This window comes from Psychrobacter sp. Cmf 22.2 (assembly GCF_001921745.1).
GTDB lineage: Bacteria > Pseudomonadota > Gammaproteobacteria > Pseudomonadales > Moraxellaceae > Psychrobacter.
The window spans coordinates 1-57,671 of record NZ_MRYA01000004.1; the positions used below are offsets into that span (position 1 = coordinate 1).

The 57,671-nt window shown below is 42.0% G+C and carries 42 protein-coding genes (1 of these 42 running past the window's edge); 19 read left to right on the plus strand and 23 right to left on the minus strand.

The genetic code is table 11. The annotated features are described in order from the left end of the window. Positions 1–112: 112 nt before the first annotated feature. The 3 genes from BTV98_RS08710 to BTV98_RS08720 all read right to left on the minus strand — a co-directional run bounded on the left by BTV98_RS08710 (position 113) and on the right by BTV98_RS08720 (position 3,841). On the minus strand, positions 113–1,294 hold the full coding sequence (locus tag BTV98_RS08710) for a thiolase family protein (RefSeq protein WP_058368030.1): 1,182 nt from the start codon (positions 1,292–1,294) through the stop codon (positions 113–115). Between the two features lie 160 nt (positions 1,295–1,454). Further along, positions 1,455–2,795: a homoserine dehydrogenase gene (locus BTV98_RS08715; RefSeq protein ID WP_058368031.1), complete on the minus strand. Its 1,341-nt coding sequence runs from the start codon at positions 2,793–2,795 to the stop codon at positions 1,455–1,457. Positions 2,796–2,974: 179 nt separating this feature from the next. Continuing rightward, positions 2,975–3,841 carry a DsbC family protein gene (locus BTV98_RS08720; protein ID WP_058368032.1) on the minus strand — a complete coding sequence of 289 codons (867 nt, stop codon included), beginning with the start codon at positions 3,839–3,841 and terminating at the stop codon, positions 2,975–2,977. Between the two features lie 407 nt (positions 3,842–4,248). On the opposite strand from BTV98_RS08720, the gene BTV98_RS08725 reads away from it, so the two are divergent. Then, a complete protein-coding gene (locus BTV98_RS08725) occupies positions 4,249–5,169 on the plus strand; it encodes a DUF808 domain-containing protein (protein ID WP_075103419.1) in 921 nt (306 codons plus the stop codon). 151 nt (positions 5,170–5,320) lie between these two features. Here the strand turns inward: BTV98_RS08725 and BTV98_RS08730 are convergent, their stop codons facing one another. Then, on the minus strand, positions 5,321–9,409 hold the full coding sequence (locus tag BTV98_RS08730) for an Rne/Rng family ribonuclease (RefSeq protein WP_058368033.1): 4,089 nt from the start codon (positions 9,407–9,409) through the stop codon (positions 5,321–5,323). 1,186 nt (positions 9,410–10,595) lie between these two features. Here BTV98_RS08730 and BTV98_RS08740 point away from each other — a divergent pair. Continuing rightward, a complete protein-coding gene (locus BTV98_RS08740) occupies positions 10,596–11,621 on the plus strand; it encodes an RluA family pseudouridine synthase (protein WP_058368035.1) in 1,026 nt (341 codons plus the stop codon). A 69-nt stretch (positions 11,622–11,690) separates the two neighbouring features. Then, on the plus strand, positions 11,691–12,359 hold the full coding sequence (locus tag BTV98_RS08745) for an HAD family hydrolase (protein WP_058368036.1): 669 nt from the start codon (positions 11,691–11,693) through the stop codon (positions 12,357–12,359). A 75-nt stretch (positions 12,360–12,434) separates the two neighbouring features. Here the strand turns inward: BTV98_RS08745 and yihA are convergent, their stop codons facing one another. Then, a complete protein-coding gene (gene yihA / locus BTV98_RS08750; RefSeq protein WP_058368037.1) occupies positions 12,435–13,199 on the minus strand; it encodes a ribosome biogenesis GTP-binding protein YihA/YsxC in 765 nt (254 codons plus the stop codon). A gap of 401 nt (positions 13,200–13,600) precedes the next feature. On the opposite strand from yihA, the gene BTV98_RS08755 reads away from it, so the two are divergent. The 4 genes from BTV98_RS08755 (at position 13,601) to BTV98_RS08770 (ending at position 16,609) form a co-directional block, all read left to right on the plus strand. Beyond that, on the plus strand, positions 13,601–13,936 hold the full coding sequence (locus tag BTV98_RS08755; RefSeq protein WP_058368038.1) for a cytochrome c5 family protein: 336 nt from the start codon (positions 13,601–13,603) through the stop codon (positions 13,934–13,936). Between the two features lie 346 nt (positions 13,937–14,282). Beyond that, complete coding sequence (locus BTV98_RS08760) at positions 14,283–14,951, plus strand: cytochrome c (RefSeq protein WP_058368039.1); 669 nt, start codon at positions 14,283–14,285, stop codon at positions 14,949–14,951. Between the two features lie 144 nt (positions 14,952–15,095). Beyond that, complete coding sequence (locus BTV98_RS08765) at positions 15,096–16,253, plus strand: hypothetical protein (protein WP_058368040.1); 1,158 nt, start codon at positions 15,096–15,098, stop codon at positions 16,251–16,253. Beyond that, on the plus strand, positions 16,241–16,609 hold the full coding sequence (locus BTV98_RS08770) for an RnfH family protein (protein WP_227511684.1): 369 nt from the start codon (positions 16,241–16,243) through the stop codon (positions 16,607–16,609). The genes BTV98_RS08765 and BTV98_RS08770 overlap by 13 nt, the downstream gene beginning before the upstream one ends. A 26-nt stretch (positions 16,610–16,635) precedes the next feature. On the opposite strand, the gene BTV98_RS08775 is transcribed toward BTV98_RS08770, so the two are convergent. Further along, positions 16,636–17,070, minus strand: a complete 435-nt coding sequence (locus tag BTV98_RS08775; RefSeq protein WP_082637948.1) for an outer membrane protein assembly factor BamE — start codon at positions 17,068–17,070, stop codon at positions 16,636–16,638. A 281-nt stretch (positions 17,071–17,351) separates the two neighbouring features. Between BTV98_RS08775 and fur the strand changes: the two genes are divergently transcribed. After that, on the plus strand, positions 17,352–17,786 hold the full coding sequence (gene fur / locus BTV98_RS08780; protein ID WP_058368042.1) for a ferric iron uptake transcriptional regulator: 435 nt from the start codon (positions 17,352–17,354) through the stop codon (positions 17,784–17,786). A gap of 91 nt (positions 17,787–17,877) precedes the next feature. Here fur and BTV98_RS08785 read toward each other — a convergent pair whose 3' ends face one another. Both BTV98_RS08785 and BTV98_RS08790 read right to left on the minus strand, forming a co-directional pair. Beyond that, positions 17,878–18,999: a PilT/PilU family type 4a pilus ATPase gene (locus BTV98_RS08785; protein WP_075103420.1), complete on the minus strand. Its 1,122-nt coding sequence runs from the start codon at positions 18,997–18,999 to the stop codon at positions 17,878–17,880. Between the two features lie 84 nt (positions 19,000–19,083). Continuing rightward, complete coding sequence (locus BTV98_RS08790; protein ID WP_058368044.1) at positions 19,084–20,139, minus strand: type IV pilus twitching motility protein PilT; 1,056 nt, start codon at positions 20,137–20,139, stop codon at positions 19,084–19,086. Positions 20,140–20,455: 316 nt separating this feature from the next. On the opposite strand from BTV98_RS08790, the gene BTV98_RS08795 reads away from it, so the two are divergent. After that, positions 20,456–21,181 (plus strand): YggS family pyridoxal phosphate-dependent enzyme, encoded by a 726-nt coding sequence (locus BTV98_RS08795; RefSeq protein WP_058368045.1) that lies wholly within the window; start codon positions 20,456–20,458, stop codon positions 21,179–21,181. 80 nt (positions 21,182–21,261) lie between these two features. On the opposite strand, the gene BTV98_RS08800 is transcribed toward BTV98_RS08795, so the two are convergent. Next, a complete protein-coding gene (locus BTV98_RS08800) occupies positions 21,262–22,536 on the minus strand; it encodes a hemolysin family protein (protein WP_058368046.1) in 1,275 nt (424 codons plus the stop codon). 251 nt (positions 22,537–22,787) lie between these two features. Continuing rightward, positions 22,788–24,479 carry an NAD+ synthase gene (locus BTV98_RS08805; protein WP_075103421.1) on the minus strand — a complete coding sequence of 564 codons (1,692 nt, stop codon included), beginning with the start codon at positions 24,477–24,479 and terminating at the stop codon, positions 22,788–22,790. A 767-nt stretch (positions 24,480–25,246) separates the two neighbouring features. Here BTV98_RS08805 and BTV98_RS08810 point away from each other — a divergent pair. The 3 genes from BTV98_RS08810 to epmA all read left to right on the plus strand — a co-directional run bounded on the left by BTV98_RS08810 (position 25,247) and on the right by epmA (position 28,727). Beyond that, positions 25,247–26,392, plus strand: coding sequence for an AI-2E family transporter (locus BTV98_RS08810; RefSeq protein WP_058368057.1), 1,146 nt, complete (start codon positions 25,247–25,249; stop codon positions 26,390–26,392). 116 nt (positions 26,393–26,508) lie between these two features. Further along, the gene (locus tag BTV98_RS08815) at positions 26,509–27,636 is read left to right on the plus strand and encodes a 4-phosphoerythronate dehydrogenase (RefSeq protein WP_058368048.1); all 1,128 of its coding nucleotides are present in this window, start codon (positions 26,509–26,511) and stop codon (positions 27,634–27,636) included. Positions 27,637–27,704: 68 nt separating this feature from the next. Then, positions 27,705–28,727, plus strand: coding sequence for an EF-P lysine aminoacylase EpmA (gene epmA / locus BTV98_RS08820; RefSeq protein ID WP_058368049.1), 1,023 nt, complete (start codon positions 27,705–27,707; stop codon positions 28,725–28,727). A gap of 177 nt (positions 28,728–28,904) precedes the next feature. On the opposite strand, the gene BTV98_RS08825 is transcribed toward epmA, so the two are convergent. From BTV98_RS08825 to BTV98_RS08850, 6 genes are all read right to left on the minus strand, one after another. Further along, a complete protein-coding gene (locus tag BTV98_RS08825; RefSeq protein ID WP_058368050.1) occupies positions 28,905–29,543 on the minus strand; it encodes an NAD(P)H-binding protein in 639 nt (212 codons plus the stop codon). A 247-nt stretch (positions 29,544–29,790) separates the two neighbouring features. Then, positions 29,791–30,240 carry a DUF188 domain-containing protein gene (locus BTV98_RS08830; protein WP_058368051.1) on the minus strand — a complete coding sequence of 150 codons (450 nt, stop codon included), beginning with the start codon at positions 30,238–30,240 and terminating at the stop codon, positions 29,791–29,793. Continuing rightward, the gene (locus BTV98_RS08835) at positions 30,240–31,610 is read right to left on the minus strand and encodes a 5-(carboxyamino)imidazole ribonucleotide synthase (protein ID WP_058368052.1); all 1,371 of its coding nucleotides are present in this window, start codon (positions 31,608–31,610) and stop codon (positions 30,240–30,242) included. Before BTV98_RS08835 ends, BTV98_RS08830 begins: the two co-directional genes overlap by 1 nt. 177 nt (positions 31,611–31,787) lie before the next feature. Continuing rightward, the gene (gene purE / locus BTV98_RS08840) at positions 31,788–32,336 is read right to left on the minus strand and encodes a 5-(carboxyamino)imidazole ribonucleotide mutase (protein WP_058368053.1); all 549 of its coding nucleotides are present in this window, start codon (positions 32,334–32,336) and stop codon (positions 31,788–31,790) included. Positions 32,337–32,445: 109 nt separating this feature from the next. Then, on the minus strand, positions 32,446–33,390 hold the full coding sequence (locus BTV98_RS08845; protein ID WP_058368054.1) for a metallophosphoesterase: 945 nt from the start codon (positions 33,388–33,390) through the stop codon (positions 32,446–32,448). A 65-nt stretch (positions 33,391–33,455) separates the two neighbouring features. Beyond that, complete coding sequence (locus BTV98_RS08850; protein ID WP_058368055.1) at positions 33,456–34,064, minus strand: rhomboid family intramembrane serine protease; 609 nt, start codon at positions 34,062–34,064, stop codon at positions 33,456–33,458. Positions 34,065–34,855: 791 nt separating this feature from the next. Here BTV98_RS08850 and BTV98_RS08855 point away from each other — a divergent pair. Together BTV98_RS08855 and BTV98_RS08860 are read left to right on the plus strand one after the other, a co-directional pair. Then, positions 34,856–36,373 (plus strand): hypothetical protein, encoded by a 1,518-nt coding sequence (locus BTV98_RS08855; protein ID WP_058368074.1) that lies wholly within the window; start codon positions 34,856–34,858, stop codon positions 36,371–36,373. 399 nt (positions 36,374–36,772) lie between these two features. Continuing rightward, positions 36,773–38,461 carry an OmpA family protein gene (locus BTV98_RS08860; RefSeq protein WP_075103422.1) on the plus strand — a complete coding sequence of 563 codons (1,689 nt, stop codon included), beginning with the start codon at positions 36,773–36,775 and terminating at the stop codon, positions 38,459–38,461. Between the two features lie 105 nt (positions 38,462–38,566). Here the strand turns inward: BTV98_RS08860 and nagZ are convergent, their stop codons facing one another. Then, positions 38,567–39,652: a beta-N-acetylhexosaminidase gene (nagZ, locus tag BTV98_RS08865; RefSeq protein WP_058368075.1), complete on the minus strand. Its 1,086-nt coding sequence runs from the start codon at positions 39,650–39,652 to the stop codon at positions 38,567–38,569. A 504-nt stretch (positions 39,653–40,156) separates the two neighbouring features. On the opposite strand from nagZ, the gene BTV98_RS08870 reads away from it, so the two are divergent. After that, the gene (locus tag BTV98_RS08870) at positions 40,157–42,385 is read left to right on the plus strand and encodes a carboxy terminal-processing peptidase (protein ID WP_075103423.1); all 2,229 of its coding nucleotides are present in this window, start codon (positions 40,157–40,159) and stop codon (positions 42,383–42,385) included. A gap of 485 nt (positions 42,386–42,870) precedes the next feature. Here BTV98_RS08870 and BTV98_RS08875 read toward each other — a convergent pair whose 3' ends face one another. After that, on the minus strand, positions 42,871–43,356 hold the full coding sequence (locus tag BTV98_RS08875; RefSeq protein ID WP_058368077.1) for a peptidylprolyl isomerase: 486 nt from the start codon (positions 43,354–43,356) through the stop codon (positions 42,871–42,873). 460 nt (positions 43,357–43,816) lie between these two features. Here BTV98_RS08875 and BTV98_RS08880 point away from each other — a divergent pair, with 460 nt between their 5' ends. Next, entirely contained in the window at positions 43,817–45,820 is a 2,004-nt protein-coding gene (locus BTV98_RS08880; RefSeq protein WP_058368078.1) for a M61 family metallopeptidase, read from the plus strand. A 158-nt stretch (positions 45,821–45,978) separates the two neighbouring features. Here BTV98_RS08880 and BTV98_RS08885 read toward each other — a convergent pair whose 3' ends face one another. Together BTV98_RS08885 and BTV98_RS08890 are read right to left on the minus strand one after the other, a co-directional pair. Beyond that, a complete protein-coding gene (locus BTV98_RS08885) occupies positions 45,979–46,788 on the minus strand; it encodes a DUF305 domain-containing protein (protein ID WP_058368079.1) in 810 nt (269 codons plus the stop codon). A 168-nt stretch (positions 46,789–46,956) separates the two neighbouring features. Continuing rightward, positions 46,957–47,571: a pseudouridine synthase gene (locus BTV98_RS08890; RefSeq protein ID WP_075103424.1), complete on the minus strand. Its 615-nt coding sequence runs from the start codon at positions 47,569–47,571 to the stop codon at positions 46,957–46,959. A 386-nt stretch (positions 47,572–47,957) separates the two neighbouring features. Between BTV98_RS08890 and icd the strand changes: the two genes are divergently transcribed. Continuing rightward, positions 47,958–49,217: an NADP-dependent isocitrate dehydrogenase gene (icd, locus tag BTV98_RS08895; protein ID WP_058368080.1), complete on the plus strand. Its 1,260-nt coding sequence runs from the start codon at positions 47,958–47,960 to the stop codon at positions 49,215–49,217. A gap of 149 nt (positions 49,218–49,366) precedes the next feature. Here the strand turns inward: icd and BTV98_RS08900 are convergent, their stop codons facing one another. Next, positions 49,367–51,586, minus strand: coding sequence for an NADP-dependent isocitrate dehydrogenase (locus BTV98_RS08900; RefSeq protein WP_058368081.1), 2,220 nt, complete (start codon positions 51,584–51,586; stop codon positions 49,367–49,369). 733 nt (positions 51,587–52,319) lie between these two features. On the opposite strand from BTV98_RS08900, the gene BTV98_RS08905 reads away from it, so the two are divergent. Then, positions 52,320–53,645, plus strand: a complete 1,326-nt coding sequence (locus BTV98_RS08905; RefSeq protein ID WP_075103425.1) for a GNAT family N-acetyltransferase — start codon at positions 52,320–52,322, stop codon at positions 53,643–53,645. 398 nt (positions 53,646–54,043) lie between these two features. Then, positions 54,044–55,300, plus strand: coding sequence for a serine hydroxymethyltransferase (glyA, locus tag BTV98_RS08910; RefSeq protein ID WP_075103426.1), 1,257 nt, complete (start codon positions 54,044–54,046; stop codon positions 55,298–55,300). 213 nt (positions 55,301–55,513) lie between these two features. Here glyA and BTV98_RS08915 read toward each other — a convergent pair whose 3' ends face one another. Both BTV98_RS08915 and gltS read right to left on the minus strand, forming a co-directional pair. Then, positions 55,514–56,212, minus strand: a complete 699-nt coding sequence (locus tag BTV98_RS08915) for a ZIP family metal transporter (RefSeq protein ID WP_075103427.1) — start codon at positions 56,210–56,212, stop codon at positions 55,514–55,516. 193 nt (positions 56,213–56,405) lie between these two features. Further along, positions 56,406–57,671, minus strand: the 3' portion of a protein-coding gene (gene gltS, locus BTV98_RS08920) for a sodium/glutamate symporter (RefSeq protein ID WP_058368084.1). 9 nt of this gene lie beyond the right edge of the window; the window shows 1,266 of its 1,275 coding nt (coding positions 10–1,275); the start codon falls outside the window, past its right edge — the gene reads right to left on this strand; its stop codon occupies positions 56,406–56,408.

The window sequence follows — 57,671 nt, forward strand, 5'->3', positions numbered from 1 at the left end:
GAGTAAGTCATGGTTATTTATTGTGGTAATCGTTTAGTTGATTTATTTTATAACATTTTTGTGGTCAGGTGACTATAGCGTCATGACAAAAGCTTTTGACAGCGTCTTTTAATTAAGGCAATTCAATAGCCACTGCTACTGCTTCACCACCGCCAATACATAAGGTTGCAATACCTTTTTTGCCGCCAGTACGCTCTAATGAGTTGATAAGCGTGATCAGGATACGAGCGCCTGAGCAACCTACAGGATGACCTAAAGCACAAGCACCACCTTCGATATTAACTTTTGCGTGATCAATATCTAATGCATCCATCGTCGCCATCGTTACCATCGCAAAGGCTTCATTGATCTCCCAAAGGTCGACTTCTTCAACTGACCAATCTGCGTTAGCCAATACTTTTTCGATAGCACCAATCGGAGCAATGGTAAATTCACTTGGATGACGTGAGTTAGAGGCAGTCGCTATAATACGAGCTTGATAGTCTAAGCCTTCAGACTGTGCTTGTGACTCTTTCATCATAACGACAGCTGCTGCACCATCTGAGATTGAGCTGGCATTGGCTGCAGTGATAGTACCTTCTTTGGCAAATGCAGGACGTAGGTTAGGGATACGCTCTGCGTTAGCAAGACCTGGCTCTTCATCATTTTCGACTGTTTGTTCGCCTTTACGAGTTTTAAAAGTAACAGGCTCAATCTCATTTTTAAAATGACCATCTTTAATCGCAGTCAACGCACGGTTAAGCGATTCGATCGCAAACTCGTCCATTTGCTCACGCGTATAGCCTTTTTCATCGGCCATCTCTTGCGCGAACTGACCCATCAAGCGACCAGTCTCTGCATCTTCTAAACCATCTAAGAACATATGGTCTTTGACTTCTTTATGACCCATGCGATAGCCGCCACGTGACCCTGGCATAAGATATGGGGCATTTGTCATCGACTCCATACCACCAGCGACAGCGACATTAAAGCTACCTGCTTTGATACCATCATGCGCCTGCATGACTGCTTTTAGGCCTGAACCACAAAGCTTATTGATAGTCACCGCGCCAGTCTCATCAGGCAGACCTGCCTTACGCATTGCTTGACGAGCAGGACCTTGACCCAATCCAGCGGTCAAGATACAACCCATGATGACTTCATCAATATTGTCATTGCTTACGCCCGAACGTTCAACAGCTGCTTTGATAGCTGTCGCACCTAATTCTGTAGCACTGACATCTTTTAAAGCGCCTTGAAAACTGCCCATTGGCGTACGCGCACCGTTAATAATTACAATTGCATCGTTCGACATCGTTGTTCTGCCTTATTTACCTATTTTAAATTAAAACTCAGCGCTTTAGATGAACACTGTGCTTCACTAATTGTTAATAAAGAATCATTACTATAATGTGCATTGTCAAGATAAAAATCAAGGTGTATCAAAATAACTCGCTGGTCATTACTGCTTTATGTCATTGGGCCAATTCGTCTAGTCGAATACGGACGACTTTATCTGTAACCGCAGTTAATCTTTCAATTTTTTCAATCGCTAGATTCATCTGACTTTCGACGACCGGTAATGTCAAAATAATGACAGGTACTTGTCCAAGTTTGTGAGCAGGTTTTTGTAAAATGGCATCAATATTGATACCAGCATCACTTAAGATGCGAGTGATATCTGCTAGCACGCCTGGATTGTCATAAGCATGCACACGCAAATAGTAGCCTGTAATCATCTGCTCTGCACGCAACACGGGCGTATCAGAGAGTTCTTCTGGCATAAACGCTAAATGAGGGACATGATGACTGTGCTCGCTATCGTCATGGTTGCCCAGTACGCGTACAAGGTCCATGACATCTGCCATCACTGCAGAGGCGGTTGCACCTGCACCTGCACCATCACCGCAATACAGCGTTTGTCCAAGAGGATGTGAGTTAACCAGTACAGCGTTTTTCACCCCATTCACATTTGCAAGTAAAGCATCTTGCGGGATCAACGTTGGATGTACACGTAGCTCAATGCCAGCGCTGTCTTGCTGCTCATCTTCACTGTTACGGCGAACGGCAAAGCCCAAGTGCTTGATACGATAGCCCAGCTCTTCAGCATAGTTGACGTCTTGTAGCGTAATACCAGTGATACCTTCGCAATATACTTTGTCAAACTGTAATGGAATGCCAAAGGCGATAGAGGCAAGTAGGGCAAGCTTGTGAGCGGCATCAATACCTTCAACATCAAATGTCGGGTCTGCCTCAGCATAGCCAAGCTCTTGAGCTTCTGTCAAAACGTCTTTAAATGGACGGCCTTTATCACGCATCTCAGTCATGATGAAGTTGCCAGTACCATTAATAATGCCGGCCAGCCAATCTATTTTATTGGCGGCAAGTGCTTCGCGCATCACCTTAATAATAGGAATACCACCTGCCACTGCAGCTTCATAAGCCACATGCACATGATGCGCTTCAGCCAACGCAAATATCTCATTGCCATGTTCAGCAAGTAACGCCTTATTAGCGGTAACGACGTGTTTGCCATTCTTGATGGCGTGCATAATGATGTCTTTGGCGAGAGTTGTACCACCAATGACTTCAATGACGATATCGACGTTATCACTGGCAGCAATTGCCATCAAATCATCATTTTGGACGATACTAGGATCGATATCATCACGCTGACGGCGTGTACCGACTTCGGTAATAATAATGTCGCGTCCACTACGACGTTTAAGCTCGGATAAGTTGTCATTGATTAGGTTGACCACGCCAGTACCGACGGTACCTAGGCCAAGTATCGCTAGTTTGATGGATTTACTCACAGTATCCTCAGAAAATTAAATGATTGTAGATTGTATAAAAAGTAGATGTCGCTATTGAGATGTTAGCTATTGCTAAGAAAGCCACCTTTATATAATGTCTCACCGTATCATACCGACAAGCAATTGTGGCGTCTACCCAAACTGACTATCGCCAAAGCCGATGATATTATGGCAGATAGTTAGCTGGCATCAATCGCTGTTTGTGCCAATTGTTTGGCTGGCAGATAACCACCGATCTGCTGACCAGATTCGGTAAAGATGGCAGGCGTTCCGCGAACCCCAAGGCGAGCGCCCAGTGCTATTTGCTCTTTTACTGGACTCTCGCAGCTAGGAGCCATGACATTGGCGCCTGATTTTGCCTGATCCATAGCGGCAACGCGATCTTCACTACACCAGATGGCTTCCATTTTAGGGATACTTCCTTCGCTACGAGGCCAGGCCAAATAACGAACCTCAATTCCTAGCGCATTGATCTCATCCATTTCTGCATGCAATTTGGTGCAGTAAGGACAATCAGCATCGGTAAAAGAGTACACCACTGACTTGGTTTCGCCTTTGGCTGGATAAATGATCATGTCTTTTTTGTCTACAGCTTTGAGAGCCTCTTGCGCGGTGCGAGCAACTAATGCGCCACTGATATCGACAGGCTCGCCTTGTCCAACAGAGATAATCTGGCCTTGAATGATGTGCTTGCCTGACTTATCAGTAAAAAATGCCGGCAACCCTTCAGCAGTTACCCAGTAAATACCGTCCATCTCTGTTGGCACTGCTGAGACGATATTTTCGTTAATACCAGACGCTTCTAGGTTTGACTGTAATGCTGAAACGACCGATTGATCACTATCGGCAGCAGGTTTGGGGGCATTAGTGGCACTACTTGCCTTTGTGCTACTTACCACACTGGTCTTGCTGGTAGTATCAGGAGTATTGTTTGAACAGCCTGTCGCAACAGTAACTAGTAGCGCACTGATAATGGCGCCTGAGAGCTTACGACGAGTAGAGATGTTAGCAGGCTTTAGACCAGTAGATATAGAGGATAAGAACATACGGCATTTCCTATAGGCGGGCGCGCTTGATCATGATTTTGATAAAAAACTTAGCGTAAAGACAGGCAATATAAGTCTCTTTATTTATCAGCAGTCAAACGAATAAATTCTAAGCTACAGCACCCTTATTATGATGACGAATCATCTTGATTATAAAGTAAGAAGTGAGTCATAACATAAATAGTGATAAAGTGCCATATACTAACATATTTTTATAAATGACAGTTAAAACCAAAACTTACTTAACTAATAATTTGGTGATGGGTGAACAAAAAAGTAAAATAAGCTACATTCCTACTATTTCATATGTTGCAGTAGCTCAGTAGGCTACAGTAAATAAGATAAATCAACATGATCAATTTTAATACTTATTCACTATTTGAGCGGTTTTACGCTAAGGAGAGAGCATGGCAGGTGCCAGTTTATTAACCCTACTTGATGATATCAGTGTGATATTAGATGATGTTTCAGTAATGACTAAGGTTGCGGCCAAAAAGACCGCTGGCGTATTGGGTGATGATCTTGCGCTAAATGCTGAGCAAGTTACCGGCGTCAAAGCCAATCGCGAGTTACCCGTCGTTTGGGCGGTAGCAAAAGGCTCATTTGTTAATAAACTTATCTTGGTGCCAGCTGCGCTGCTTATCAGTGCCGTTTATCCGCCACTGGTTACTTTTTTATTAATGTGCGGTGGTTTATTTTTGGTTTATGAAGGTGCTGAAAAAGTTATCCATAGATTTTGGCCACATGCTTTGCCGCATGACGAAGAACAAAGTGCGCGTCGCCTTGCCAATGCCGATGAAACAGTGGATCTGGTGGCGTTTGAAAAAGAGAAAATAAAAGGCGCGATACGTACAGATTTTATTTTATCAGCAGAGATTATCGTCATCGCTTTGGGGTCAACGGCGAGTGCCACATTGTTAGAGCGTAGTCTGGTATTGTCTATTTTAGCGATTGCTATCACAGTTGGTATTTACGGTTTGGTTGCTGGTATTGTCAAAATAGATGACGCAGGCTTGCATTTAATGAAACAAGAAAGCAGTTTTAAACAAAAACTTGGTAAGGTGATGTTTGCCGCTGCACCAAAACTGATGAAGTTTCTATCTATCGCTGGTACGTTGGCGATGTTCTTAGTAGGCGGTGGTATCTTAGTGCACGGTATCAGTTTTTTACATCATGGAGTAGAGGATCTGGCGCACTTAACTGGTATTTTTGAAAGCGTGACGACAGCACTATTAAATGGTTTGATAGGCTTTATCATTGGGGCAGTGGTTGTTGCTATCTTTACGATGGTTAATAAGTTACGTGGTAACGGAGCTTCTGCTCATTAGAGTTTCCTAACATCGACGCTAGCTTAGCACTATACAAATATTGAAAAGCCCCAAAGTTACTGTTAACTTTGGGGCTTTTTAGATTATTAAGTATAAGATGGCTATAAAAGTTGCGTTATACCAATTATACAAACTATATCAAGGCTAACCATTAACTGTCGCTACTTGAGTGGTTATTTTCAGACTTTTCAGCTTGCGTAGGTTTTATATGTTCAGACTTTGGTTTACGACTACGCGCTTTTGGTACCTTTGGCGTGGTCAAATTAAACATACCAGTCTGTGGCAGCAGCTGCTCAGCGACACTTTCAATCATATTTTTATAACTAGCAATAGTCGTCTTTGATTTAGCTGCTTGACTGTCCTCTTTTGTAGCATCGGCATGCTCACCAGCTTTGCTATCGTCAAGTAATGCCTGATCTGCTTTTAATAGCTGTTCGCTCTCAACAGTGATGTCGTCAGCTTGTACTTCACTGGCCAATGCTGCGGCTGCAGTTTCATGAGCATCAACTTGATGGTCATCAGTGCTAGTCTCATGATCGGTCTCAGTAGTTTGAGAATCTGCCACCTGTTCAGATTGGACGCCTTGTTTTGACTCATCTAACTGCGCATCAGGTACATTCAATGTCGCCTGTTCTTCAGCACGGTAGTCGGGATGCTGCCCACGCGGATCGTTAATAGCACGTTTATTAATAGCCTGCGGTGCCACCTCTGTCTTACCTTGCGCAGTAGCAAATTGACTAACTGCTTGAGTCATGGCATCAAACCGAGTCAAGTAATCAGCATCTAAAGGCTGGTAACCATAATTGCTAAAATCAAAAGCCTCACCTTGGCTATCGTCTGCAGAACTAGCGTCAACGTCAGGAGTGTCAGCAGCTTGAGTATGCTGTGCATGTGCTTCAATCGCTTGAATAAAACAGCTGATGACCCCTTTGTCTGCCAAACGACTTTGGGCATCTGCTAACGTTGCATGAATAAACTCACCAACTGTACCGCGAATGGTAGCAGGTGCAAGACTGGCTTGCGCGTTAGTCTCAGCGATTGGCGTTGACTGCTGACGACGGACGACACGCGGGTCGTTGCTTGCTTGACCAAACTTATTAGCAGTCACATAGCGCGCCGCAAATAATGCTTCGCGAGTAAACATGAGAGCGGTATTGCCTCTTGCAACCTCATTTGTACTGCTGCTCACATCAGCTTTATTACCATTTTTAGACTCATCGTTTTCAGCGGGCTGGGTAACAGCAACGGATTGTACGCTGCTAGCTTTAGCTGCTTTTGGCTCCAAATCTACTTTTTGAGCCGATGGCTGAGAGGTTTCCTGCGCGTTAGAGGCTTTTTCGGTATTTCCAACTGCTGATGTGCTATCAGATGAATTGCCTTTTGACTCAGCGCTTTGAGCCTTGTTCTCAACTAAGCTCTCAGTAGGTTTAGTACTACTCGCAGCGGATGATGAGCGATCTTCTGACTTAGCCGTGGTCGTTTCAGACTTGTCTTTATGACGCTGTTTGGCAGTCGTGTTTTTGTCATCGACAGTCTGATGCCCAGATTCTTGCGTATCTTTAGCTTTAGACGATGATTGAGCAGATTTACTATCGTCCAAAGAAAGATGCACTACTTCTGAAGCCTTAATCTTGGACGGCGCTTCATTGACCTGTAGTATGACTTCATTGGGATCTTGATCGCGCTGAGCATGCGCTTGTGATTTACCTTTTGCTGCACTAGCAGCAGATTGCTGATTATGCTGCTTGGTATTATCGTCAGCTGTTAAGGTTTCGCCGCGCTCAAGCTTACCACGTGAGTTACGCTGGCTATGGGGTTTACGTTTCGTACGTGATTGCTCGCTTGAGGTATTGTCCTCTGTACGCCCATTACCATTTTGACTGTTCTGGCGGTTATCTTGACGACTGTCTTGACGATTGCCGTTACGATCATGGGCGCGCTTGTTATCGCGTTCACTTGCCTCTTGCGTATCAGACTGTTTATTGTTGCTGGTACTATCTGTACTATTATTTACGCTATCGCTGTCATCGCGCTGATCTTTTCTTTGACGAGATTTAGAAGATTTTGATTTGCGTGACTTACGCTTTCTTCTATCGTCGCTATGACTCCCTTTTTTATCGTCGTCATCGTTATGAAAGCTTTGTTTTGATGGTTGATTGCCACCTTGAACATTGCTATCGTCTTGCGTATGTACGTTTTGCTGATCGTCATTTTGAATGGATGAGTGCTGGCTATTATCTAACGCTGTATGATCAACATGTCCGAATGAACCCAAGCTTTGAGCACCTGTATTGACTAGTGCTTCAATAGCTTCAGCGGCATCACGACTACTAACACTATTTGCAGTTTGTGCTTGTGGAGCTTGTGCAAACAGATTAGACAGCCAAGCAACGGCTTTTGGCTGCGTAGTAGAGGCCTGCTGCTTGCTCTGTGCAATATTGTCTGTAGCAGCACGCGCTGAGGAGACTTGCGTACTCTCTGACGTCTTGTCAGTACGCCTATGGTTGTTTTGATTGTGGTCTGTATTTTTTGTTTCGTTATTTGAGCCATTGTGTCGATTGCTGTTTTGGCCAGTATTCGATGATGACGCGCGTCCGTTACTTTGATTGCTTGCACGGTTGTCTGGGCTACTTTGGTTATCAGCTGATTTACGCGGCTGACGAGTAGGCTGCTGCTCAGGGCGTTCCTTTTCTGACGTTTGCCAGTCAACGTCATAACCAAGGTCGCTATGTTCTTGTTGCTGCGTATCGGTGATACGCTCATAGCTCGTCGGTGCAAAACCATCACGATTAAAGTGCAATTTAAAATTGGGTGACTCTAAGTGAGCGTGTGGCAAAATAGTAATACGTGTGCCGCTATCTTGTTCAAGATAAACCAAGCTGTCACGTTTTTCATTTAAGATAAATGCGGCAATATCAGTTGGTACTTCTGCTTGTACTTCACCTTGACGCTCTTTTAGAGCGATTTGCTCGATTTGGCGCATGATAGATAGTGATAATGAGCGCAAGTCACGAATCATACCGTTGCCATGACAGCGCGGGCAGATGTAACCGGTAGACTCTTCTAACGATGGGCGCAGACGTTGACGGCTCATCTCCATCAAACCAAACTTAGATATCTCACCGAACTGGACACGAGCGCGATCATATTTGGTCGCATCAACCAGACGTTTTTCGACTTCTTTTTGATGCTTATTATCATTCATGTCAATGAAATCAATGACAATCAAGCCGCCCATGTCGCGCAGACGTAATTGACGGGCAATTTCATCAGCTGCTTCTAAGTTGGTATGGTAGGCAGTTTCGGCGACGTCTGAACCTTTAGTAGACTTAGCCGAGTTGATGTCAATAGACACCAACGCTTCAGTTTGGTCAATGACGATAGAGCCACCAGATGGCAGGCGTACTTCACGCTGGTAAGCCGTCTCGATCTGTTTTTCGATATTAAAGCGTGCAAACATCGGCTCGTAGTCAGTATATTTGCGTAGTTTGTCCGCTTGCGTTGGCATGACTGCATCGATAAATCCTGCCGCTTCAATGTAAGCGTTTTCGTTATCGATCCAAATCTCAGCGATGTCATCACGCAGATAATCACGTACCGCACGTGTCACAACACCTGCTTCTTGATGGACCAGACGCGGTGATGGGTACTTTTTGTTTTGCTCTTGAATGGCTTGCCAAATATTAAGCAGATGATTTAGGTCGTGTTGCAGATCTTCTTGAGTTTTGCCAATACCTGCAGTACGAATGATGACGCTCATACCTTTAGGCAAGTCAAGATTGCCAAGCATACGCTTCATATCTTCGCGCAGTTTGCCCGAGATCTGGCGCGAAATACCGCCCCCACGAGGGTTGTTTGGCATCAGCACCAAATAGCGGCCAGCTAGCGATACATAAGTTGAAAGGGCTGCGCCTTTGTTACCGCGCTCTTCTTTTTCAACTTGAACAATCAGCTCATCGCCTTCTTTGATAAGTTTTTTGATGCTTTCGTCACGTGGGTTGCCACTTAGATATTCAGTAGAGATTTCACGAATAGGCAAAAACCCTTGACGCTGTGAACCATATTCAACGAATACTGCTTCAAGCGATGGTTCGACACGGGTAACGTGACCCTTATAAATGTTAGATTTTTTTTGTTCGCGGGTACGGTTTTCTAAATCAAAATCGTAGAGATGATTGCCTTTACACAAGGCGACACGAATTTCTTCGTTTTGGGTGGCGTTAATCAAAATGCGTTTCATACTATTATCCTATGAGTGCACAGGACAACGACGAGAAGGGCTACTATATTGAGTGGTTCTGAATAAAAACTCTAATATCAAACGCTTTAATAATAAAAAGCACTAACAGATTATTCAGGCTGCCAACTGGACAGCAAACAATATAAATATAATCAAAGTAAAGTTGCAATGACAAGTCATGCCAATACTAAAACCAGTAAATGTAGAGCAAGCGTACTGCTCGGACAAAATCAGATAAATACCAGTATCGAATTAAGTGGTCATCGTAGCTTAGTCCATAGTCGCCGGTAACTGATACAAAATCAACGTCTATGTTTTAAATTAACGACTGCAAAGCTACTAAAATAATTGTTCTAAGTAATTTTGATACAGAGTGTAGGGCTGTAACAGGATCTAATGCCAATCATCTTGTACTGGTTTCAAGGCTAGTGTCCAACACGTTACCTTGGTAAGTTTTACAAGGAGTATTAACATATAAAATGTGCTTAATTTACGTTGTAAAGGTATATAAGCACTTACCACAAAGTCACAATTTATTCGCCGTTTTGTTTATTTTCTAAACTGTTAACGCCAGCGAACGTCTTCATATCAGCTCAAATTAATTCAATTGTTTTATCTATCTATTATTTTATAACATCTAACTGTTTTAGAATCTTAAGTTATGAGTGCCATTGCACTGTTATTCAGCGGGGCGTACTTGGCAAACAGAGTAGGTAACCGGCTCATCAGCTCGGTGGATATATATTGTTTGTATGACAATCAGTTTATCTGTTTGACCGCCAATATTTAGGCAGCGCTAAACTCTTAACATCGGATTAACATCACTTGCTCAGTTGCACCAACCCAATGATCAAAAAAATCAAGTCGTGGTCGTGTGTTAATGAGTAGTTGTGTACTATTACCGCTTGATAATTTGGCACGTTTGCCATCATTACCAAAGCGATCAATTTGGTATAAATACCTTTTATTGAACGCGATGCCTATGTTACTAGGCATCTTGTCCTGAAAGTAGATGATGCGTACAAAAATCGCAAGATTGACTCATCACTAGCAAGTAATGATGATAACAACAAGTTGTTTAAGACAATAACGATTATTGTCCTAGTCTCTGCTTAATTGGCGCTCAACATGGTAAACTATAGCAAATCTTTGTGTAAATACCTAACTAAAAATGACAAACTCTAAAATGACTGACGACGCACCTACCCATGAAGCTCCGGCGATATTTAACAGCAGGACACGCCCACAAAGCGCTGATGATGAGATTAGTAACTTTGGAAAGGTTAACTACCTTGAAGTCACACGCCATCAGCACGATCAGCGCTTAGATAATTTTTTATTAAACCGCTTAAAAGGGCTACCAAAATCCCATATCTATAAAATGATACGGTCAGATGAGGTTCGAGTGAACAATAAGCGCTGTAAAGCGCATGATAGAGTAGAGCGCGAAGATGTCGTACGTATCGCACCTATACAGCTGGCAACCCGTGAAAAACCAATCATTAGTACTGAGTTCGCCAATAGTCTATTAGCGCGCGTCGTATATGAAGATGATGGGCTGCTGGTGCTCAATAAGCCATCTGGTATCGCAGTACATGGCGGTAGTGGTCTTGACTTTGGTGTCATCGAAGCCATGCGTGAAGTGACTGGTAAAAAATACCTAGAGCTTATACATCGCATTGATAAAGACACATCAGGTCTGCTTATGATTTCTAAGAAGCGCTCAACACTCAAAGTGTTGCAGCAGCATCTGGTCGACAAAACCATTCAAAAGCATTATCTTTGTCTGGCAAAAGGACAGCCTGCTCTTAATGAGCAACGTATTGATGCCCCATTGCTACGTTACACGCTTGCTAACGGTGAGCGCCGTGTCAAAGTGGATGGCAGTGCTGCACAAAATCAGGACCCTCAATCTAAAGAGAGCCAAACGGATATTACCGTACATAGCCGTTTTCTGCTGGCAGATCAGCCAGTCAGCTTGATTGAAGCCAAGCCATTGACAGGACGTACGCATCAAATACGTGTGCATCTGGCTCATATCGGTCATGCTATCTTAGGTGATGACAAATACAATGTACATGACAAGTCAGGTGTCCATCGCTTGTGCTTACACGCATGGCGACTAGATATTCCAGGTTATAAAACCATTACTGCCCCGTTACCAGACGATATGGCAGACTGGTTGCCGGAGCAAATCGCATTGCCAGAATAAGCTTAATGCCTCTATATTAATGTATTGTTGTTGAATTTTTGGTTTATTGGCGTACGTTAAGGTAAATTTATGAGCAAACAATCTAATCATTGCTTGGCAGATAAGAGCCTAGTTATCTTTGATTGGGATGGTACTTTAATGGATTCAATCGGTTTAATCGTTGAATCCATGCATGTCGCTGGAGAGGCGCATGGTTTTTGTACCACAGACCAAGCGGTTAGGGATATCATCGGTCTAAGTCTGATGAATGGTATCGAGATTTTATACCCGCAAGCAAATGAGCTACAAAAGCTGGCTATTCAACAAAGCTATGCTGACTACTACATTCCTAACAGTCACCGCACACCGTTTTTTACTCCTATAGAAGGCATGTTGCAAACGTTGCAGCAGCAAGGCCGCAAATTGGCTGTAGCGACAGGTAAAAAAAGACGGGGTCTTGATAGGGTGCTTACCGCCTCTGCTAGCCAGCACTACTTTGAAATAACTCGTTGTGCTGATGAGTCAGGCTCCAAGCCCAACCCGCAGATGCTGACAGATATCTTAGAGCATACGCAGCATAGTATATCTAAAGCTGTGTTTATCGGTGACAGTGTATATGATATTCAAATGGCAAATAAGCTTGGCATGACTAGCATCGCTGTAGATTATGGTACAGCAACCAATGAAGAGCTTGCCGCTCAGCAGCCTACTTATCAAGTTGATACGCCCCAAGCTTTAACTGAGCTGCTATGTGGTTAAAATAAAAGACATAATAAGCAAAAAAAGGGTTTATCAAGATAATGATAAACCCTTTTAGTTTGTTACAGATGATGGTTATTCGTTGTCTTGCTGCTTATCTTGTGACTCAGCATCTTTTTGGTCAGCGTCTTGTTGGGTAGTATCAAATGTCTGAAGATCCGATTCGACGAGCTTGTCATTATCAAGTTTATAGTCGTACCAATTTCCCATTACACCTGCCAGCTCATCAAGACCCTCTTTTCTTAATGCAGAAAACAGCTGAATGGTACAGTTCAAGCCCAATTTTTTGAGAGCTTGGCGAGTATTAAGTAGAGCGTTTTTTGACGCACCATATTTGAGTTTGTCCGCTTTAGTTAATAGGATATGGACAGGCAACTCGCCATCTTTGGCCCAATGTAGCATCTGCTCATCAAAGAATTTAAGAGGGTGGCGAATATCAGTCATAAGCACTAAACCTGCAAGGCTTGAGCGCGATACCAGATACTCTTCTAGTTCGACCTGCCATTCTTTTTTCATCTCAAGCGGGACAGCTGCATAACCATAACCTGGCAAATCGACTAAGCGTCTGTTGGTATCTCCAATGCTAAAAAAATTAATCATTTGCGTACGTCCCGGAGTCTTAGACGAGCGGGCAAGCTGGCGCTGATTGGTTAAAGCATTGATAGCAGAGGATTTACCTGCGTTTGAACGTCCTGCAAAAGCCACTTCTAGCCCGATATCAGGTGGGCAGAGACGAAAAGTAGGCGCCGACGTCATAAATTCAGTTTGTTGAATACGCTGGCGGGCTTTGGTATTAAACGCCGCATGTTCAGCGGCAACATCTTTAAACGGGGTACTCATAAATGACTCATTAACAATCAAAAAATTTGAAACGAAGTTTGGAATAATAATGCAGAACCGGTCAAAAAAAGACAAGGAATCAGCGGTAACGTTGATTATATAGGCTTTAGAGTATCTTTGAATATAAATAAGCAGTCAGATAAATGATGAGTATTACGGTAATCTGTTTATTGTATAACTTATCTCTGTCGTTCTATATATGACAGCATAACACTAAAGTGAATAACAGCTTAGCAAAAATTATCGTCTAGCGCTTAAACGTTACTAACCCTAAACGCGATAACACTACTTTAACTCGACATATATCGTTACAATATAAGATATTATCGGTTAACAAGTCTATGTATCGAATAATTATAGATATAAGTATTCCATGGTTATTCAGTTAAAGGGGATATCGTATGCGTTTATTAAATATCAATACCACTAAAACACGCCAGGTTTTGAGCAGTAGTATGATTGCACTTGTCTTAAGTTTGCCTATGACAAGTGGTCATACAGCAGCTGATATCCCCCAAACCTACGATGACTCATGTGCAGCTTGTCATGACAGTGGTGCATTAAACGCTATAAAGAAAGGTGATAGCGCTCAGTGGCAACGCCTTATAAAGCAAAAAGGTATGCCAGCACTGATTAATTCTGTAAAGGGCGGCATGATACAGATGCCAGCAGGCGGATTATGTAATAGTTGTAGCGATGACGATTATCGAAAATTGATTGAATATATGAGTAAGTAGATAAGAATCTAGTTAACAATGCTATTGTAAAAGCTTAAGGTATTTTAATGATAGCCTGTACCTTTTTATGCAAAAGATAAATGGTTTATAGAATATATATTGAGCTTGAATTTCGATAAAAAACGTTAGTTACTATGATTAAGTAGGCAAATTCTTTAAAGTCTTGCTATAATAATTGCAAATAAACCCTGATGTTAGTAAGTGCTTTCGGGCTGCTTGTTATTAACACCTCAAATCGCATGATTGATTCTGTCAAGCTATAGACGCGCTTGTATGATTTGGTGAGTGTTATGTTAATACAATCAATCAAGTTAATGCTTACGGCGAGTTAGTAGGATCTGTATCAATGAAAAAGTTAATCGCTGCCGCCAGCTTATGTGTTGCAAGTTTCAGCGTACAAGCTGCTATTATTGTTCCTGAATATGACGCTAATGCGGGTAAACAAATTGCAGAAACGGTATGTGCCGCTTGTCACGGTGTTGACGGAGTGAGTGTCGTACCAGCTCAGCCAAATCTTGGCGGTCAAAATGTAAAGTATCTATATAAGCAATTGGTCAATTTTAAATCTGGATATCGTAAAAACGGTATCATGCAGTCCCAAGTTGCCAACTTGTCTCAGCAAGATCTTGCTGATGTATCAGGTTACTATGCCGAGCAGGCACCTTGGGGTGTAGGCTTTGGTAATCCTGCAACCAATCAAGAAGCAACCAAGCTTTATTTGGGTGGTGATAAGTCACGCGGTGTGATTGGGTGTGCTGGTTGTCATGGTCCAGATGCTGCTGGTAACGAGTTTGCAGCTTTCCCACGTTTGGGAGGACAGCATGCTGAATATATTGCTACTCAGCTAAAGCTGTTCCGTGCAGCAGGCCGCGTGGATGATATTGCAAGCGAAGATCAAAAACGTGTCAATGATGCAGCCAAAGAAGGCGAGATGGGTATGATGCAGACAGTAGCAGCGAGACTATCAGATCGTGACATTCGTATCTTGTCAGATTATATCAGCGCTGTTCATTAAGCGCCGCTTAGCTAATCATTAAACCCCGTTTTCGGGGTTTTTTTATAGCTGCCTGTCCCTATATCGTATAAATAAATACAGCCCTCTTCATTGGTCTGTATAATTGCCTATTGTTATTCACTTTAGATCGTTTGGATTGAGATTATGATGGTCCGCTATGCTTCTTATTTTATGGCAGCACTGTTGCCACTACTGCTTTTTCGCTGGTTTACACCCACTTCAATTGGTGAGATAGACTTTTGGTTACTATGGCTATTTGCGATGGTATTGGTTTCGTTGCCCGTTATTTATGCAGAGATTGCTTTAGCGTATCGCAGTATTGAGGCGCCTTTAGCAGGCATGCAAAAGCTTACTCGCGAAGCTGATGCTAGTCCATTATGGCGTAGCTTTGGTTGGTTGACAGCGGTAGTTGCGATTGCTATCGCTGCCCTTGCTATATCTGGAGCAAGTAGTGGACTGTTATCTGCGCTGACTGAGCTTAATAGTGCGCCAAGCTTGCCAGTTTTTGCGGTCGCTGGCGGCTTGATGGTGATTGCAGTATTGTTAAGTTTGCTTGGTGTTGCGCCTCTACCAATAGGTTTGGGTTTGATGGTCGTAGGCTTGGTGATGGGTTTGACAAATGGACTGCCGCAAGTTGAATTTGCCGTGACTAACATCAACTTAACTGAGTGGGCACGAGCGGTTGCACTGGCGTTGGTCAGTGTAGGAGCGGGTACTGGATTATACTGGTTTGGTCAGCATTTAGTCACAAAGCAGACAGTAACTGCAATAGAGCCAGACGGTCTCAATGCCACCAAGTCACACTCTACTAAATTACATTCAACTAAGACGCCTCATACCTACCATGCTGCTAAGCTGGTGCTGCCTATTTGGGTACTACAGCTGGTTATCGGTGTTGTTGCATTATTTAGTAGTGGTTTGACACTGCCGCCCATTGGACAGCTGCTATATCATGCAGGTGTGTTATTTGTGGCAAGCTATTTATTGTATTATAGTGCCCAGCAGCTGGCACATAAATTTGGTCTAGTAGTAAGCTTAGTTATTACATTGATTGTAGGTTTATTACTAGTCACAATAGTACCGACAGCTTGGCTAGTGGGTCTACTGGTTATAGTAAGTAGCATTGCAGTGTTGGTGTTGTCTATATTTGCTGGTTGGCATATGAAAATCAGTCACTTGCGTAAGTCTTTAAACTTTGGCAGTGAAGCATCGTACAACCTATGGCGCGTAGCCATTCGTCTCATTGTACCGTTAGCACTGATTTTAGCATTAGTAGGTTGGATGATGCTGTGGCTGAGTTGATAGAGAATACGGCTAAATCTTCCCAAACGTCGGCCATGATAACAGTACATTTGGCTTATGCTGAAGATGTAAAACATCAGCACTATATGACATTGCAAGTCGCTGAAGGTACGACTTTATATGAAGCACTAGAACAGGCAGGCTGGTTAATTCAGTTTCCTAACTTGGCTTTATGGTGTAAGCAGGTAGTAGGTATGACAACCCCTACTGCCAAGCGCTGGCATGTAGGCATTTATGCACAAAAGCAGCCTATAAGCTATATATTACAACCGTTAGATCGCATTGAGGTATACCGTAGCTTAAGCGCTGATCCCATGTCTCAGCGCAAAAAACGTGATAAGAAAAAGCAAAAGTAATGGTCTAAGACTGTCTCTAGCTCAGACTAAGATTGAGGTAAGGTTTCTATACCTTCGATACGAGTGACAATACCATTGGCATCAAAGTAGACAATCAAATGCTGGCTGGCATTTTTGACATCTGTAATGCCTTTGCGCTCGCCTTCTGTACCTGCTTGGTAGTCGTAGATATAATCCCAACGATTGGGGGCCAATGTGTCTTTGATAGCAGGACTGCCTAGTATGTACAATACTTGGTTTTGATTCATACCTACTTGTAGTTTTTGTGCTTGAGTTTGAGTGATTGGCGTACCTTGTGGTAAGTCAATTCTATAAACACTAAATAGTGAGCAACCCGATAGGGCGACAGTGACGCCAAGAGTTGCAGTAATCATAACTTTGCGCAGATTGGCTGAATAGTTAGATGATTGATGGCCAAGTGGAAAACGGTTTAATAGCTTTATCATGGTAAGATGGCTCACAAAAATGGGTTGGGCGCGGCTAAATACATCTCATGCAGGTCTTGCCGGCAATCTTGGACAAATGATACGTCATTTACTTGCAATTGCCTACCACTTACGACATTATTTACCAAATGCTACCTGATATACTCAGTAATTTATAGTGTCAATTCATAAGCTTATAGCTGCAATTTATCTCATTTTTATCATTACTTTTAAATGGGGACACGTCCTAACTACTAATTCGCTATAGCTATTTTTTAGTTTTTATTTGTTAAGACTTAACAGTCAGAAGGGATATTATGGCTTCTTTTACCAACCAAGATTTACGCAAAGCAGGATTAAAAGTAACTTTGCCGCGTATTAAAATCTTAGAGCTACTTGAGAGAGCAGAGCTGCATCATATGAGTGCAGAAGAGGTATACAAGGCGCTCATTGAGCAAGGCGAAGATGTGGGATTGGCAACAGTCTATCGAGTATTGACGCAGTTCGAGCAAGCAGGTATTGTCGAACGTCATAACTTTGAAAACAATTTGTCAGTGTTTGAAATTACTCAAGAAGAGCATCATGATCATCTGGTTTGTGATGTTTGTGGGAAGATTATTGAGTTTCACAATGAAGTCATTGAAGAAGAGCAGCTAAGGGTAGCAGCAGAACATGGCTTCAAACTGTCTGGGCACTCATTAGTGTTATATGGAATTTGCAATAATCAAGAATGCAAAGACAGTGCAAAATAATAAATAGATATGGATTTAACTAAAAAAACAGCTCTCAAATTGAGAGCTGTTTTTGTTTGTGTGATTGGTTTGTAACATCAATCACTGATTATTAGCTAATGTTTAAAGATAAACTGCTGGCGTTTTCTTCAATGTCTTTACTGCCATTTTTACTGTTTAGTTTGATCTTAAGACGTAAATCATTTGGTGAGTCAGCATGTTTAATCGCATCTTTGTAAGTAATGTCACCATTTTCATATAGATCGAACAAGGCCTGATCAAAGGTTTGCATACCGCTATCACGTGAGCGCGTCATTACCTCTTTGATTTCGTGTAGCTCCCCTTTACGGATATAGTCACTAATCAGCTGTGAGTTAAGCAACACTTCAATCGCTGCACGGTAGCCTTTACCGTCCGGAGTCTGGATAAGCTGCTGCGCGACAATGGCTTGTAAGTTGAGCGATAGATCCATAAATAATTGATTATGGCGATCGGCTTCAAAGAAGTGAATGATACGATCAATAGCTTGGTTGGCATTATTTGCGTGTAATGTTGCAAAAACCAAATGTCCTGTTTCAGCATATTGAATCGCATAGTCCATCACTTCACGGTTACGAATTTCACCAATAAGGATGACATCAGGCGCTTGGCGCAAGGTGTTTTTTAGCCCAGCTTCAAATGATAAAGTATCGACACCAACTTCACGCTGCGTAACGATACAGCCTTTATGCTGATGTACAAACTCAATGGGGTCTTCGATAGTAATAATATGACCATGAGAGTTTTGGTTACGATGACCGATCATAGAAGCAAGTGTGGTTGATTTACCTGTCCCTGTAGCACCGACTAATAAGATGATACCACGCTTTTTCATTGCCAACTCTTTTAGCGAAGGAGGCAGGCGCAGCTCTTCAACCGTTGGAATTTTGTTTTCGATTTTTCGTAAAACCATGCCTGCCATATCACGCTGCATAAAAGCACTAACTCGAAAACGTGCTAATTGTGATTTATCTGAGATAGCAAACTGACATTCATTGGTGTCTTCAAACTCTTTTTGCTGATTGTAGGTCATAAGACTTTTGACCAAAAGCAGAGTTTGCTCACCAGTTAATGGCGCTTGTCCTACAGGACAAATAGTGCCGTTTATTTTCATAGAAGGAGCGACGCCAGCTGTAATAAACAAATCAGAGCCGTTCTTTTTAACCATGAGTTGCAGTAATTTATCGAAGTCCATATCATATCCAAGTTAAAAGTGAGTTATCAAAGAATAAGTTGAAAGTATTGAAAATAACGTAAAAATAAATGAGTCGTACCAGTACTATATAAATGCTTCAGGCTGTTTGGCATAAGGACGAGCGACGTCTTTACTAATAGTGCCTTTGCTGACTAAGTTTTTGAGAGTTTGGTCAAGTGTAATCATGCCGTCACCAGCACCAGTCTGAATAGCAGAATACATCTGGGCAATCTTGTTTTCGCGTATGAGATTGCGAATGGCCGGTGTACCGAGCATAATTTCGTGAGCGGCAACACGTCCGCCTGTTTGCTTTGGTAATAAAGTCTGTGAAATAACGGCTTGTAGCGATTCAGATAACATTGCACGAATCATATCTTTTTCAGCAGCCGGAAAAACATCGATCACACGGTCAATTGTCTTCGCAGCAGAGCTAGTATGCAAAGTGCCAAACACCAAGTGACCAGTTTCGGCCGCGGTTAAAGCCAAACGAATGGTTTCGAGGTCGCGTAACTCACCAACCAAGATAACGTCTGGATCTTCTCGTAGTGCAGAGCGTAGAGCAGGCTCAAAACCTAACGTATCACGGTGGACTTCACGCTGGTTGATAAGACTTTTTTTTGATGCATGAACAAATTCGATAGGGTCTTCGATGGTTAAAATATGCTCTTTACGTGTATCATTGATATAGTCGATCATTGCCGCTAAAGTGGTAGATTTACCAGAACCAGTCGGCCCTGTTACTAGCACCACGCCACGTTTAAAGCTCGAAACTTGTTTGAATACATCACCCATTCCTAAGTCTTCTAAAGTGAGAACTTCTGAAGGAATGGTACGAAAGACAGCGCCAGCACCGCGGTTTTGATTAAAAGCATTTACCCGAAAGCGTGCTAGATTTGGAATCTCAAATGAGAAGTCAGTCTCAAAAAATTCCTCAAAGTCGGCACGCTGTTTATCATTCATAATGTCATAAATTAGCTGATGCACGGTTTGATGACTCATAACAGGCATATTAATACGTGTGATTTCGCCATCGGCTCGAATAACGGCGGGCATTCCAGCTGATAGATGTAGATCTGACGCTTTATGCTTCACAGTAAATCGCAGCAGATCTTCGATGCTTAAGTTGCTTTTTTCAGCCATGGTCGAACGTTCCTATCCAGCAGTACAGTAAAAAACAAGCAATAAAATGATTATATGTTGATATTGTTCTAAGTTTAATAATGTTATTAAGAAACTAATAACACTAGTCTTACTTTATTTACAGCTCATACTTACTCTAGCAGTGTAAGCGAGCTAAAGTAACAAATTAATAACAATAATAGTCAATTTCTATCATAAAAGAAACAGATTAAATGTAAATAATGACGATTAACGGCTTAATTTTCTTAAGAAAATTTTATCAAGCATTTTTAATTAAGGTTTTCAGTAACAATGAATATAACAGCAAGGGTAGGATATGAATGATAATCGTTTGATTGCGAACTGGCAGCAGGTTAACAAACAGATTACTAAAGCATGCGAACAGGCAAATGACTTAGTAAAGGAGCAAGAAGCAAGCACTAGACCAGCGTCCGATGTCACATTGCTTGCAGTTTCAAAAACCAAGCCCGCTGATATGATCGCTATATTGGCCGAGCAAGGACAACGGGATTTTGGTGAAAACTATCTGCAAGAAGCCGTTGAAAAAATCAAGGCTCTACAAGATCAACCTGATGCGGTCTCTATCGTATGGCATTATATTGGTCATATTCAGCGTAATAAGACTCGCGATATTGCCGAAAACTTCGATTGGGTACAAACGCTTGAGCGTGACATCATTGCAAAACGTCTAAACGATCAGCGTCCAGCAGACATGCCACCACTGAATGTGTTGATACAGCTTAATATAGATGATGAGGAGAGTAAGTCAGGCTGTCATCCTAAAGATTTGCCCGACTTACTAGCAGCTATTAAGGACTATGAGCGCTTACAATTACGCGGTTTGATGATTATTCCTGCCAAATCTGACACAGATGCTTTTAAACGCACCAAACTGTTATTTGAAAAGGTAAAGCGAGAATATCCAGAACTAAAAGCATGGGATACGCTTAGTATGGGTATGAGTAATGATATGACAGCCGCTATTGGCAACGGCTCCACGATGGTGCGCGTTGGCACAGCGATATTTGGTGCACGAGACTGACCTAAGATACTTGCTCTCTCACTATCCGTGTTTTGGATCGTACAACGTTATCTTAAAGAAAGGCTTTTATTGCAGATTTTTTATGCAGTTTCTTCAAGTTTGGTCACTAGCATCTGATTGATTTTTAATTTATCAGTATCTAGTATTTCAAACCGATAGTTGGCGTATTCAATGGTATCGGTTTTTTTGGGTATTTTTCGCAGCATATACATCATAAAACCACTGATGGTTTCGTAGTTTTGATTGCGCGGTAGGTTCACGATGTCTAAAGCACGGACCACATCTTCGATAGGAGTCATACCGTCAATCAACCAAGAGTTATCAGTACGCTGGACAATAGGTTGATCTTCTAAAGTAACAAGCTCGCCCATGACAATGCTCATCACGTCTTTAAGCGTAATGACGCCAACGACCATTGCATACTCATTGACGATGACAGCAAAGTCAGCACCAGTAGATTTGAACATCTCTAACACTTCAAACAAAGACAAAGTATCAGGAACGAAGAGGGCCGGCTTTAGTAATGCTTTATTGGTTAAACTAACCTCTTGCTGATTCAGGACTAATGCTAAAAAGCTACGAGATTCTACATAACCAACGATATTCTCTAAGTCATCATCGTTGCAAACCAAAAACTTATTGTGAGGTTGCTCGATCATGGTCTCGACCACTTTTTCGGTACTTGTTTTGGTATCGAAGTAGACGATATGTTCACGTGGATTCATCACCGAGGTGACTGTCCGCTCTTGCATCTCAAAGATATTTTCTATCAGATGATGCTCTTGCTTTTTTAACACGCCAGCTTCGGCCCCAGCATCCATAACGGCATAAATATCTTCTGGCGTCATATCATCTTGACGCGCAGTAGAGATACCAAGTACCTCAAAAATAACGTTTGCCGCACCATCAAATACCCAGATGATGGGTTTGAATACAAAAATCAAAAGCATCATTGGCCGTACGAGTCGCACGGCTATAATCTCAGTACTAGACATTGCCAAACGTCTGGGCATCAGGTCAGCCAGCAAAGAGAACAAGCTTGTAATCAAGACAAAAGAGACAATCGATGCTATGGCCTCATTATTAAACAAAAGATGTAAATAAGGGCTGATAGCTGATTCTCCCACTGCACCAGCTGAAATAGCGACGGCGTTTAAAACCACTTGTACCACAGTGATAAAGCTACCAGGATTGTCTTGCATGTGTAGGACATCAAGTGCTCGGACTTCTCCGTCTTTTGCCATGATTTGTAGTTTAATTTTGCGTCCAGCTGCGATGGCAATCTCGGCAGCAGAAACAAAAGCGCTTAGGGCAAGCAACAAAAGAAGGCAGATACTAGCGGTTAGCAAACTCATGAAGTACTCAAAGAAAGGTAGAAAGGTTTGGAAATATATAAAAGGGTAGCACTATAAGTCGTACTAAGTATGGTTTATACGTTGATAGAGTAGATATTGGATACATGCTATTACGTATATAAATAAAGCAAATAACCATACTAAGACTTCGTGTACTGCTAATAAAAAAGCTGGACAAGAAGTGCCCAGCTAATAATAAACATAATAATATAAAGGTATAATCAAAACCAAATAGTAAAACCAATAAACTTTTAGTTATCGATTGACCATTTATTGACCAATGGGTAACGACGCTCACGTCCAAAGGCTTTTTGACTGATCTTAGTACCAATCGGCGACTGACGACGTTTGTATTCGCTATTGTCCACCATTTTGATCGTTTTGGCGACCATCTCGGCATCAAAACCTTTATCAACGATTGCCTGATAACCCATATCTTCGTCGATATATAAGGTTAAGATACCATCTAACACATCATAATCAGGTAGGCTGTCTTGGTCTTTTTGATCAGGGCGTAGCTCAGCTGATGGCGGACGAGTGATGACCCGCTCAGGAATCACAGGTGTATCCTCCAAACGATTACGATAGCTTGCCAAGTTATAAACCTGTGATTTATAAACGTCTTTTAGTACATCAAAGCCGCCAGCCATGTCACCGTATAAAGTAGAGTAGCCGACGGCTAGCTCAGACTTATTGCCAGTCGTAATGACTAAATGACCAAACTTATTAGACAACGCCATCAAGATAACGCCGCGCGCACGTGCTTGGATATTTTCCTCAGTGGTATCAGCTGGTGACTTATTAAATAATGGCGCTAATGTATGGCGAATACCTTCGACAGCATCAAAGATAGGGCAGACTGTATAAGAGACATTTAGACGACGTGCTTGTGCTTGAGCGTCTTCTAAGCTTATCTTTGAAGTAAACTCATAAGGCATCATGACAGCATAGACTTTGTCTGCACCCAAAGCATCTACAGCGATACACAAAGTCAAGGCTGAATCGATACCGCCTGACAAGCCAACAAGTACGCCGCCAAATCCTGAATGTTTGACATAATCACGTAGTCCAACGACTAGTGCTTGGTACATCTCTGACTCACGGCTCAGTGTGAGTGGCGCTTTTTCTTGAGTGTCAAATTTGCCGCTATCAACGTTCAAGGTCGCCAGCATCAATTGATCTAAGAAACGCGAAGCTTCATGAGCGATAGAGCCATCGGCTTGGGCCACAATAGAACCACCATCGAATACCAAGTCATCTTGACCACCCACCGCATTCACATAAACAATTGGCACTTGATGCTCACGGCTACGCTGAGTCAGCATGGTCTTACGCATATCTTGCTTACCTATCTCAAATGGAGAAGCGTTGAGACTGATAATGATATCGACGCCTTGCTGTTTTAGATCTGCAATGGGTTCTTTTTCCCATAGATCTTCGCAGATAAGTAGCCCGATAGTGATGCCTTTATAATCAAACAACACTTGATTGCGGCCTTTATCAAAATAACGGCGCTCATCAAATACTCCATAATTAGGCAAAAACTGCTTATGATAAAAACCTTTTTGGTGACCATTATGCAAGATAGCGGCTGAGTTAAAGGTGCCATGATGATCAACATGTGGATAGCCGACAATCATAACAATATCTTGAATATCGCTCAAAGCCGATAATGCGCTTTTGATACGCCCAGACAAGCTTGGACGTAGCAGTAAATCCTGCGGAGGATAGCCCAATAAAGCCAGTTCTGGGAAGACAATAACATCAGCGCCTTGGTCACGCGCTTGAATGGCAAGTTGACGCATTTTGTCAGCATTGACGGATATATCCCCTACCAAGAAGTGTGATTGAGCTAAAGCGAAGGTAACATTATTTGAAGGTGCATTGGTCGTACTGGCAGGGTTTCCTGCCGTCAGATTAGAGTTATCAGTGTCTTTTGACATTGTTATTGTTCCTATAAGTATATCAATGAAAATTGGAGAGCTGTTATAAGCCCAAAATAAAGTATCTGTATCTATAGAACGGTGCTAGCAGTTATAGTCTGCTCAAGCATCTCGTCTCAATTATTAGACTGTATGCTAATGGTTTCAGATAAACAGTATTAATCAATCAATACTAAGAATCGATCTTATATGATCAACGATATTGACGCTTAGACAGAATATTGTCCGAAAAATCTACATAGTATTGTTAAAAATAAATTAATAGCTTTAGTATAACATCAATTTTATAGCCTACGAGAATGTAGCAGTGATTTACCTTTATAGATGACTACTCAGTTGTCTAAACGTTCAGGTCATAAATATCATCTGCTATAAATCTCATAAACGATAGTTTTTCGGTAAATAAAGAGGAAATTGTAAGTAAAAATTACAACACATCATTGTTTATTCATGGGACGTTATTGCATAATGATGGACGTTAATTAAGTTTTTTTACCAAGTTGATGATATTAGGTCAGCAAGGTTAATCAATAAATTATTTGTTGTTGTACATAAGTTATTAAGCTGTTAATAGGATATAGTTGACAGCATAAAGAACAAAAGCAGGAGTTTGAGAACCCTTAAACTTATTAAACAAAATTATGAAACAAAGCTTTTATATATGGATATAGTTTGTAGACTTCATCTATAAGCTGATGTCTACTCATTTACAGATTTTGCAGTAAAAGCTCGTTAAGTTTTTGCTGTCAATGCTTGGTTTAAAAGTTATGATTGAAAACTGGACAAAAGAAGTAGTCATTCAACGCCTGCTCGCTATCACATTATTGGTGATGTTATTTATACTGTGCTTTCAGGTAGTACAGTTTTTTATTGTACCAGCTTTATGGGCCGCGATTTTGGCCTACGTGACTTTTCCAATTTATACCTTTTTTCATGAAAAAGTCCGACTCAGTCCAGACTTTAGCGCTGGCATTATGACGGTAAGTATCTCGTTGATTATTGGAGTGCCACTGGTAATAGGGGTGTTTATTTTGCAACAAGAGGCGCTTAGTCTTTATAGCAACTTAATCTACCGTGTGAAGGTAGGCTACCTCGATGTACCCGATTATTTCAAAGATTTACCCGTTATCGGTCAGCAGATCAAAGATATATTATGGCAAATTAACAAAAACCCTGAAGGCACGCTTGAAGCTTTTCGTGCTTGGATTCAGTCGCATTTATACTATGGCAAAGTAGCCCTAGACGTGGTGCTCAGCACTTTAGCTAAGCTTGGTATGGCACTCATGACATTGTTTTTCTTCTATCGTGACGGGACTAGCTTGATACGTCAGATTCGCCAGGCCCTACGCAACGTCATTGGCAATCGAATCGACGGTTATATTGACTCGGTAGGTACAACGACACGCGCAGTGGTGTACGGCATCGGTCTGACAGCATTGGCGCAAGCGCTGCTTGCAGGCATTGGTTACTATTTTTCAGGGGCGCCAAGTCCTATCTTGTTAACTATTGTCACTTTTATGATTGCGTTAATCCCTTTTGGTACGCCGTTTGCGTGGGGCGCAGTGTCGTTTTGGCTACTGAGTCAAGGACATACAACAGAAGGTATAGGTTTAGCATTATGGGGTATCTTAGTCATTAGTTGGGTGGATAATTTGATTCGTCCAATTGTGATTAGTGGCGCGACCAAAATCCCTTTTATCATCATTTTTATCGGTGTATTAGGTGGTCTTACCGCATTTGGTTTTGTCGGTTTGTTTATTGGACCAGTAGTGCTAGCCATCGGACTTGCTGTATGGCGTGAATGGATATCTCAGCATAGAGATGAGATTTTTGCGCCAAAAGAGGTAACGTTAGTAGACAATCAGATGTTGTTAGACTTTGATGACCAAATAAAAAAGAATACAAAAAGTTGAATTGTTTGTCAGACAGTATTGCTACTTATCTAACAGTCTAATGGCGTATGCCAACATTATTTATCTATCATTAATCGAGGCGCTCATCTATGTCCAATGTTATAAGCACTGATTCTATGACATCTAAGGCTACTCACGATCTGACTATCATTGCTGATGGAAATATCGCGGGTCTTGAAGATTTTTTTAGTGAAAAGACTTTGGGTCAAGAGACTTATCGAACGGTCAATATCATCAAAGTCGCTGGACGAGATATCAATGCGAAGTTAGTTGCCGAGCTGCAACCAGATGTTTTATTAATCCGTTCTGTGACGCCAGTAGATGCAACTTTGTTAGCAGATAATCAAAGCGTTAAGTTTATCGGCTCAGCGACGATTGGCACTGACCATGTCGACCAAGGCTATTTAGCAGAGCGAAATATTACTTTTGCGAATGCAGCAGGCTGTAGCAAGCATTCGGTGGCGCAGTATGTATTGACGGCTATTTTAACCTTGCGCCCAGAGTACTGGCAGCAGCCATTGACGCCACCGATATTGGGTATTATCGGGCTTGGTAATATTGGCCGCATACTGGCGCAATACGCTACTGATCTTGGCTGGCAAGTATTGGGTTATGATCCGCTATTACCTGCATCGAATATCAATAATGCCAGCTTTGCGCAAGTCATTAGCAAAAGCGATGTTATTAGCTTACATGTACCATTGACTGACAAAAAAGCGAATAATAATCCAAGTGGTAGCGATTATCCTACGTGGCACCTAATTAATAAAACTGCGTTAGATGCCATGCCGTCAGAAACTTTGCTCATTAATAGTGCACGTGGACCAGTTATCGATTCAGCAGCATTACAAGCCGACATCGAGAATAATAAGCGCCAAGTAGTGCTCGATGTGTTTGAGCATGAGCCGCAAGTATCTGAACAGTTACTATCGAAACTGGCTATCGCCACACCGCATATCGCCGGTTATACCTTAGAAGGTAAGCTGCGCGGTACGCAGATGGTTTATGATGCATTATGTGAAGAATTTGCGGTCACGCCTACACAAGCTATGCAGCAGCTATTACCAGTCAATATGTATCTATGGTCTGAGCTTAAAGCTTACCCAGATAGGCTGGTGAAGTTTTATGACATCATACAAGATGATAGAGAGCTGCGCGAAAAAGTAACTAATGGACAGGTGAGTGGCGCGAACTTTGACCAGCTGCGTCGTGATTATCATTTGCGCCGTGAGTGGCAGTTTTAAATCCTAAAAATATTAAACTTAAAAACACGTTGATCAAACATATTGTTCATAAACCATGTTGGATAGTAATGAATCAGTCAATTAATACCTTTACCCATACTTCTAAGCCTACCTACGCCCCAACTATGACACTTGCAATGGCGCAAAAGCGCGCAAAACTGCTTAGTGATATCCGTCAGTTTTTCACAACGCGTCAAGTGCTTGAAGTACAGACGCCACTGCTATCGCAAGCAGGTAATACTGATACTTTTTTGCAATCAGTGGCTGCGCAAGTAACTTATCAAGATAGGCCACGTACTTATTATCTACATACTTCGCCTGAGTTTGCAATGAAGCGTCTTCTTGCCAGCTGGCAGGTGCCTATTTATCAGATTTGTTCTGTATTTCGCGATAATGAGATAGGGGCGCGGCATAATATTGAATTCACCATGCTTGAATGGTATCGGCCAGATTACAGCCTGACAGATTTGGCTGATGAGCTGGGACAATTGTTAGAGGCATTATATGGCTATCCGGTAGTTATGAATCATTATCGTTATGTCGATGCGTTTATGGACTTTGTAGGTATCCATCCTTTGACAGCCAGTATAGAAGCACTGGAAGCGGTCGCAGAAGATAAAGGTTTGACAGGTTTTGATTTCAGTACTGATATAGATAATAAAGAGGATAGTCGGCAAGGGTGGTTGGATTTACTATTCAGTCATGCTGTCGAGCCAAATCTAGGGCATGAGTTGCCGACGTTAATTATCGACTATCCACCTGCAACGGCGGCACTCGCTAAGACCGATTTAGACAAAGACGGCAATCTAGTTGCCAAACGCTTTGAGCTATATATCAATGGGATTGAGATTGCCAATGCCTATGATGAGCTGGCAGACGGGACAGCATTACAGCAGCGTTTTGAACAAGACAATCTATTGCGTCAGCGTCATGGCTTACCGAACATGCCTATCGATGAGCATCTGCTCGCTGCTTGCGATGACTTACCAGCGTGTAGCGGTATTGCGTTGGGTTTAGATAGGCTACTTATGGTGCTAACAGGAGCAACTAGCTTAGAAGAAGTCATTACTTTTCCAAGCGATTTAGCCTAGCACCAATTAGCCTAGATAATAAGTAGCCTTGCTGCTAGTTTGATATGTCACAATCCCTTTCGTTGCTCTAGCTTTTAATAATAAAATTATCTTATAAAGTGTTCCAAAGTTAAAGCGAGCAAACCTTGTGGCTTACTCGCTTTTTTATCGTTTGAACTATGGTAGCGTTGTGCTCCACTATAATTTTGCAATAGCATCACTAATAGCAGTGTCACCATTTTGCATACTAAAGACTTGCTTATTGTTATTATCGGCATTTAATACTGCAACTAACGTAGCGGCAACGTCCTCAATGGCATTTTCACCAGCCTCAGTACTGTTTACAGCGATTTTACCAGTACCTGTACGCTCTTTTAAAGCACCAGCCTGCACGATAGTGTAGTCGAGCGTACTGTTATTGACTAGCCACTGATCTGCGTAATGCTTGGCAATGTAATAGTCTTTTAATTCTGCGATGGCAGGGTTGTCCCATTTGCTGGTATCCAGTGAAAATACCGTACTTAGCATAATATAGCGCTTGATACCTTTGTCTTCTACAGCTTGTATGGTCTTGACTGCACCATGCAAATCAACTTCTAACACACCCTTACCGCCAGAACCTGCTACAAAATATACTGCTTCGATATCATCAGCAATTTGGTTTTGGATAGCATCTTTCTCTGCGGTAATATCCAAATCTAACTGCGTGTAATTATCATCATTAAAAAGTTTTTTATCTTGACGAGTAGTACCGACCACTTGATGGTTATCAGCTAATAACTGCTCAACCAGATCACTACCAACGCGACCACTTGCACCTATCACTAAAATTTTCATAATCTTTCCTATTTTGTTCGTATTGTCGTTATGTTATAAATTTTTATAATAAAAATACTTTTTATTCAAAGACTTCATATTAAATATAAGTATTAAAAGTAAGTACTAAAAACTGTATATACGGTAACAAGAATAGGTAGCACACTTCGTTATGAAGCGTGCCAGTTGCATAGTGTTTAGTTATAGAGTGTATACGGTTTGCAAGGAGAATGATTTGCAAGAGAAATGAGATGGGAAAATCTAAAAGTTAACGTACCAGTTTGTTTAATCCATCGGCAAAATCTTTTTTGTCGCGATCGCCATAAGGTTTTTGCCCGCTCATTTCTTGCAGCTCTAAGACGCCAGTACCGCGCATGGTATCCATAAAGTCGCGCATATTGAGCTTTTGTTTGATATTGTTTTTATCGTAGATCATACCGCGTGTTGTCAAAACCATGCCACCTTTGTCCAAAATGTCATTGGCTAAAGGGATATCACTGGTGATGGCCAAATCGCCTGGTTGTATTTGTTCTACGATATAGTCATCAGCTTTATCAAACCCCGATGGCACCACTGTCATGACGAGCAGCGGTGACTTACGTAGTTTAATAGGCTGATTGGCAACAAATATTGCCAACGTTTGCGTACGCTCAGCAGTTTTGACAATTAAGTCTTTAGCAATTAATGGTACCGAATCAGCATCCACCCAAATTTGCATTATTTGTTAGCCTTTTCTGTCTTTGCTTTAACATTGATTGCATCATCTATTTGACTGTCTTTATTTGCTAAAACAGTGCTTTCAGTGTCAGTATTGGCTGTGTCGCTTGCATTATCAAGCTCTGTAACACTTTCATTTGGCTCATTTTGCTGCGTTACAACACTCGCATGGTTTTTGTCCAAGCCAACCTTGTTAGGTAATATTGCCACCAGTTTGGCCAATGCTGGCTCTAGATTGATAACATCGTTGGGCATCAAGGTAATGTGAGCAATCTTGCGATCTTCACGCTCAGCTTTGTGGTAACTATGATAATGGACACCATCAATAGCCAATACGTCACTGATATCAGGATACTGTCCTAGTACGTTGACCATAATTGCAGGGTGAACGTTGTCAGTATCGCCTAAAGGTAAATTAACGACCGCACGGATATGGTTTTCAAATTGACTAGTGATAGCGCCTTCAATGCTCCAGTGCCCAGAGTTATGTACGCGTGGTGCAATCTCGTTAGCAAGCAAATAATCATGACCGCGCGCGTCTTTGGCAACGAACAATTCTAGTGCCATAACCCCCACATAACCTAAATGGTTCATGACCGTAGTGATGGCTTGTTTTGCTTGATTAAATATGTGGCTGGTACCAACGGCAGGTGCTTGGGTCTTTGCCAAAATGCCCTGGTGATGATGGTTTTCAACCAAGTCATAACAGCGTACATGGCCGTCTTGAGAGCGTGCTGCGATGATAGAGACCTCCCGGCTAAACTTCACGAAGCCTTCTGCAATGAGGGGCGCTGGAGTTGGCGTTAAACTGCCTTTACCGCTGACCGCATCTTTAAGATCTTGCCACGCGGCTTTGATATCGCTGTCTTGCTTGATGACATATTGACCTTTACCGTCATAACCACCGCGACTGGTTTTGAGGACAATGGGCAAGCCTAATTGCTCGCAAGCCTGTTTTAATTCAGCTTGCGTACTAACCGCCATAAAAGGTACCGTCGCGATATCAAGATCATTAAACATCTGCTTTTCTTTCAAGCGATCTTGCGCGATATCAAGGGCAATTGGTGGTGGGAACATACCTTGTTTTTTACCCGCCGCTGCGAGGCTTGCCAACTTCTCGACCGTCGCTGTTGGGGTGTTTTCGAACTCTAATGTAAATACATCGGCTGCAGCGATAAATTCATCTAACTGCTCACTGCTATATACCTGTCCATAAAGGCTGGCTGGACAATCGGGGTTGTCTTCTAGGAATACACATTGATAGCCAAGTGGCAGAGCAGCTTGAGCGAGCATCATACCAAGCTGACCACCGCCTAAGATACCGATGGTATGGATAGTTTGCGTAACAGGATAAGCGTTTGCTGTGGTCATGAGAAACTCTTTGAATTAAAAATGGATTAAAACGAACGGTTTAAAACAGGAAAAGGTGCAACATATGCACCTTATGATCAGTAAAACCTATCTAAAATTAAATATCAAGTGTAGATCAATGAAATTCTACTCATCTTGATAAGGATGACAAGAGTGGTTATGGTGATACAAAGTTATCTAGCCGTTAATGATACCAGGTGTAGGGCTAGCTAAGATGGTATCGGTTTGCGTGTGACGCAAATCATCAAGTTTGGCAGCGATGATACTATCATGCAAAGCGAGCACTTGAATAGCAAGTAAGGCTGCGTTATAAGCGCCAGCGGTACCGATGGCTAAGGTCCCAACTGCCACGCCTTTGGGCATCTGTACGATAGAAAGCAAACTGTCCCACCCACTTAGCATAGACGACTTAACTGGTACACCAAATACAGGAAGTGGCGTCTGACTGGCGCACATACCAGGCAGGTGAGCCGCGCCGCCTGCACCAGCGATGATTACTTGTAAGCCTTTGTCTTTGGCTCCTTTTGCATAATCAAATAATCGATCAGGCGTACGATGGGCGGAGACAACTTCGCAATCAAAAGCAATACCGAAGTCGGCCAATAACTGTGCAGCACAGCTCATGGTTGCCCAATCAGACTGTGAGCCCATGATGATACCAACTTTTGGCTGGCCGTCAGGAGAGGAGATAGGATTGGGGTTTTCGGTCGCCAATACGGTACTCATAATGTGATATCCTCAAAACGACCATCATACAAAAATTATGCTATAGCCGTAAAGCCATGTTTTAATGATAATACTCACATTATCCTCATATTCGTTAAATGAATATGGTTTAATGAGGGCGATATTGCACAAAGTTGGCAGACTGTAGAGGTAGCGGTTGAGTGGTATCGAGCTGATAACAAGTCAGATAACCACTATCAATCGCTGCTGAATAATCCGTACAAACGACCTGCGAGCTGAGCGGTTCAGGCTCGCCTGCCAGCCAATAATGTCCGACAAACACAGGCTTATGAGTTTTTATAGCAAAGTCAATATTCTCAGCCAAAGCGTCAACTGGAATCTGTGCCAGTGCTGACGTGGGTGCGCGGGCAATCTCATGAAGCGTACGCGATCTTAACTTGTCGAGCCACCAACGTACCCGCACACGTGAGCGTTTAGTGCCTTCTTTGTCAATAATAACAATGCCATCCGGTAATGGCGTCTCCACACCTTTTAGCACACGCTCTAAAGCATCGAATGGTGGGGTGTGCTCTTTTGAAGTCACTGCAAGCGCATGAGGGGTTAGGCAGTTATCGGCTGTAAGTAAGGGTTTGAGCAGCGCCATACTGTCCACATCCCAGCAAGCATGGACAAAGCAGGCATAATCAGTCTCAATCCATAAAGGAATCTCATAAAAGCGCTGTAGCCAATAATGATGTAGCTCTGAGTCAAAGGGGACTTCAGCCAAGAATGCTTCGTGCTGACGCGTATGGACTTCATCATGTGAGCGCAAGTAGCGTTCAGGGTTGTTAGGATCACGCGTTGCAAACGCGATTGCATTATATTCGTGATTGCCCATGACGATATCAGCGACGTCAGCATCTAACATAGCAAAAGCAATCTCAAGGGTCGCTACTTGCTGAGGACCGCGGTCAATTAAGTCACCAATAAAGAGCGCACGATGACCATCTGGCGGCACAAAGTATTGTCCGTTATGGACATAACCTAATTGCCCAAGCAATCCCGTCAGTTTGTCAGCATAACCGTGAATATCACCAATAACATCTATAATCATAAGTCGTTATCAAAACCTAAAAGTAAATGAGATTAAAAAGTAAATGACACCATATACTAGATAAGCTAAAAACTAGGAGAAAGTAAAGCATTAATAAAATGTGGCAATACTCGTGGCTCAAGAATGATGGTCGCTACTACACCGAATGCACCGCCCCACATATGAGCCATATGATTGATATTAGAGCCACCATGTTTGTCAGCATAGATACTATAGGCCACATAAGCAACAGCAAACAGTATCGCAGGAATCGGCACAATAGCAAACAGATAGATGGACTCCCATGGCGCCAACAGAATAAAAGCAAACAATACCGCTGATACGCCACCTGATGCACCTAAGCTTAAATAACTGGCGTTTTTCTTATTTTGCAGATAGCTTGGTATCATTGCAATGATAATGGCCAACAAATAAAAAGCCACAAACCCATATCCACCCAAAAATGGCTGATAAAGCCCTTCTATAGCGCGACCAAAAAAATACAAAGTAAACATATTAAACAGTAAATGCATACTATCAGCATGGATAAAGCCATGACTGACAAAGCGATACCATTGACCATTACTTACCGCTGGTGGGTAAAAAATTAATCGATTAAACAGCGTTTTATTTTGCCATGCTAATAAACTTACGATGACTGTGACTATAATGATAAGTGTAGTGTGATTAAACAAAGAGTAATCCTTAGGCCAAGCCTGATAAACAAAGACGTTGCAAGCTTAGTTGCTACAGCTCAAGGTGCTTTTAGAGATTAATATACGTCAAAAATTACGTTTTGGTACGATAGATTAGATGCATATTATCAGCATCTATCATAGATACAGCGACCAATGGGTCAGATTATAAAGTTAAAAGACGGCCATAGGTTGAATGAATTTACATACGTATACAAATTATACTGAATAGGTAATTAATTTAACGTACATAAATCATATTTTTAAATCGACCGCAGGAGCGACATTAGGGTTTATTTATAGGTTTTTACTATCGACTTTTAAAATTAGTTTTGCTTAAAAGTATAATATCGATATAACCATTCAATGAAAAAAGCTATTTTGGTTTTTTTAAAATCTAATAACTAAAATTATGATTAACTAAATAATCAATAGCGCATATTATAGCCATATTTACAAAAGCTACTTTTATTACCTTTACTATATAGTCGATACCGAATAAAACCGATACGTTGTAACGTGATGCACAACTGATATAAATTTTTCTTGATTGCTGTGTCTACGCTGACAGAGCCTGTAAAAAATTTATACCAGTCTTGCTGTATCGTTTTTATAGCAAATTAACTATAGTCAGTTCAAAATAAAATCGTTACCTTAATAATCCCATACAAACAAGATAAGTATTTTCTGCGCGCTACTATGACTAAGAATACGGCCATTTCATCTCAGTTGTATTACATCGGTTTTGACGTGAATCCCCTATATATTATCTCGCTTCAAAGGCAATATTTATGACTATCATTGATCAGCTTGACCAAACGGTAACGACAGCGGTGTTAGGTAATAATAATAACGTGGCGCATGTTAGTTTACTTGAACAGTTTTATGCCATTTTTATTGCACGTTTAGCTCAGCCTGATGTATATACGCAGTTGTTACATGCTGATCAAAACATATCAGTACCAGCAACTTTGAGCCCTGAGATCTCAAGCATCACGATGTTTGAGCAGCTATGGCAAAAGGCAAGCCTGCGTCAATGGTTAATTGATGAATTGGCGACAAGCCATCATGTTGATACACAGACCACCCAAAAGCTATTAATCAATGCTGCATCGCTGATCTATCAAGAGTTAAATATTTTAGCTAATGGGCAGTTTTTACCTGCTTTTTTACAGACACAGCAACTGTCGGTAAGATCTTATTTGCCAGTATGGGCAGAGAAAGTCATAGTGCCAAAAGACACAGACAACGACGCTATAAACTTAGATAAACAACCCCTTTTAGTCGATACGACAGATACTATTTATGCTAATCCATCGGACTATCGTGACTCAGAGACTTCTGAGAGTCGTTTAAAAGGCCGTACTCGTAACCCAAGGAATAATCTGATAGTAAAGGTCTTGCTATTCATTGGTGCACTAACCGCCATCGGGCTAGCATGGATATTAGTTATTAAGCCTAATTACCTAACACCTGCATCTGCACCTGTAGAGCCAGTTGTTACTTCACCTGTCGCGGTTGAGCCAATAAGTGAGCCGGCCGTAGAGACGTTGTTACCCGTAGAGCTATTGATCGTGATAGATGACAGTGGGGATGTATATAACTGTACAGCGACTGTGGGGGATACAGCGTTACAAAAGGCGCTTAAGCAAGCATTGAATGTCAGCTTTGGAGAGCAAGCAAGTACTTGTGAGCTGGAAGTAAAACCAGGCGTTGCTAAACGTTTATCTAATATCGATATAGAAGCGCTTCCTCGTGTATTTACGCTACTGCGTTCAGTTCCTTTTGCACGATTACAACTACAAAATGCTGAGCTTAACTTAGAGGCGCCTGATGGCATATTGCTCCAGCGCTTGCTGACTGATATACGGACCATAATACCGACAGCAACGATCACTAGTGCTGCGCCCTTATCGTTAGCGAATAGCGACGAAATAATCGTCAATAACGACAATGATATAAGCATGATGAATAATCGTGACAATCAGTTTGTCAATGAAAATATGCCCCTAAACAATACTTATGACGATACCTATCCTAAAAATAATGACCTTCAAAATAACGATATGAGTTTTAATCAGAATGCTCAGCAATCAAGTGACGTTACCAATAATACAATAGAAGCAATACCCTACAATAGCAATGCTAATAAGGACATTAACAGCCAGCCTAACAATGATCGCTCGTTTACTACTTCAGGCGGTTCTATGTCAACAGCAGAGGTTGATGATTTGGCCAATACTACTATCGTCGCTGAAAAGCTACGTAATGAGAGGCCAGTTGATAAGGAACTCATTCGAGACAAATAAGTTTGTAACAGACGACTAAGGTATATTTTACGGATTAACTCAAGAAGTCATATGATCGATAACTTCTGTTTTTAATACTATTTTTATCTTTGTGTTAATAAACTGTACGGTAATAGCGATACGGTTACGCGCCACAACTCAAAAATTACCTAATGTATCATTTACACAACAGCGCGTTTGTAGAGTTGACTTGTACATTGCCCATATAATACTTGATAGTTAAGTTCTATAAATGAATAATTAAATGTAGTTAATAAATTATCAAAATTGATTGACATATAAAGCGTTTAATATTTTTTATTTAGATTATTCATTTATATGAAAACTTATAAAAGTTAGTTTTTGCATTTTGTTTGAACTAATCATATACAAAATAATAGTGATTGGAGGGAGTATATTATGGATATTATTGGTCATTTGACACGTACAGTTAGCCCAGCGGTACTAGGAGATGATCAGTCTCCAGCTAAAAAGAGTTTACTAGAACAGTTTTATGCCATTTTTGCTGCGCGTTTAGCAGACAAAGACACTTTTGGTCGTTTTGCTAATGAAAATATAGCCCGCGATGATCAAAGTTTTTATGATCGGGTGTGGACTGATGGCTCGCATCGTGACAGTATTTCTCGTGAGCTTGCTGGCGCTCATAACGTCGATGCAACAGCAGCACGTGGTTTGGTCGCTATGGCAGCACCACTTGCTTATCATGAAATCAAAAATTTAGCAGGTACGACGCCTGTACCTCAGTTCTTGAATGACAATTCTGCTGATTATCAGCATCATATTCCCGCTTGGGCCAGTGCGGTAGTTCCCGCTGGCATGATTGGTGCTAGCGCTGGGGCCGCTGGTACACGTATTTCTGATACTACTAGTATGGCGCCACTACAGCATAAAGAAGAAGAATCGGGCAGTTTCATGAAAGCCTTGCTACCTATTATAGGTCTGATTATCTTAGGTGCATTAGCTTGGGCATTATTAAGAGGCTGTCAAGATAACCCCGAACCTGTCGCAACTCCAGTCGTTACTGAAGAGCAAGCTGAAGATGATAGTCAAGCGGTAGCAGCAGTAGCCGCTAGTGCGGAACCTGCCTCTATCCGTATTGCTACTGGTGAGGCAAATACCTTATATGCTTGCCGTATGAATGTTGGTGATGAGACATTGCAGACGACCGTTATGAATGCTATGAGTAGCACCTTTGGTAATGAGGCTGATAAGTGCCGTGCAGATGTAGATGATAACTTTGCAACGGATATGCCAGCTGCAGCACAATTGGCTTCTATTTTGCCAATTATCAAAAGTGTGCCAAACGCCAGTATGATTATCAAAGGCGATGAGATCGTGGTCAACTCTGCTGATGCAGATGTACTTGATAAGCTTGTCTCTGATTTACAAGCAGCTGCTCCAGCAATGACTATAAGAGCAGAAGGCCCACTAGACTTGCAAAGTGAAATTGATAATAGTTTAGTTGCAGCAGAGGCTGCTGTCGACAATCTTGGTGAAAACCCAGATCCTCGTGATGTTGCTCGTGCTTTAAGTATTCAGGTGATTAACTTTGAGCTTGATAAAGCAGTTATTCCAGAGGTGAATAAACCTTTCCTTGACCGTGCTGCTAATATTATTCAAGAAGTACCTAACATCGAATTAGTGATTATTGGTCATACAGACAACCTAGCGTCAGATGCATATAATATGGAGTTGTCTCGTGATCGTGCTGAGTCGGTAAAAGAGTATCTTGTCTCTAAAGGTGTTGACGCTAGTAAGCTTACAACTAAAGGGATGGGTGAGAGTGATCCTATCGCTGATAATTCAACCGAGCAAGGACGTTTCCGCAATCGCCGTATCGAGTTTTCTGTCAATGACGAAGCGACAATAAATAATACTGGTGCGAGCGGTGCAATTACCAACGACTCTATTGACCCAGATCTAAATCCTTTGGATAGCAACAATGATGATATGACGGTGGATGGTGATGACAACGGTGTAGACGCTACTATGCCAGACCCAGATTTGAACCCGTTAGATAACAACAACGATGATGTATTACCAGATAGTGATGATCCTACTCAAGGTACAGCATTAGATCCACAATAAAAATTGAATTTGGTCATTAATGTAAAAAACCGCGCCTTTTAAAGGGGCGGTTTTTTATTGTACAAAATATCGTTATTAAAGATAAAAACTATTTACTTATTAAAACTATCTGTAGTCAGTTGGGTCTAGTACTTTATGCTCACTTTGAGATAGCGATACATTAGATTGAGCATTAAAGAACGTTTTTAGGACACTGTCCTTGGCTTGTTGCCAATATTCAAACTGTTTACAAGTAGATTCGATATCTCCTTGCCATGATGGCACTTGGCCGCGCATGGTTTTAATGCGGCTTTGATTAGGATACGGCAGTTCTTGTGCAGTTTTGGCTGCTTCATGGGCGGCAATACGATCGTTGCACACTAGAGCAATATCACAACCTGCCTTAATGGCTGCACGTACACGATCACTAATGTCGCCAGCCGCTTGCGCACCTGCCATACATAGATCATCAGAAAATAAAACACCGTCAAATTTGAGCTTGTCGCGGATGATGTCTTGTAACCAAACTTTAGAGAAGCCTGCAGGCTTATCATCTACTTGCGAAAATATCACATGTGCTGGCATCAGGGCATCAAGCCACGGTAGTGTCTGAGCAAAAGGCTGCATATCACTTGCTAGTATTTCATCAAGGCTACGATCATCAATAGCTTCTGCTACATGAGAATCAGGAGCGATAGCGCCATGACCGGGGAAGTGCTTGCCTGTGGTTGCCATACCGGCGGCTCTCATACCTCGCATAAACTGCGTGGCTAAAGCGACGATTACTTGGGGATCTTTATGAAAACTACGATCACCGATTACTTGACTAACTCCATCTCTATCAAGTACTGGCGCAAAACTAAGATCGATACCCACTGCTAACACCTCAGCGGCCATCAAATAACCACAATCATAGGCGCAGCTTAAAGCTTGCGTAGGATCATGATCAAATAACTCGCCAAGCTTACCCATAGCAGGTAGCGGTGTAAACCCATTACGTAATCGTGCAACGCGCCCCCCTTCTTGATCGACGCCAATGAGAATATCAGGGTTATGATAGCGAATATCGTCACATAGCGCGCGTACTTGCGCGGCATCTACGACATTACGAGCAAACAAAATTACGCCCCCAACTTGAGCTTGTTTGAGCAAACTGACATCTTCGTTTGTCAATGTGGTGCTATCGATATCGATCATTAAGACACCATACATGGCAAAATCCTTAGAGTGCTATGCACTTATATTGTTAATTTCGATTAGTGATTGATTACTGATTTTATGGTTAGTTTAATCACGACATCATCGGGATAATATGATTGAAAACTGTCTTCTTCTATTAAGATATCATCCCCGTTATCGATCGTAAGACCTATTTTGATCCGGCAGATAATTCGGCAAACGGCATAGGTAATAGCACATTTATCGTAGTTACCGTTTAAGTATAAAGTTATGACCACAACATAAATGCATAACTGGCATCGGTTAAATAACTAACACAAACATGATAGCACGTACAATAAAGACGATAGAAAGTTTGGTATGTACAGACGTAGCGTGTAAGATTGTTTATACAGTTTGAGACAGTTGTAAACTAATGACCATGCTAATATCGAATGAAACGTATTTTCTATTAACAAACTCATTTAAGATACATTGATAAGACAATTTAAGTCCCATTTTAGGTATTTTATCACTTAAAACAACTAGGTACATATGATGAAAAAACAACCAGCACAGTGGTTACTCAGCGTGGCGTCAGTTGGCGTGGCTGGGCTTATTTTGACACAAAGCTATGGTACAGCAGTAGCAGATACCGGCACTGAAGGTTTCGTCCAAACTCCTGAGCAAAAAATTACAACCAGGCAAGTCGCGGCACTGTTAGACCGCAGTCATTATTTAAACCAACCACTTGATAGTGAAATGGGCAGTGAAATTTTGTCTATGTATATAGACAGTCTTGATCCAAACCATACGTTGTTTTTACAATCTGATGTTGATGAATTCAAAAAGAAATATGCAAGCGAGTTTGGCAATCGTCTCAAACGTGGCGATCTATCTGCTGGTGTCGATATTTTTGAGCGCTATCGCAAACGCTCAAATGAGTACTTCGATATGGCCACAAGAATGCTAAAAACGGATCTTGATTTGACAAGCGATGAGACTATTATTCTCGACCGCGAAAAACTTGGACATTTTAAGACCAAAAAAGCCCAGCGTGACTATTGGGCGCGTCAGTTAAAATTTCAGTTAATAAGTATCTCTTTGGGTAAAGAGAGTGAAAAAGGCAAAGAGCAGATATTTTTAGACAACCCTGATATCACTCGTGGTCAAGATTTAGTACGTGATGATCAGCGTACGCCAAGTGAGATTTTATTAAACCGTTTATCACGTCAACAAGGGCAGATGTCACGTTTAAAAGACGATGAGATAATGGAGACAGTACTAAATACTGCCATGCTCACTTATGATCCACATAGTAATTATTATGCTCCTATTCAGGCGACGGAGCTACAGATTCAGTCAAGCTTACAGTTAGAAGGTATTGGGGTCTCTATTCGTCCAGATCGAAAAAACCCAGACTATACACGTATCGTCACTTTAGTCGATGGTGGACCTGCGGCCAAAACTGGTCAAATCAAACCCAACGATCTCATCATCGGCATCGCTGAAGATGGCAAAACCATGACTGATGTGGTCGGCTGGTCAACGCGCGAGATTGTCGGTCTGATTCGCGGTAAGCGTGGCACTTCAGTGACTCTAAAAGTGCGTCAGCCTAATACGCCAGAAGCGAGCGCCCGTACTATTACTGTCGTACGCGACATTATTGAGCAAGAAGAGTCAGGAGTCACTCATCGCGTCGTAGAGGTACAACGTCCCAACATTGATGAGACACCAAAGCGCATTGGTGTGCTCGAGATACCAAGCTTTTATTTGAACTATCGTGCGCGTCGCAATGGCGAGGATTATCGTAGCGTCAGTGTTGATACTGAAAAGGCAATCAAAGCCCTAAATAAAGAAAATATCGATGGTCTGGTGGTGGATCTGCGTAACAATCCAGGTGGCTCTTTGGATGAAGTAGCAAAGATGCTAGGGTTATTTATTAAAAGTGGACCATTAGTACAAATACGCGATAACCGTGGCAATGTCCAAGTATATCGCGATGATGATGGTGGTAAACAGCTATATGATGGCAAGGTAGTGGTACTCACAAACTTAGCCTCAGCGTCTGCTAGTGAGATTTTCGCGGCAGCGATACAAGACTATGGCCGAGGTCTAGTGGTTGGTAGTACTACAACTGGTAAAGGCTCTGCACAAATTCAGTTGGATAATCTAGCGCTGGGTTCTGCAACATTAACTCAGCGTAAGTTTTATCGCATCACAGGGGGTAGTACACAGAATAAAGGGGTTGTACCTGATGTAGAGCTGGTCAATATTTATGATGACGCTACCTTTGGTGAGCGCGCACAGAAAAAAGCGCTACCATGGGATACTATTAAAACAGCGGCATATAAGCCTGAAGGTAAGTTTTCTTCAGACACTCTTGCCACCTTGAACCAGCAATCTAAAATACGTCAACAGCAAAATCCGCAGTTTGTTTATCTATCTACTCTAAATGACATACGCGATATGGATGATGAAAAAAAGCCCATTGATTTGGATATAAATAGTCGCCGAGCGAAGATGGAGTTGATTGAGCAGCGCTCATTGCAAGCTGAAAACAAACGTCTAATAGCGACTGGTAAGAGCCCGTATGCCAATTGGGATACCTACCAAGCAGCCATGGATGCAAAATTTGAAGAGCGCAGCAAGATGAAGGCTGATGAACGTCCGCAGCTACCGGAGGATGAAGCTTTTATCAGCGAGGCTGCCTACTTGATGCTCAGTGCGGATTCGAAAGCGACACTTAGTCCTAAAGAAAAGTTGCAAGCAACGATAGAGCCCTAAATACTTCGGACATTATCTGTAAGCATATGCTTACAGATAATGTCGTTTCAACCTCTTACTAAGCGAAGGGCAATCTGCGATTATAGACCCACTGCACAGTTTGACGATACTATGTTTGATACTAGGGATTGGTATTTGTAGGTTGTTTATAAATTGTTTCAGGGATGGATTGCTCATTACGGATGATAAGGCTGGATGCCTAATAGTTATACTATGTCTTGGGATTGGGTGTAGCATAACGTAAACAAGGATGGTTGGTGATAGAAACCGCATAGCGCCTGTCGTTGTGCGGTTTTATTACGTTTGAAAGAAGGGTGTTCTATTACCAAGACATTCATAACATCTTTTTTACGATAAGGTTTAAAGACAACTGCTCTTATCATTTAAACCAAAAAAACCAGTAGACATCGCTACTGGTTTTTTGGTCTAAAAGATAAGTAACGCGTGTCACTCATCTTTAAACGCTTTAGCTAATTTTTGATAAATTAGTGCTCAACGCCACCTGCGCCATGTACATGGCCGTGGTTTAATTCATCTTCTGTGGCTGCACGTACTTCTTGAATCTCTACATCAAAAGTCAGACGCTTACCAGCTAGTGGATGGTTGGCATCAACAGTCACTTCGTTGTCGTTTACTTCAGTAACAGTAACTAACATGACTTGACCACCGGCTTCTGACTGGAACTGCATACCAGGTTGGATGTCATCAACGCCTTGGAAGTTATCACGTGGCACGTGCTGTACTGCTTGCTCTTGGTATTCGCCGTAGCCATCAGCAGGCTCAACGACTGCATTGACTTTCTCGCCAGCAGATTTACCTTCTAGCTGCTGCTCAAGACCTGGAATAATATTGCTATGGCCATGCAAATAAGCAAGTGGTTGACCTTCTGGTGACTGGTCAAGAATGTTGCCTTCGTCGTCTTTTAAAGTGTAATTGAATTTGACGGCAGTGTCTTTTGCGATAGTAGTCATAAATTATCCTAAATATATCTATGTAAAAAATTAAATGCGGTTGTAATAAACCTAAAAAAGCCAATCAGTAAGCCAAAAGCCAAATCATTAGTCAATTATCATCAGTTTATTTCAATTTATAAAAGTAACTTTAGCAGTTAGCATCTTTAATTGAGATGGTAATAATAACTTTCAAGGCAAAAAACATAAAAAATGCCAATATTAGTGAAATTAATTCAAATTTCATTATATAGGTTATTTATAGGCAGTTTAAAAGCGAGTCGATATAGTCAGATTAATGCGTTACTGACACAAACCTGCCTTGCTTGCTATATGTTTTGCCAATTAGAAGCATCAAAAAGCTTATCACCGTAACTCTGTATTTATTTAGAGAATATTGACTATATTACTCGTTGTTTATTGGTTGCGTTTTGGACTTGAGGCTTCTACCATAAGTTAAACACTATAATAAGTATTTAATATGACAACACTATCCGTATCCAAAGACAGCTCATCAAGCCGCGAGCCTGCACCAAAACTTACCGCTGATATCAGTTATCAGCTCGATTTTGACCGCTTTTTTGAGCATTTAGTCGATGTTACTCTGAACTTTACGGCAGATACGGCATCGCCGCGCTTATGGCTGCCCGCATGGATACCAGGCAGTTATTTGATGCGTGAGTTTGCTCGCAACATTACGGCAGTTTATTACCGAATAGAGAATGAAGAGGGTAAAGAACATAGTGATGACAGCTCTTTTAAACAACGCGCTCAAAAGATTGATAAAAATACGTGGCAACTGCCACAGGTTGAAGCTGGGCAGCTACTAAGCGTCCATTATGAAGTTTATTGTTACGACTTATCAGTGCGCACTGCCTATGTCGATCAGCAGCGTTTGTACGGAAACTTTACGTCGCTTGCCTTAGCTGTAGAAGGGCAAGAGAAAAAACCGGTACAAGTAAGCCTTATCGTACCAGCCACATTTTTGGCAGAGCAGAATCTGGCGACTGATGATGATGGTGATATCACATTGGCATGCGGTCTTGAGGCCACGCATCTATCTGTTGATTCGCAGGACGGTCATGGTAAGCATAGCTATAGTTTACAAGCAGACAGTTACTATGAGCTGATAGATCATCCTTTTGAGATTGCCGCCCAAACCTCATTTAATTTTATCGTTCAAGACGAGATGCATCAAGCATTGAGTCATCGATTTTTTATCTCTGGCAAACACAATGCCAACATGGGACGCTTGCAGCAAGATGTGACCCAGATTTGTCAGGCGTATGTCAGTTGGCTGGGTGATGCGCCATTCGACGACTATACCTTTATGACTTATGCCAGTGGTCAAGATTATGGCGGTCTTGAGCATATCAACTCTACCAGCCTGATCACCCCGCGCCGCGATTTACCAAGCATTGATGAGCCTAAGATACCAAGTAGCGACTATCAGCGCTTCTTGGGTCTATGTAGTCATGAGTACTTTCATTCGTGGTGGGTCAAGACTGTACGTCCAGATGTCATGCTAGACGTAGATCTGCGTAAGGAAGCGTTTACGCCACTACTTTGGGTGTTTGAAGGCTTTACCTCTTATATTGATGATTTTATGCTGCAAGCCTCAGGCGTGATTGATAAAGCCAGTTATCTAAAACTGTTGGCTGAACAAATTAATAGATATTACCAAACCGATGGTCGCACTCATCAAAGTGTCGCAGAATCCAGTTTTGATGCATGGATTAAGCTTTATCGTAGCGATGAGAACACTGGCAACGCAGGGATCAGTTATTATAATAAAGGGGCATTGGTCGCTCTTTGCTTAGACTTGACGCTACAGCAAAAAAGCGCTGGTCGCTATCGCCTATTCGATGTGGTAAAAGCCTTTTATACGCAAGCAAAGCAAAACGACAACAAGCGTATTGGTATCAGTAGTGCTGATATAGGTACAGTGATCAGTCAGTTTATGCCGATAGCCGATTGGGAAGACTTTGAGCAACGTTATGTCAATGGGGTGGAGGAGCTACCCCTTGAGCGCTTACTGACGAAAAACGGTATTACCATTCATGAAGATGTCAAAGAGACGGCTGATAAAAAGATACCTTGGGGCATACGTTGCACCGAGACACCAGCAGGTCTTAAAGTCAATCGAGTAAAACGCGGTAGCGTAGCAGCAAAAGCTGGGATATCGGCTCATGACGTTATTATCGCTATTGATGGTATTAAGGCTGATAATAAACAACTAACCGCCTTAAGTAATGCTCAGCACAAGATTACTTGCTATTTATTCCGCCGTGATGAGTTAGTATGTGTCAGCGTATTGCCTAGCGTAGCCATGCAAGCGCAAGATACAGTAGAAAAAGCGTTTCCACATAAGGTAAATTTGCGTTTGGCGAAAACAGAGAGCTCCCAAGAGCAGGACGATGCGAGTCAGCAGGCCGTTCTGGCTTGGCAAGCGTGGCTTGATGGCATGAAGCGTTATCAAAAATAAGCCTATCAATATCATCAAGAACAAGCCTATCAATATCGTAGCGTTTAGATAATAACTATCAACCATGTAGCACTATAAAAACCCCTTGCTAAGCGGTTATTCTTAACACGGGGTTTATATGAGAATATATAAAAGTCTAGTCGTAGTGCTGGCGACGGCTATTGATTAAGCTCATTATTATCGATCTCTTGTAGAGCAATCCAATCTTGCATAAGCTCAATCTCGCGCTGCTGTGTATCAATGATTTGCTGTGCAAGCTTACGCATCTCTGTATCCTTACCATACTCCATCTGAACCATCGCCATATCTACTGCACCTATATGGTGTGGCAGCATACCGCGAGCGAACGCCATATCAGGCACTGGGTCTGCGATGCCAAGTGTCATCTCATCATGCATAGTAACCATACCTTCAGCGTATGCACGCTGCATGGCTTGAGTATCAGGCTTTGGTTTAGCAGCATCGGGATGACTAGCAAGCCACTTGTTTAGGATATCAATCTCGATTTGCTGCGAGTCGATAATTTCTTGTGCAAGCTTACGCATAGTTTCATCGGTGCCGTATTTGAGCTGAGTTTTTGCCATATCTAATGCACCGCGATGATGCCCAAGCATACCCTTAGCGAAAGCGGTATCTGGATCATTGTAATTCATACCGATCATCATCTCATCGTGCATTCTAGTCATCGATTTGGTGTAATCTTTGAGCACGTCGCTTACTTGTCTATCATCAGCGCTTATCGCTGTATTTGGCATATCATGGTCTGTATGCGAATCAAGCGCTTCATCTACCTCAGACGCCTGTGTATTGGTTGAGGGCGCTATTACCTCTTCTATGGTCGTCGTCTCATCGTTTTGGAGAGCTGTGCTTTCTGGGCTTTCAGTGACCGGCTGGCAAGCATTAAGAAAAAGTAGCGCTGCAACACTAATAGCTAGAGCAGAAAGAGGGTAACGATAACAAGCGGCCATAATATGTCCTTAACATAAATAAGCCAATCAATAGTCAAATAGAATAATAAATTGACAAACTAGATGGCTAAAACACAACAAATAATGAATATTAGCAGGTTAATCTTGCTAATTCGAGACGCTAACGTTTCAAATATCATCACCAAATTTGCTTTAATCTTTATTGAGTTACTTCATGATACCCAACTGCTGACAACGCTCTTTATTTAAGTGAATACGTACAAACTCACCAACACCCAAATCGCCCAATTCAAACCCAGCAACTGACCATCTGATTAAGCGCAGGCAAGGCAAGCCAACATGTGCTGTCATACGACGTACTTGCCGATTTTTTCCCTCGTAGATGGTTAGCATCAGCCACGAGTCTGGTACGCTTTTACGTTTACGTATGGGCGGGTTACGCGGCCAAAGAGGCATCGGTAACTCATCTTCGTTTAGATATTTGACGCTAGCAGGCAGCGTCTTACCGTCTTTTAAAACTACACCCTTTTCAAGTTGACGTAGTTGCTCAGGGGCTGGGATACCCTCTACCTGTACTAGGTAAGTCTTGCCTTGTTTATGCCCTTTATTGGCCTTTGGTGGATGCGTGATGGCTTTGTTTATCCGTCCATCACTTGTCAAAATAAGTAACCCTTCTGACGTTGCATCCAAGCGACCAGCCACTCTCAAAGACTTATCAGTGAAGAATTCAGATAAAGTGGTATGGTCGTTGTTACTATCGTCACGAAACTGACTTTGTACCCCGTAAGGTTTGTTAAATAAAATAAGGCTTGATGTCGACATAGGGCAGATACATCCAAACAAAAGAAAAAGTTAAAAGGTTTGATAACATAAAAAAGAGAAATTGAGTCACATATCATCGTCTGACATTTTGAAACCAAACCATCTGACAATAGATGTTAAAGTAAGCACTAGCATCTACTCATACTGTCCATGAACAGTGATCGCTCATAAATATTTCAGCCAATAAGTAACTAACCATCTAACATTGTAAGATACAACAACAGCATTATTGAGTAGATAGTGTACTAAATAAACATCATGCTAAATAACTGCAATTATAAAACCATGATGGAATAAAGGTGTTTGTAGTACTGGTCATTGAGATATCTATAGCAGAGCGCTAAGTATGCTTGCGAACCATAACATATAATCAAGGAGTTTTATTTATGTCTTATAGAAAGGTTATCGTACCAAGAGACGGTGAAAAAGTGACTGTCAATGCTGACTTATCGTTAAATGTTCCTAATAATCCTATTATTCCATTCGTTGAAGGTGATGGTATCGGTATAGATATCACACCTGTCATGATAAAAGTGGTCAATGCTGCTGTAGACAAAGCTTATCATGGTAAAAAATCAATCATCTGGATGGAAGCCTACCTTGGTGAAAAAGCTGCCAAAATTTATGAGGGCGATTACCTACCAAGCGAGACACTAGAGATATTAAAAGACTATGTCATTAGCATCAAAGGGCCGCTGACCACACCCGTTGGTGGCGGCTTTCGTTCACTAAATGTCGCAGTACGTCAAGAGCTTGACTTGTATGTTTGTCAGCGTCCAGTACGTTGGTTTGAAGGTGTACCAAGCCCAGTCCAACATCCTGAACTGACCAATATGGTCATTTTCCGTGAAAACTCAGAAGACATCTACGCTGGTATCGAATGGAAAGCAGGTAGCGAGGATGCGCAAAAGGTTATCGACTTTTTACAAAATGAGATGGGTGTCGATAAAATACGTTTTCCTGAAAACTGCGGCATCGGTATCAAACCCGTATCAAAAGAAGGCACACAGCGCCTAGTGCGCAAAGCCATCCAATATGCTATCGATAATGATTTGCCAAATGTAACTCTAGTTCACAAAGGTAATATCATGAAGTTTACTGAAGGTGCATTTAAAGAGTGGGGCTATGAGTTAGCTGCAGAGCGTTTTGGTGCTGAGTTGTTAGACGGTGGGCCTTGGATGACGATGAAGAACCCCAAAACAGGTAACGAGATTATCATTAAAGACGTCATCGCTGATGCGTTTTTACAGCAGATACTAATGCGTCCAGCTGACTACTCAGTGGTTGCAACACTTAACTTAAATGGGGACTATATCTCTGATGCATTGGCTGCAGAAGTTGGTGGTATTGGTATCGCCCCAGGCGCGAATAAAGGCGGCGCTGTCTCTGTTTATGAGGCTACCCATGGTACGGCCCCTAAGTATGCTGGTCAAAATAAAGTAAACCCAGGGTCGTTGATACTGTCTGCTGAGATGATGTTACGTGATATGGGCTGGGTTGAAGCAGCAGATCTTATTATCGAAGGTATAAAAGGCGCAATCGCTAACAAAACTGTGACATATGACTTTGAGCGTTTAATGCCCGATGCCGTTTTACTTAGTACTTCTGAATTTGGCAAAGCAGTCATCAAGCATATGGATGCTTGAAATCTCATAAAAAGCAAGCGTTATGTTTGCATTGCTTGTGAGGCTCTAACTTGAGCTTTTGTTTTACTAACTTTTAAGCCAAAAAAACACCCCAATGGTTAATCAACCATTGGGGTGCCTTGATTTAAAGCTCAGTTATGCAAGTAAAACTATAGTGAGGCTATAGTCTCATTGAACGTTTTACTTGGACGCATTGCTTGCTTAGCCAGCTCTTCGTCAGCAAAGTAGTAGCCATCGATATCTACAGATTTACCTTGAGCTTCATTAAACTCTTTAACGATAGTTTCTTCTTGGCTCTCAAGACTTTGAGCAAGTTTAGAGAATTTCTCTTTTAGCTCGCTGTCTTGTTCTTGTGCCGCAAGCTCTTCAGCCCAGTACATAGCTAGATAGAAATGACTACCACGGTTATCTAACTCACCTGTTTTGCGTGATGGTGATTTGTCATTCAATAACAGTTTTTCTGTCGCTTTATCAAGCGTATCTGCCAATACTTGCGCTTTGGCATTGTCATCGTTTTTGGCCAAATGCTCCAAGGATTCAGTCAAGGCTAAGAACTCACCCAACGAATCCCAACGTAGATGGTTTTCTTCTACCAGCTGCTCGACATGCTTAGGTGCTGAACCACCTGCACCAGTTTCAAACAAACCGCCACCTTTCATTAAAGGTACAACTGAGAGCATTTTTGCGCTCGTGCCCAATTCTAAGATAGGGAATAAGTCCGTGAGATAATCACGCAAGATATTACCAGTCGCAGAAATGGTATCAAGACCGCGAGCCACACGCTCTAAGGTATAACGCATCGCACGAACTTGTGACATGATCTCAATGTGGAGACCATCAGTGTCATGATCTTTTAAGTAGGTTTTAACCTTTTTGATTAGCTCATTTTCATGCGGACGATATGGGTCTAACCAAAAGATAACAGGCGTATTTGATTCACGGGCGCGGCGTACAGCAAGTTTTACCCAATCTTGAATCGGTAAGTCTTTGGTTTGACACATGCGCCAAATGTCACCTTTTTTGACGTCTTTTTCGAGCAATACTTCATCGGTGTCAACATCGACAATACGCGCCATACCGGTATCGCTAGATTCAAAAGTCTTATCATGCGAGCCATACTCTTCAGCTTTTTGAGCCATAAGGCCGACGTTAGGCACAGTACCCATCGTAGTTGGATCAAAGTTGCCATGCCATTTGCAGAAATTAATCATTTCTTGATAAATACGAGCAAAAGTAGATTCAGGCATAACGGCTTTACAATCGTATAATTTGCCATCAGCGCCCCACATTTTACCGCCATTACGAATCATAGCAGGCATAGAAGCATCTACGATAATGTCGCTTGGAGAATGGAAGTTGGTAATACCTTTTGCAGAGTCGACCATAGCCAGACGCGGGCGATGCTCTTGACAAGCATGTAAGTCTTGCTCAATCTCTTCACGCTTTGATGCTGGTAATACTGAGATTTTATCGTATAAATCAGCCATGCCATTGTTGACGTTAATACCTAACTCATCAAAACAAGCACCATGTTTTTCGAACGCTTCTTTATAGTAAATTCTTACTGCATGACCAAAGACGATAGGGTGTGAAACCTTCATCATGGTGGCTTTTACATGCAATGAAAACAAAATTCCTGCTTCGCGGCAGTCTTCCATTTCACGCTCATAAAATTCTAACAGGGCGTCTTTACTCATAACCATCAAATCGATGACTTCTTTGTCTTGTAACGCAATCTCAGGCTTTAAGACCTTTTTGGTGCCATCATCGAGCAACAACTCCATACGGACGGTACGAGCTTTATCCAATGTTATAGACTGCTCACCATCATAAAAGTCACCGCCATGCATGTGTGATACGTGCGTGCTTGACCATTGCTTCCATTCACCCATAGAGTGTGGATGTTTGCGCGCATAGTTTTTGACGGCCTTTGGTGCACGGCGATCTGAGTTGCCTTCACGTAATACAGGGTTTACCGCACTACCCAGCGCTTTACCAAAACGCTTGCGCAGCTCTTTTTCTTCATCAGTCTGTGGATCTTCGGGAAAATCAGGTATCGCGTAACCTTTGCTTTGTAGCTCTTTAATCACAGCTTTAAGCTGTTGCACAGAAGCACTGATGTTAGGTAGTTTGATGATATTGGTGTCAGGTTCTTGCGTTAGACGACCAAGCTCAGCTAGATTGTCAGGAACGCGTTGTTCTTCATTTAAGTATTCAGGAAATTCAGCCAACACTCGGGCGGCAACAGAGATATCACTGGTTTCAACAACAATCCCTGCCGTCTGCGTAAAGGCTTCAACAATAGGTAAGAACGACAGAGTCGCCAGCGCTGGGGCTTCATCAGTTTTTGTATAAATAATTTTTGACATTTTAGTAAAGTAATCCTTTAGTCGGTAGTTAATAATAAGGCTCAAATATGATTATTAATGTCAAATCATACTAAGCGATAACGAACTATATGGCTATATCAAGTACATCATGCAGTCCCAAAGTTTGAGACTGCTTAAAAATTTTCTGTTACTAACGTTCATTTATATTCGATAAAACGATATTTAAAAAGTTACCTTTTACTTTCATTTAAATTATCTAATGACAGTTATCCAAAAGTAACTGATTGACCGCATATTATAGCTAATCCACTACAAATTCGCTCAATGTCAATCTCATATAATGAACTAAGTGTACTGTTCTTGCTCATATCCTATGTATCTAAATTATATTAATCTAATAACAGCTTTATTCTACCAGTCATCGACACTGATATCATCTTTTCCATGCAATTATCATTTTTTTGCTGCTGTTATTTAGTTGCAGCTTCTTTATTATAATTTATAAAACTGATCAATAGCGTAAAAACCTTTGGTTAAAGGGCTAACAGGACCATGGTCAAACGTTCAACACGCCCTAATATGAGTATAAACATATAATATAACAAGTGAAGTCATCTGCATCATTGTAGATGACTTTTTTATGCTTGTTGAACAGATATAACAAAGATTTTGAGTCTTGTTGTTTGCTTTGGCCGTGTCTTTTGCAAATTGTGACAGCAAAATAATTGACGTTTGATACGCTAAACCATAAAGAAAAAACAATGTGAGAGTTATGAATTTACAGTATGCACTACTTAAGGATACAAGCTGGCAGAGTCAAGTCGATTGGCAGTTGCCTGATACGCCTTTTATGTCGTTTGCTTTTTGGCAAGCACTAATAGATACACAAGCGATTGGCGAGCGAGCAGGATGGCTGCCTATATTTGTTTTGGTCTATCGTATAGAGGGTATGGCTCAAGAGGCCACAAATGACACCATCACAGAACCAGTAGATATCTCCCAAGCGGTCGCTGTCATGCCAGTATTTGTAAAAGACCACCATCGCGGTGAGTTTGTGTTTGATCATGCATGGGCACAGGCTTATGCGCGCTATGGCCTTGATTATTATCCGCGTTTGGTGACAAGCTCTCCTTATACCCCAATTACGGGACAGCGTTTATGGTTGGCAGCTGGTGAAACGCTTGATGCCGATATTTTAAAAACGGCGATGGCAGGAGTAGATGATATTGCCCAGCAAGTAGGAGCATCAAGCTGGCATGGATTGTTTGTAACCCCTACATTGGCCAAGCTGGCAACGTCACTGATGCCTGCTAATAATGTGAATAATCCTGCACAAATAACTCATACGGAAATAGAGGCTCTCACTGTAAACAATCCTATCCTTGAGCGCCAAGGTTGTCAGTTTCTATGGCAAAATATAGACTTATCACAAGACCATCAGCCTTTTACGGACTTCGATGCATTTTTAATGACATTAACGGCCAAAAAACGTAAAAATATCCGTGCTGAGCGTAGAAAAGTGACTGCTCAAGGGATTCGTTGCGTTCGTAAATGCGGAGATGAGATTACTGAGGCGGATTGGAAGACGTTTTATCATTGCTATGTAATGACCTATGCAGTTCGCGGACAACAGCCATACTTAAAAGAAGCATTTTTTATGGCATTGGCAAAAGAGATGCCTAAGCACTTATTTTTAGCGCAAGCTTATAATGAGAATGATGAAATTATCGCCAGTAGCTTGTTTTTATACGACACACCTCATAGCGAAAACGCGACTTTATATGGTCGTTATTGGGGCGCGCTTGGGGAGTATGACAGCTTGCATTTTGAGCTATGTTATTACCAAGGTATTGAGTTTGCCATTGAACAAGGTTTGACATATTTTGATCCCGGTACTCAAGGTGAGCACAAGTTAATACGCGGTTTTATTCCAAACAAAACACATTCGTTGCACCGTATTTATGATCCGCGTTTTGTACCAGCGATTGCAGACTTTTGCGCGAAAGATCGACTACATATGGCACATTATCGCCAGCATGCGCACGATGCACTACCTTTCAATATTGATAATATGCCAGAGTTTACCGATCATGATTGATATGATCATGACACGATTTGAGGGTCATGGCTAACATGGTTTCGAAATATTTATCAATGAGGTTTTTTGTTGTTGTTTTGGTCTAGCAAAGCTGAAGGCTGCCTTTTCAGAGGTATGTATCTATCTATAAAGTATTTAATCGTTTTTAACACGTTCCAAAAACTGGTAAAACACTTATTTTATTGGCTATTTATTTGTGTTATAAAACCATTTGATTTGCCCAGCTGAAGGTGGGGCTTTTTTGCGCTCATAACGTAAATTTTCATGTTACACTTGGTTATAGCGATATCCTGAATGCAGGAGCACATCAAAACTATTGCTGATACCGAGATGCCGCCTCTAGGCTTCTTATCTCTACCAACTCCTTTCTAACAATAGTCAATATATAGGACATTTATATGTTTAAAGATATATCTATCAAGGATTTTGATCCAGAACTTTCAAAAGCCATGGAAGCTGAAAGTGTACGTCAAGAAAACCATATCGAGCTTATTGCTTCAGAAAACTATTGCTCGCAAGCTGTGATGGAAGCGCAAGGTACAGACCTTACCAATAAATATGCTGAAGGCTATCCAGGCAAGCGTTATTACGGTGGTTGTGAACACGTTGATGTCGTTGAACAGTTGGCTATTGATCGTGCAAAAGAATTGTTCGGTGCCGAGTATGTCAACGTACAGCCGCACTCAGGCAGCCAAGCGAACTCAGCAGTATTTTTAGCATTGCTTGAGCCTAATGATACAGTACTTGGCATGAGCCTAGACGCGGGTGGCCACTTGACGCATGGCGCGCATATTAACTTCTCGGGCCTTAACTATAATGCCGTACAATACGGATTGGTTGAGGGCACTGGCCTTATCGATTATGACGAAGTTGAGCGTTTGGCAAAAGAGCATAAGCCTAAAATGATTATTGCTGGTTTTTCAGCGTATTCACAAGTGGTTGATTGGCAGCGTTTCCGTGAAATCGCTGACGAAGTAGGCGCGTACTTACTGGTAGATATGGCGCACGTAGCGGGTCTTATCGCTGGTGGTGTTTACCCAAGCCCAGTACCATTTGCTGATGTAGTCACTACGACAACGCACAAAACCTTACGTGGCCCGCGTTCAGGTATGATCTTGGCTCGTGATGAGAAGCTGGCGAAAAAGCTCAATTCTGCGGTATTCCCAGGCAACCAAGGTGGTCCATTGATGCATGTAATCGCTGCAAAAGCGGTTTGCTTCAAAGAAGCCTTAGAAGATAATTTCAAAACCTATCAGCAGCAAGTTGTCAAAAACGCCCAAGCGATGGCTAAAGTCATCCAAGATCGTGGTTATGAAATCATCTCTGGTGGTACTGAAAACCATCTAATGCTGATAAGCTTGGTTAAGCAAGAAATGACGGGTAAAGAAGCGGACAAATGGCTTGGCGATGCGCATATCACTGTGAATAAAAACGCTGTACCAAATGATCCAAAATCTCCATTCGTCACATCTGGTATCCGCATCGGTACGCCAGCGATTACTACACGTGGCTTTAACGAAGCACAAGCTAGCGATTTGGCTGGCTGGATCTGCGACGTACTAGATAGCCGCGGTGATGAAAAAGTCTTGGCTGATGTACGTGGTAAAGTAGAAGCTATCTGTAAAGAGCTACCAGTTTACGAAAAAAACCAGTAAGCCAGTTCTCTTAACTTAAGCCAGCGCTTATCAAGCATTGTATAAAAAAACCGCTTAGCTTAGGCTGGGCGGCTTTTTCTTTGTTATAAGCAATCTGTCTTTTTATAGTGAACTTCTCAGTCGAGTCTTTGGAACATTGATGGTTTGGTCATAGTATTCAGAATTATAGTACACGGAGATTAGGCAGCCAACGTATCAGCCATACCAAACACATCAACCACCAAGCTGATTTAAGGCCAACGCCAATATCAGGCCAACACTCGCACTGATACCCGCCCAGTGGTTGCCGCGTTTAAAAGCAGTTGGAAACACTTCAGTCGCTAGAGAAGCAATAACAGCCCCAGCAGCGAAACAATCGATAGCACTAATAATCTCTTCATCAACGCCCTTGAGCAGCACCTTACCTAAGATAGCAGCAAGCGATAACAAAACAGCAGCACCGATCCAAAGCATGAGCACTTTCTTGTTACTTTTGCCATTTTTGCGCATCTCTTTGGCACCGCCAGCCGCTTCTGGAAGGTTGGACAACAAGATAGAACCTGCTAATGCAGCGACTTGCATTACGTTGCCGCTTAAGAGTGATACGCCTAGCGCCAGATTTTCAGGCACCCCGTCAAGTGTGATGGCAGCCAATAGACCACCACCGCCCTCCGAGTTGAGTTTTTCATCAATCAAGTAGTCAATACCTGTAAATACGATGGCGCCTAATAAAGTGAAAGCCGCTGTGATCCAAATTCCGCTATCAGTCACGGCTGGTTGTAATAGCTCGATTACCACTGATATCGTCAGTGCGCCGCCTGCGACCGCCAGCAAGTTGCCTTCAAGCCAGCTAGGTAGTCGCCCATACAACCCCCAAAGCGCCCCGACGATAAGGGCACCTGATACAACAATGATTACTGCAAACACTAACATAATTTACCTCAATATTTTTATACACCATTGATAACGGCTAATGGTTTTGGTGTCATTAGAAGTTGCGTAACAAAAACGTAAGGTTTGTTCTTTAATCTATGTGATCAGTAAACACGCTAACCAAAAACCCCAACTAACCGAAGTGTAGTTGGGGCTTTAATTATTACTAAGACTGGTCTAAAAAGTCTTGTTTCTACATAAACGGCAAATTAACGAATATTTGCAATACTGTAGCGTTGACGATATCGACAAAGAATGCACCAACCATTGGCACAATTAAGAACGCCTTATACGAAGGCAGGTAGCGATCGGTGACCGCCTGCATATTTGCAATCGCAGTCGGCGTTGCTCCCATACCAAAACCACAATGTCCTGCTGACAAGACAGCGGCATCGTAGTTTTTGCCCATTACCTTAAAGGTTACTAGGTACACATAAATAATCATAATCACCGTTTGTACGATTAAGATAATCAGTACAGGTCCTGCCAAATCAGTCAGCTGCCATAGTTTTAGTGACAACAATGCCATGGCCAAAAACAGGCTCAAAGAGGCGTTACCTAATACATCGATGGCACGGTCAAACATCTCAAAGTTAAAAAATATCGTTAGTACGTTGCGAATAATCACACCGCCTGCTAACGCCCAAACGAAGGTAGGCAACTCAAACCAAGTATCGGCTGCAACCAATGTCATGGTTTCTGCAAACGCCAGTGCACCGGCAAACAGTGCCAAAGTTTCAATGGTAGAGGACGCAGTAATAAGACGAATGTGGTCAGGTCTTTCAAAGATTTCTTTGTCATTTAAAATGTCGTCTTCGTCGTGCTTGGTACTATATAGTGACTGCGCACCTGTTACCTTTTCAATATCACTTGGACTTTGATTGTAGGGAGTTGGCTCTATACCAAGCTTTTGGATCAAACGACGAGCTACAGGCCCACCGACTACGCCGCCTGCGACTAGACCATAAGTTGCAACAGCGATACCTAGAGTCGTTGCACCGACTACGCCATATTGCTCCTCTAAAGTAATGCCCCATGCGCCTGCTGTACCATGTCCACCAGTAAGCGCGATAGAACCTGTGACCAACCCAAGTAAAGGGTCAAGTCCAAGAGCACTCGCCATCGCGACACCAACGATATCCTGCAAGATAATAAAAACGGACACCACAATGGTGAAAACTAATAATGGCGTGCCACCTGCTTTGAGCTTACTAAAGTCAGCACTCAGACCGATGGAGGCAAAGAACATCAGCATGGTTGCCGTTTGCAATCCTTGGTGAAAGTTAAAGCTAAATCCCCAAAATATATTTAATATATAAACAACGACTGCAGCTACTAAACCACCTGCAACTGGTTCTGGAATATTAAAATTCTCTAAAAACTTGATATTCTTAACCAAAAACCGCCCTAGCAATAGTACTAAAGTGGCTAATATCAAGGTGTAATAGCCATTTAAAGT

Coding starts and splice junctions, on each gene's coding strand:
- BTV98_RS08710 (WP_058368030.1), bottom strand. CDS start 1,294: ATGTCGAACGATGCAATTGTAATTATTAACGGTGCGCGTACGCCAATG.
- BTV98_RS08720 (WP_058368032.1), bottom strand. CDS start 3,841: ATGTTCTTATCCTCTATATCTACTGGTCTAAAGCCTGCTAACATCTCT.
- BTV98_RS08725 (WP_075103419.1), top strand. CDS start 4,249: ATGGCAGGTGCCAGTTTATTAACCCTACTTGATGATATCAGTGTGATA.
- BTV98_RS08730 (WP_058368033.1), bottom strand. CDS start 9,409: ATGAAACGCATTTTGATTAACGCCACCCAAAACGAAGAAATTCGTGTC.
- BTV98_RS08740 (WP_058368035.1), top strand. CDS start 10,596: ATGACTGACGACGCACCTACCCATGAAGCTCCGGCGATATTTAACAGC.
- BTV98_RS08745 (WP_058368036.1), top strand. CDS start 11,691: ATGAGCAAACAATCTAATCATTGCTTGGCAGATAAGAGCCTAGTTATC.
- yihA (WP_058368037.1), bottom strand. CDS start 13,199: ATGAGTACCCCGTTTAAAGATGTTGCCGCTGAACATGCGGCGTTTAAT.
- BTV98_RS08755 (WP_058368038.1), top strand. CDS start 13,601: ATGCGTTTATTAAATATCAATACCACTAAAACACGCCAGGTTTTGAGC.
- BTV98_RS08760 (WP_058368039.1), top strand. CDS start 14,283: ATGAAAAAGTTAATCGCTGCCGCCAGCTTATGTGTTGCAAGTTTCAGC.
- BTV98_RS08765 (WP_058368040.1), top strand. CDS start 15,096: ATGATGGTCCGCTATGCTTCTTATTTTATGGCAGCACTGTTGCCACTA.
- fur (WP_058368042.1), top strand. CDS start 17,352: ATGGCTTCTTTTACCAACCAAGATTTACGCAAAGCAGGATTAAAAGTA.
- BTV98_RS08785 (WP_075103420.1), bottom strand. CDS start 18,999: ATGGACTTCGATAAATTACTGCAACTCATGGTTAAAAAGAACGGCTCT.
- BTV98_RS08790 (WP_058368044.1), bottom strand. CDS start 20,139: ATGGCTGAAAAAAGCAACTTAAGCATCGAAGATCTGCTGCGATTTACT.
- BTV98_RS08795 (WP_058368045.1), top strand. CDS start 20,456: ATGAATGATAATCGTTTGATTGCGAACTGGCAGCAGGTTAACAAACAG.
- BTV98_RS08800 (WP_058368046.1), bottom strand. CDS start 22,536: ATGAGTTTGCTAACCGCTAGTATCTGCCTTCTTTTGTTGCTTGCCCTA.
- BTV98_RS08805 (WP_075103421.1), bottom strand. CDS start 24,479: ATGTCAAAAGACACTGATAACTCTAATCTGACGGCAGGAAACCCTGCC.
- BTV98_RS08810 (WP_058368057.1), top strand. CDS start 25,247: ATGATTGAAAACTGGACAAAAGAAGTAGTCATTCAACGCCTGCTCGCT.
- BTV98_RS08815 (WP_058368048.1), top strand. CDS start 26,509: ATGACATCTAAGGCTACTCACGATCTGACTATCATTGCTGATGGAAAT.
- epmA (WP_058368049.1), top strand. CDS start 27,705: ATGAATCAGTCAATTAATACCTTTACCCATACTTCTAAGCCTACCTAC.
- BTV98_RS08825 (WP_058368050.1), bottom strand. CDS start 29,543: ATGAAAATTTTAGTGATAGGTGCAAGTGGTCGCGTTGGTAGTGATCTG.
- BTV98_RS08830 (WP_058368051.1), bottom strand. CDS start 30,240: ATGCAAATTTGGGTGGATGCTGATTCGGTACCATTAATTGCTAAAGAC.
- BTV98_RS08835 (WP_058368052.1), bottom strand. CDS start 31,610: ATGACCACAGCAAACGCTTATCCTGTTACGCAAACTATCCATACCATC.
- purE (WP_058368053.1), bottom strand. CDS start 32,336: ATGAGTACCGTATTGGCGACCGAAAACCCCAATCCTATCTCCTCTCCT.
- BTV98_RS08845 (WP_058368054.1), bottom strand. CDS start 33,390: ATGATTATAGATGTTATTGGTGATATTCACGGTTATGCTGACAAACTG.
- BTV98_RS08855 (WP_058368074.1), top strand. CDS start 34,856: ATGACTATCATTGATCAGCTTGACCAAACGGTAACGACAGCGGTGTTA.
- BTV98_RS08860 (WP_075103422.1), top strand. CDS start 36,773: ATGGATATTATTGGTCATTTGACACGTACAGTTAGCCCAGCGGTACTA.
- nagZ (WP_058368075.1), bottom strand. CDS start 39,652: ATGTATGGTGTCTTAATGATCGATATCGATAGCACCACATTGACAAAC.
- BTV98_RS08870 (WP_075103423.1), top strand. CDS start 40,157: ATGAAAAAACAACCAGCACAGTGGTTACTCAGCGTGGCGTCAGTTGGC.
- BTV98_RS08875 (WP_058368077.1), bottom strand. CDS start 43,356: ATGACTACTATCGCAAAAGACACTGCCGTCAAATTCAATTACACTTTA.
- BTV98_RS08880 (WP_058368078.1), top strand. CDS start 43,817: ATGACAACACTATCCGTATCCAAAGACAGCTCATCAAGCCGCGAGCCT.
- BTV98_RS08885 (WP_058368079.1), bottom strand. CDS start 46,788: ATGGCCGCTTGTTATCGTTACCCTCTTTCTGCTCTAGCTATTAGTGTT.
- BTV98_RS08890 (WP_075103424.1), bottom strand. CDS start 47,571: ATGTCGACATCAAGCCTTATTTTATTTAACAAACCTTACGGGGTACAA.
- icd (WP_058368080.1), top strand. CDS start 47,958: ATGTCTTATAGAAAGGTTATCGTACCAAGAGACGGTGAAAAAGTGACT.
- BTV98_RS08900 (WP_058368081.1), bottom strand. CDS start 51,586: ATGTCAAAAATTATTTATACAAAAACTGATGAAGCCCCAGCGCTGGCG.
- BTV98_RS08905 (WP_075103425.1), top strand. CDS start 52,320: ATGAATTTACAGTATGCACTACTTAAGGATACAAGCTGGCAGAGTCAA.
- glyA (WP_075103426.1), top strand. CDS start 54,044: ATGTTTAAAGATATATCTATCAAGGATTTTGATCCAGAACTTTCAAAA.
- BTV98_RS08915 (WP_075103427.1), bottom strand. CDS start 56,212: ATGTTAGTGTTTGCAGTAATCATTGTTGTATCAGGTGCCCTTATCGTC.